The organism is Streptomyces sp. NPDC092952, from assembly GCF_044754785.1.
In the GTDB taxonomy this organism is placed as follows: domain Bacteria; phylum Actinomycetota; class Actinomycetes; order Streptomycetales; family Streptomycetaceae; genus Streptomyces.
The window spans coordinates 225,146-280,305 of record NZ_JBIVPT010000008.1 but is presented as its reverse complement, the minus strand read 5'-3'; the positions used below and the strand labels follow the sequence as shown (position 1 = coordinate 280,305).

Sequence of the window (55,160 nt, the reverse complement as noted above, 5' to 3'; positions counted from 1 at the left end):
TGGAGCGGCCTGCGTCCCTGCTCGACCGACGAGAGCGTGTCCACGCTCACGCCGCACATCCCGGCCAGAGTCACCTGCGTCAGATCCAGGTCGTTGCGGTGATCGGCCACCAGGTTGCCGATCATGGTCCAGGTGGTGAGCTGCTTGCTCTTCCGTGGCTTTGGTGTATGCATGAACTCCCTCTCCCCGTACGGAACCCCGATTGATCAGTCAGAGGTCGTACAGATGAGATGTACGACCTTGCGCACTGCTCAACACCGGTGACTTTGTGTGATGTTGGCGGGGTGAACGAGACTACCCAACTCCCCCACTTCCGCGAGGCGTTCCACCGGAGGGAGCGCCGATCCGTGCCGCTCGTACGGCAGTTCGTACGCGATGCCCTGCTCGACTGGGAGTGCGAGGAGCGCGCCGACGATGTGTTGCTCTGCGTGAGCGAACTGGTCACCAACGCCCTGTTGCACGGAGTGCCGCCCGGCCGGGGCTACCGCCTCCAGCTCCGCCTGGACCCGGCCGACGGCGTCCTGCGCGCCGAGGTCCACGACAGCGGCGACGGGGAGGTGGCGGCCCCCGAATCCTGGGCGCCCTCCGACGCGGAGTCGGGGCGCGGGCTGCTCCTGGTCGCGGCGCTCGCCGACAAGTGGGGCGTGGGGGAGCGGAACCCGGGCAAGGTGGTCTGGTGCGAGTTCGCGGTACGCGCACCGGACCGGGTGCCGGTGTAGGCCCGGCCTCCCGAGGTCCGGTGACGCCGATTCCGGTGCGCCGGACCCTGCGGAGAAGTGCCGCGACGGATTCCTGCAGGTCATGCCAGTCTGAGGGCATGACAAGGACCGGGATGACGGATGTGTTCGCGACGGGACGCCGAGGTGGAGGCGGGAGTCTCTACGCGTACCGGGTGCGGGGGCGCGGGCGCGGTGCCGTGGTTCTGTGGATCGGAGGGCGGGGCGACGAACCCGACCGGGTGCTCACGCTGCCGGAAGCAGGCCGTCGGCAGGTGCCGGTGTTCGTGACGGTTCGGCAGGCGGGGACGTACGCGCGCCGGCGAGGCCGGGCGCTCGCCGCTCCTGGGGCCGACACGTTGGAACTCTCCCGCGTCCAGCACTGGCTGGAGGACCCGGTACGCCGAAAGGTCCCGTCGGGTGCGCTGCTGGAGGCATGGAACTTCTTCGACGACCTGGCCCGGGGTCTCGACGCGGTCGACCGGTTGCCACGGCGGGGAACAGCGCAGGACAGCGCGTACGAGAAGCTGTTCGAAGGCGGGTGCGCCGCGTGGACGCCCGAGGAACGACGCGCGGTACGGGAGCTGATCAGGGCCGGGACGGAGCTGTGGAACTCCTGCCCGGTGATCGTCAATCCCCGCTCGGGCATCGCCCTGGAAACGCCGGTCCGGCCGGTGCGGTGACGTCGTGGATCAGCGGGGCCGCCTGCGCGGGGCGCGGGGCGTGCGGGCACCCCATGACAAGGGAGCCCGCACGCCCCGCGCCCTCGACGCCCTGGCCTACTGGCGGCCGGTCGCGGAGGCGAAGCCGAGCCAGGTGTGCCGGTTGCCCGCCCAGCACCAGCCGACCTTCGGAGCGTTGCGGCGCTCGCGGCCGTCCCGCCCGGTGCCGTTGCTGATCCAGATCGCCGGGGTACGGGCGTCCAGGGCGCCGTTCGCCTTGCGCAGCCGGGAGCCGATCGTCATGAAGCAGTGATTGCGCTCCAGGGCGGCGGGCTGTTGCAGCACCCAGTGGATGCCCTCGGTGTGCGTCAGCGGTGTGCGGGCCCGTTCGGTGAGGGCGGGCAGGGCCTCGTCCGGGCTCCAGTTGGCCATCTCGTCGCCCCGGTCGAGGCCGGTGACGAGATAGAGCGGCGCGTCGGGCAGGGCGACCGTGTCGATCGGGGTGAAGAGGTCGACGTCGGGCATGTCGACGACCACGAACCCCGGCTTGTCGTCGCGGCGGAGCAGCGGCGCGAGGGCGGAAGCGGGGGCCCGGTCCGGGTGGACGGCGAGCAGCGCACCCTCGGCGGCCGGGTCCGCCGCACCCGCCTCGGCGAAGGCGCGCAGCTCGGCGGCGGACAGCCCGGCGATCCCGGGCACCCCCAGCTCGATCAGGCGCTCGGCCTGCGCGCCCAGATCCGGAAGCTCGGTGCGGAATGCGGAAGTGGCGGCGGCGGTGGCGGAGGTGGTGGCTACGGCTTCGGACACGATGCTCCCCGGGGTGGCGACGTGGACGGCCCAGGGTGAACGGGGCGGCCCGCTGAAATGTTCCCGCTGCCGGAGCCGCCCTTCTCGCCTCTCCGGGTATCGACTGTCCGCTATCCGTTATCCGTTGCCCGTGGGTGCGGCGGGTGGGCAGCTGCTTCCGGGGGCCGGCAGCCGCAGCCGGGTGAGGTAGTCGTCGACGGCGCCGCGGGTGCAGGCGTTGCGGCCGTAGACGCTGTGTCCGGCGCCCTCGTACGGCAGGAGGACGGTCGTGGCGGGCGTCTGGCGGTGCACGGCGGTCGCCCAGGTGAAGTGGTTCGCCGGGTCGTGGCGCGAGTGCAGCAGGAGAATCCTGGGTGCCTCCGTGACGCGCAGCCGGTGCTGCGGGTTGTTCACCCGGTCCGGGCGGCCCACGCATCCCGCGACGGCGTCGTGCGTGCGGGGCGCGCCGCGCATGTGCGGGGCGGCCCGCAGCTCGGCCTCGGTGAGGCGGGTGAACTCCTCGTAGCTCTTCGGCCGGAAGCGCCAGTCCTGGCAGAACACCGCGTGGAACGGCTCGGCCCGGGTGCCCTGAGGGGCGGTCGGGGTGGTCGGTGCGGGGTTCGTCGGGGGTGTCTTCTGTGCGGCCAACCCGGCTATGTAGGAGGCGAGTCGGGCCCAGTTCGGGCCGTAGAAGTCGCTGAACGCGGTGAGGGTGATGGCGTGCGCGTTCAGGGGGCGGCCGCCGGGGTCCGCCGGGTCGGCGATCAGGCCCCGGTCCGCCCTGTCCAGGAGCGCGTCCCAGACGGCGGTGACGTCGCGGCCGTACAGGGCGCAGGAGGCGGTGGATTCGCACCACCGGACGAACGTGTGGAACGAGTCCTCCGCCGCCTTCGCCGAGGAGACCATGAAGTCGCGCAGGCCGAGGCTGTGGTCGAGGTTGGCGGTGAGGGCCATGGCCCGCAGCCGGTCGCCGTACTCCTCCGCGTACTGCTCGCCGATCAGCGTGCCGTAGGAGTGGCCGAAGTAGCTGATCCGCCGCTCGCCGAGGGCCGCGCGGACCGCGTCCATGTCGTGGACGACGTTCAGGGTGTCGGCGTGGTCGGTGATCGGGCCGCTGCGCCGTCGGCAGTCGTCCAGCAGCGCGCGGTTGTGCGCGGCGAGCCGGTCGAACCCGGCCCGGTCGCGGGGATAGGCGGACGGGCTTCGGGTCGCCAACTCGGCCGAACAGACGACGGGTTGGCTCCGGCCCACCCCGCGCGGGTCGAAGCCGATGATGTCGAACCTCGCCCGGACCTCCGGACCGAAGTACGACGGGACGTCCTTCACGGCGAATTCGACGCCCGAGGCGCCGGGCCCGCCCGGGTTGACCAGCAGTACCCCGATCCGGCGCTCCGGGTCGGCCGCCCGGCGGCGCGCCAGCGCGAGATCGAAGGTCTCGCCCGAGGGGCGCGAGCGGTCGACGGGAAGGCGGAGGGTGCCGCACTCCGCCGAAGCGTCCTGGGGACAGGGCGTCCAGCGGATGCCGTCCACCGGCGCGGGGGCCGGTGTCCGAGGGGGTGGTGCCGAGGCCCGTGCCACCGGTGCCATGGGCGTTCCGGCGACCAGGGTGACCGTGAGCGCTCCGGTGAGCGCGGTGAGAAGCAGCCGTAACCGCATGCGATGTGCCTTCCAGTGCTCGGGGTGTCCCGGCCGACGGTGGCAGCGGCCGACCGGCCGCCACAACCGCGCGGGACCGGAATGGGGGACAGCCCCGGGACGCCCCCGGGAAGCCACCTCGGGGTCTCCCCGGACACGCCCCGGGAAGGACCCGGGGAAACGACGCGCCCGACCCGGACGCGCCCTTCCACTCGCGGGCGGGCGTCGGCTATGCCTGGAACCGGAGGCCCGGCCGGGCCTCGGCACGTGGACCCGAGTACGTGGACATGCGAGGAGCACCGCCGTGGATGACTGGTACGTGGACGAGCGCTGCACCAACTGCGACGTCGCCCGACAGTTCGCGCCCGAACTGTTCGTGGAGGAGGACCTGCGGTCGAAGGTGGTGCGCCAGCCGGAGAACGAGGAGGAGGCGCGGCGCTTACACGCGGCCGCGTTCGCCTGCCACACCCGCTCGATCCGGCCCGGCTCCCGGAAGCTGGACCCGGTGCTCGACCCGTTCCCGATGGCGCTCGACGACGGCGTGCTGATCTGCGGCCACAACTCCACGCACACCGCGGGGGCCAACGCGTACCTGCTCCGGCGGCCCTCCGGTACGTCGATGATGATCGACACCCCGCGCTGGAGCCCCGGCCTCGCGGACCGGTACGCGGCGGTCGCCGGGCCCGTCACCGACGTACTGCTGACCCACCGCGACCATGCCGCGCACGGGCGGCGCTACGCCGACCACTACGGGGCCCGGCTCTGGATCCACGAGGGCGACCTGGACGCCGCGCCGGACGCGGACCAGGTGATCCGGGGGCTCGACCCGGTGGAGGTCGCCGAAGGCGTCACCGTCCATCCGCTGCCCGGCCACACGGAGGGCAGCGTGCTCTACCTCGCCGACGACCGGTACTGCTTCAGCGGCGACAGCTTCCACTGGTCGCGCACCACCCGGGACCTGGAGGTCGTGGCCCCGGTGACCTGGTACTCCATCGAGGAGCAGGCCGCCTCCCTGGCCCGGACGGCGGGGAAGCTGACCTTCGAATGGGTGCTGCCCGGCCACGGCGACCGCAAGCGGCTGGACGCCGACGAGATGTCCCGGCGGCTGCTCGCCCTCACCGGACGCGCGGCGCTGCTGCGGCCCGAGCCGGTCGACTTCACGGCCGTCCGCTGGTGACGTGCCGAGGCCGTGAGCGGGCCGCCCCGCCCCACGGCCCGTGACGGCCCGGCTCGCTCCGTACCCGACCGGCGTCATCCACCGGTCAGCCGCTCGACGGCCCTGAGCGTCCGGCCCGCTCCGTCCTCGGCCGCCAGCCGTTTCGCCGCCTCCTCGGCGGCCCGGCCGTGTGTCCGCCGGTCCACGGCCCGGCCGAGTGAGTCGGCGAGGCGTTCGGCGGTGAGGGACCGGAAGGGGATCGGGTCGGTGGCGGCACCGAGGGCGGCGAGCCGGCCCGCCCAGAACGGCTGGTCCGCGGTGACCGGCACGGTGACCGCGGGCACCCCGGCGCGCAGCGCGGCGGCCGAGGTGCCGGCCCCGCCGTGGTGGACCACCGCGGCCAGCCGCGGGAACAGCAGCGCGTGCGGCACGTGCCCGACGGTGAGCACGTCGTCCCCGTCGGCGGCGAGCCCGGCGCTGCCGGCCTGGAGGATTCCCCGCAGCCCGGCGCGGCGCAGGGCCCGCACGGCGATCCCGCTCAGCCGTTCCCCGTCGCCGGACGCCATGCTCCCGAAGCCGATGAGGACGGGCCGGGGCCCGGCGGACAGGAAGTCCTCGACCTCGGCGGGGAGCCGTGCGGCCGGGTCGTGGTGGGGCCACCAGTTGCCGACGACCTCCAGGCCGGGGCGCCAGTCGGAGGGCCGGGGCACCAGGGTGGGGCTGAAGCCGTGCAGGACGGGCCAGTTGCCCCGTTCCCGCCGTCGACGCGTCCCGGCGGCGGATGCCGGGGGCAGCCCGAGGCGGTGGCGCAGCTCCGCGACCGCCTTCCCGTGGACGCGGTCGGCCATCCGCAGGGCGAACCGCCCGGCCGCCCGGTTGCCGGGGCGTCCCAGCGGGCGGGCGCCCGGCACGAGCGGGGGGAAGTCGCCGGTCGGCGCGGTGGGCTGGAGGTACACACCGAGGTCCGGGACGCCCATGGCCTCGGCGAGGTGCCAGCCGAGCGGGGCCGTGGTGGCCGACAGCAGGAGCAGGTCCGTGCCGTCGTCCACCGCGTCGGCGAAGCCCTGGCCCAGTTCGGTGATGAACGCGGCGGCGGTGCGCATCAGTTCACGGCTGCCGGTGCCGCCGCCACGCATCCGTGCGTCGGCGGGCAGCCGGCGGAACTCCAGCCCCGCGTCGCGCACGAGGGGCGCGAAGGTGTCCGTGGCGGCGAGGGCGACGTCGTGCCCGGCCCGGCGCAGTGCGGCGCCCAGGCCCGTGTAGGGCGCGACGTCGCCGTGCGATCCGGCCGTGGCGATCAGGATTCTCATGGGTCCTCCTCGGATTCGGGGCCGCCACCCGCATGGCGGGCCGCGTTGGCGTGGACCGCCCGGCACAGGTAGGAGGCCAGCCCCGGGCGCTGCTGCGACGGCGGTACGACCAGGGCGAACGCGCGCGGATCGGCGACGAAGTCGTCCGCGATCCGCACATGCATGTCGGTCGGGCAGGCGGTGAACCAGCGCGCGATGTGCAGGCGGTGCTCCTCGGCGAGGTCCATGGCCCGCCCGCCGTCGCCCGGCTCCCCGTCGTCGAAGGCCGCGAGCAGCTCCGCGCGCCAGTCGGCGGCCTCCTCCATGAGCCGGCGCCAGTCCTCCTTCGTGTGGGCGGCCGCGCGCTCCATCGCCCCGCGCCGTCCCTCCGATCCCGCCCACTTCAGCTCGGCGTCGGTGGCGTAACTCAGGTCGAAGGCGACCTCGCCGAAGACCTCGAAACGTTCCTGAGGGGTCAGGGACACCCCGGTCCGCTGGACCTCTATCGCCCGTTCCGCCACCTCGGCCAGCCGTTGCAGCCTGGCGATCTCCTCCTCCAGTTGCCGCTGCCGGGACCGGAGCCGCTCCAGGGCGTTCACCTGCGGATCCTTGAGGATCGCGGCGATCTCGTCGAGGGGGAAGCCGAGTTCCCGGTAGAAGAGGATCTGCTGGAGACGGACCAGGTCGGCCTCACCGTAGAGCCGGTATCCGGCGCGGCTGCGGTCACTGGGCGAGAGCAGTCCCGCCTTGTCGTAGTGGTGCAGCGTCCGCACCGTCACCCCGGCGAAGGCCGAGACCTGTCCCACGGAGTACCCCATCCACCCGCCCCTTCGTCGGAACCCAGCCTCAAGCCTGACGTAGGGGGAGGGTCAACCCGCGCTCCGGGCAGGGAGAGGCGCCGTCGGTGCCCGCAGTCGTGCGTCGCACCGTCAGGAGCCGTGGGACGGAACCCACTTGGACTTACGCAACGCGGTTGTTGGACTGCCGCGTCCGGAGTCGTCGCAGGTCGTTGACGGTGTCCCGGAGTGGGGACTACGCAGTGCACATGTCGTCTCCAAGATTCACTTCGGCGGGTGCCGCAGCCGCCGCCACAGCCGTCGTCCTGGCCCTGGCGGGGGCGGCGCTCCCCGCCTCGGCCGCCGTCCCCGCGTCCGCGCGGTCCGCCGCGACCGCGCCGTCCGTGCCCGCCGACGCCCCCGTCATCCGGTCCGCGCAGCTCGCGGTCAGCGTGGCCGAGGACTTCCCCCGGGTCCTCGCGTACACCGACCGGGCCGGCGGCGGGCAGCTGTTCGGCAGCACGCGCCCGGTCACCTCCGTGACCCTCAACGGCACCGCGTACCCGGTGAAGCTGAAGGGCGCCCCCCGGATCACCGCCTCGGCCGCCCGCTACACCCTGACCTTCACCGGACTGCCCGGGGTCGAGATCGACGCCTCGCTCTCGGTCGCCGGACGCGCCACCACCTTCAAGGTCACGGCCGTCCGCGACACCGGGGCGTTCCGCGTCTCCACCATCGACATACCCGGCCACGACCTGGTCTCCGTCGGCTCCACCGACCCCGGCGCCGCGACCGCCTTCACCACCCTCGACAACGACTCGACGCGGACCGCCGACGTCTTCGGCAAGGTCACCGCGGCCACCCCGGCCGACAAGGCCCCGGCCGGCGCCACGTACGCCCTCGTCAACACCTCCACGCTCGCCGCCGCCGTCGAGTCCAACTCCTCCTACGACAAGCCCTCCGGCGCCACCGGCGGCGACGACGCCCGGTTCTGGCACCAGGCCCGCACCGCCGACGACGGCGGCGTCCGGGTCGGCGTCTGGTCCGGCCAGTGGACCTACCGGGGCGACGGCGCGTCCGAGCCGGAGAGCGGCGACGACCTCCCCTGGGCCAAGGTCGTCGTCACCCCCGACGCCAACGGCGACAAGACCGTGGACTGGCAGGACGGGGCCGTCGCCTTCCGTACCATCGGCGTGAAGGCGCCCGGCAGCTCCGAGACCCCCGACCGGGTCGTCACCCACATCCCGTTCAACTTCGCCAGCCAGGCCACCCACCCCTTCCTGCGCACCCTCGACGACGTCAAGCGGGTCTCCCTCGCCACCGACGGCCTCGGCCAGCTCGCCGTCCTCAAGGGGTACGCCTCCGAGGGCCACGACTCCGCCCACCCCGACTACGGCGGCGACTACAACAAGCGCGCCGGCGGACTCAAGGACCTCAACACGCTGCTCAAGGACGGCAAGAAGTGGGGCGCCACCTTCGGCGTCCACGTCAACGCCACCGAGGCGTACCCCGAGGCCAGGGAGTTCGACGAGAAGCTCGTCGACAAGACCAAGCCCGGCTGGAACTGGCTCGGCCAGAGCTACTACATCGACCAGCGCCGCGACATCAACAGCGGCGACCTCGCCAGGCGCTTCCAGCAACTGCGCGACGAGACCGACCGCAACCTGGACTTCCTCTACATCGACGTCTACTACACGCACGGCTGGATCGCCGACAAGACGCTCAGGGCCGTCCAGAAGCAGGGCTGGAACGTCGGCAGCGAGTGGTCCGACAAGTTCGAACGCGGCACCCTCTGGTCGCACTGGGCCAACGACCTCGACTACGGCGGCGCCACCAACAAGGGTCTCAACTCCAAGATCATCCGCTTCATCCGCAACGGCGAGCGGGACACCTGGAACAACGACCCGGTCCTCGGCCAGACCGCCATCTCCGAGTTCGAGGGCTGGACCGGCGAGACCGACTGGAACGCCTTCTACGACAACATCTGGCAGCGCAACCTGCCCGCCAAGTACCTCCAGCAGCAGCGCATCACCCGCTGGGACGGCAACGACGTCACCCTCACCGGCGGCGTCCGCGGCACCGTCGAGGACGGGAAGCGGACCTTCTACGACCACGGCCGCAAGGTCCTCAGCGGCACCGGCTACCTGCTGCCCTGGGACGGCGGGAAGAAGCTGTACCACTACAACAAGTCCGGCGGGACCACCACCTGGTCCGTCCCGTCGAACGGCACGTACACCGTCTACGAGCTCACCGACAACGGCCGGGTGCGGACCGGCACCGTCAAGCCCGTCGACGGCAAGGTCACCCTGACCGCGAAGGCCGGACAGCCCTACGTCCTCTACCCCCGGCAGGCGCCGAAGGCCGCCGACCCGAAGTGGGGCGAGGGCACCCCGGTCGCCGACCCCGGCTTCAACGACAAGGCGCTGACCGCCTGGACGAAGACCGGCACCGCCGGCCGCGACACCGACAGCAGGGGCCGCAACAGCGCCGCCCTCACCGGCAGCGCCCCCGCCGCCCTCGCGCAGCGCGTCGGCGGGCTCGTCCCCGGCAAGCGCTACACCGCCTCCGCGCTCATCGAGGTACAGCCCGGGAAGACCCGGCACACCACGCTCTCGATCGGCGGGAAGTCCGTCGCCGTGGACCGCTCCACCGTGAAGGACCAGGTCGCCGCGTCCGACTGGCACGGCAGCTGGTTCCAGCGCGCCAAGGTCAACTTCACCGCCCCCGCCGACGGGCGCGCCACCCTGCGCATCGAGGCGGCCGGCGGCAGCACGGCGACCGTGCGGGCCGACGACGTACGGATCGTCGCCAACGCCCCGAAGACCGCGCCGGGCACCGTCGTCCACGAGGACTTCGAGGACGTCGACCAGGGCTGGGGCCCCTTCCTCAAGGGCGACGCGGGCGGCTCCACCGACCCCCGCACCGTCATCTCCCAGCTGCACGCCCCGTACACCCAGGCCGGCTGGAACGGGAAGCTGGTCGACGACGTGATCGGCGGCAAGGAGTCCCTCAAGTCCCACGAGGAGAACGCCGGGCTCGTCTACCGCACCGCCCCGTGGACCGTGCCCATGGCCGACGGGCACCGATACGAGATCGCCTACGACTACCAGTCCAGCCACGCCGGGGCCTACGAGTGGGTCGACGGCTACGACCGGATCACCGCGGACGGCAAGCCCGACTCCGTCGAGACCCGGACCACCCCGATCGGGCAGCAGCGCACCACCGGCCGCTTCACCGAGACCGTCACCGCGGGCTGCGGCGACACCTGGACCGGGCTGCGCAAGCGCGGCGACGCCCCCGACGGCGCCGACTTCGTCCTCGACTCCTTCACCGTGACCGACCTCGGCCCGGCCCCCGACTCCGAGCGGGCCGCCTGCGGCACCCTCACCGTCGACCCCGGCGCCGAGACCCTCGAACCGGGCCGGGCCAACACCGTCAAGGCGTCCTTCACCAACCACGAGGCGACCGCCGCCACCGGCGTCGAGCTCGCCCTGACCGTCCCCGAGGGCTGGACGGCCGAACCGGCCGGCCCGGTCTCCTTCGACTCGGTCGCGGCCGGTGCCAGGGCCACCGGCACCTGGCGGGTCACCCCGCCCGCGGACGCCGAGTACCGGACGTACGAGCTGGCCGCCTCGGCCGGGTACGCGGTCGACGGCGCCCGGCGCACGCTCGGCGCGCAGACCTCCGTACGCACCCTGCCCCCGCCGCCCACCACCGACAGCTGGGCCAGCGACCTGGATTGGACGGCGGCCGAGAACGGCTGGGGCCCGGTCGAGCGGGACCTCTCCAACGGCGAGACCGGCGCCGGTGACGGCACCCCGCTCACCATCGGTGGCACCGTCTACGCCAAGGGGCTGGGCACCCACGCCCCGGCGAAGGTCCGCTACTACCTCGGCGGGAACTGCACCTCCTTCACCGCCCGGGTGGGGGTGGACGACGTACAGAAGAGCGCCGGGAGCGTACAGTTCTCCGTCCTGGCCGACGGCGCCGAGAAGGTGAAGTCGCCGGTGCTCAGGGCGGCCGACAGCGCCTGGACACTGGAGGCCGACGTCACCGGGGCCGGCTACGTCGACCTGGTCGTCGGCGACGGCGGCGACGGCAACGGGAACGACCACGCGGACTGGGGCGACGCCCGCTTCCACTGCGCCCGCTGAGCGACCGGGCGGGAGGGGGCCCGCACCACGGCCCGAAGGTGCGGACCCCCCAACCGGAGCACACCCCGGGGCTGACGGAAGACGCCACCCCACCACCACAGCGCTTTGTCGGACCCGCACAAAGAAGGACCCGTACTGGCTGGTACTTCGCCTGCACGTCGGCCGGGCTATGTGGACCCTCGCCAGGAATCGGGGCAGGAGACTGTACGGAGTCGACGGCAGGATTTACTTGCCGGGGTTCGTAGGGTCGGTACATGACCGTTGTGGACGAAACCCCGGGCGAGCCGAGCGACACCCGTGGCCGTGTGGCCGAACTGCTGGCACTGCGTGAGCAGGCCCGGCGCGGACCGAGTGACCGGGCGACCGAGGCGCAGCACGCCAAGGGCAAGCTGACCGCGCGCGAGCGCATCGCGCTGCTCCTGGACGAGGGTTCGTTCAAGGAGGTCGAGCAGCTGCGCCGGCACCGGGCGACCGGCTTCGGCCTGGAGGCGAAGAAGCCCTACACCGACGGTGTGGTCACCGGCTGGGGAACGGTCGAGGGCCGGACGGTCTTCGTGTACGCGCACGACTTCCGGATCTTCGGCGGTGCGCTGGGCGAGGCCCACGCCACGAAGATCCACAAGATCATGGACATGGCCATCGCGGCGGGTGCCCCGCTGGTCTCGCTGAACGACGGCGCCGGCGCCCGTATCCAGGAGGGCGTCAGCGCGCTCGCCGGGTACGGCGGGATCTTCCAGCGCAACACGAAGGCCTCGGGCGTCATCCCGCAGATCAGCGTGATGCTCGGCCCCTGTGCGGGCGGCGCGGCCTACAGCCCCGCCCTGACCGACTTCGTGTTCATGGTCCGTGAGACCTCGCAGATGTTCATCACCGGCCCGGACGTCGTCAAGGCGGTCACCGGCGAGGAGATCACCCAGAACGGGCTCGGCGGCGCCGACGTCCACGCGGAGACCTCCGGCGTCGCGCACTTCGCGTACGACGACGAGGAGACCTGCATCGCCGAGGTCCGCTACCTCCTGTCGATGCTCCCGCAGAACAACCGCGAGAACCCGCCGGTCGTCCCCTCCGAGGACCCGGCGGACCGGCGCGGCGACGTCCTGCTGGACCTGGTCCCGGCCGACGGCAACCGCCCGTACGACATGCACAAGGTCATCGAGGAACTCGTCGACGACGGCGACTACCTGGAGGTCCACGAGCGCTGGGCGCGCAACATCGTCTGCGCCCTGGCCCGCCTCGACGGCCAGGTCGTCGGCATCGTCGCCAACCAGCCGCAGTCGCTGGCCGGCGTCCTGGACATCGAGGCCTCCGAGAAGGCGGCCCGCTTCGTCCAGATGTGTGACGCCTTCAACATCCCCATCATCACTCTTTTGGACGTACCCGGCTTCCTGCCCGGCGTCGACCAGGAGCACGGTGGAATCATTCGGCACGGTGCGAAGCTCCTCTACGCGTACTGCAACGCCACGGTGCCGAGGATCTCGCTGATCCTTCGCAAGGCGTACGGCGGTGCGTACATCGTCATGGACAGCCAGTCCATCGGTGCCGACCTCACCTACGCCTGGCCCACCAACGAGATCGCGGTGATGGGCGCCGAGGGCGCCGCCAACGTCATCTTCCGCCGGCAGATCGCCGAGGCGGAGGACCCGGAAGCCATGCGCAAGCGCATGGTCAAGGAGTACAAGGCGGAACTCATGCATCCGTACTACGCGGCCGAACGCGGACTGGTCGACGACGTCATCGACCCCGCCGAGACCCGCGAGGTCCTGATCGCCTCGCTCGCCATGCTCCGCAACAAGCACGCCGACCTGCCGTCCCGCAAGCACGGCAACCCCCCGCAGTAGGCCGCCGCACCCCCGCGCGACCACCTGCTGCCCCTGCCGAGAAGACGGAGAGACCACATGAGCACTGCCGCCGATTCCGTGCTGCGAGTCGAGAAGGGGCTCGCCGAGCCCGAGGAGCTGGCCGCGATAACCGCGGTCCTGCTCGCCCGCGCCGCCGCCCGCCCCGCCGAGCCCGCCGCCGCCCACCGGGGCCGCAACACCGCCGTGTGGCGCCGCCTGGAGCGCACGCCGGGCTTCCGCGCCCCGCACTCCTGGCAGCACTGACCCGAGCGCGCGCAGCGCATACGGAAGGGCCCGCACTCCCGAGGGAGTGCGGGCCCTTCCGCATGGTTTCCGTCCTTACCGGAGCCGGGCCATGAGCGCGTGCTCGACGAGCGTGATCAGCGCGCTCTTGGCGTCCGCCCGGTGGCGGGCGTCCGTCGTCAGGATCGGCGTGTCCGGGCCGATCTGAAGGGCCTCGCGGACTTCGTCGGGGGTGTAGGGCTGGTGTCCGTCGAAGCCGTTGAGGGCGATGACGAAGGGGAGCCCGCTGTTCTCGAAGTAGTCGACGGCGGGGAAGCAGTCGGCGAGGCGGCGGGTGTCGACGAGGACGACGGCGCCGATGGCACCGCGGACGAGGTCGTCCCACATGAACCAGAAGCGGTCCTGACCGGGCGTACCGAAGAGGTACAGGATCAGGTCCTGGTCCAGGGTGATACGGCCGAAGTCCATCGCCACCGTGGTGGTCGTCTTGTCCCCGGTGTGCGTCAGGTCGTCGATGCCCGCCGAGGCGGACGTCATCACGGCTTCGGTACGCAGCGGATTGATCTCCGAGACGGCACCGACGAACGTGGTCTTACCCACGCCGAAGCCCCCTGCCACCACGATCTTCGCCGAGGTAGTGGAGCGGGCTGCTCCGCCGCTAGAGCTTGCGAAGTCCACTGAGCACCCTTTCGAGCAGTGTCACATCTGGCTGGCCGCCGGCGGACTCGTCGCCGCCGGGCTGATGGATAGCGACGAGTCCGGCCTCGGCCAGGTCGGCGACGAGGATCCGGGCAACGCCGAGGGGTATCGAGAGCAGCGCCGAAATCTCGGCGACCGACTTGATCTCGAAGCACAGCCGGCAGATCCGCTGGTGCTCGGGCAACTGCCCGTGCAGCCGGGACGGATCGGCCGTGGTACTGACCAACGCCTCAATGGCGAGTTGGTAGCGCGGGCGGGTCCGGCCGCCGGTCATGGCGTACGGACGAACCAGCGGATTGTGCGCCGACGGCGCGGCGGGCTCGGGACTCCGCCCCGGCGCCACCGGCTGGACGCGGGGCGCCCGGGGCGCGTCGTAGCGGTGCGGACGCTGTACGGACCAGCCGGCGTCCTCCGGGGCACCCTGCTGCCCCTGCTGGTGGAGCCGGAAAGGAGGCCGGGCACCCGGTCCGCCGGGAGCGGAGGGAAAGTCGAACCGGTTGTCCCCGTGCTCACCCGGTACCTGTCGGCCACCGCCGTACGGGTGCCCTTCCTGGGGTGCGTCCACGATTCCTCCTCCGACTACCGGTCCCGATCCCAGCGGGTCCGCGCCACCGCACCTTATGGCCCAGTGGCGCGAAACGCACTGTCTGTCTATTAGTTAAGAAGACTTCCCTGGAGCTCGGCGCGGAGGTCGGGGGTGAGGACACTGCCCGCACGGTCGACGAGAAGAGCCATTTCGTACCCGACCAGACCGATATCGGCGTCCGGGTGGGCGAGAACGGCCAGCGAGGAACCGTCCGAGATGGACATCAGGAAGAGGAACCCGCGTTCCATCTCCACCACCGTCTGGCTGACGGCGCCGCCCTCGAAGATGCGGGAGGCGCCCGCGGTCAGCGAGGTCAGCCCGGAGGCGACGGCGGCGAGCTGGTCGGCGCGGTCGCGGGGGAATCCTTCGGACATGGCCAGCAGGAGTCCGTCGGCGGAGACCACCACCGTGTGCGACACCCCGGGGGTGTTGTCCACGAAGTTGGTGATCAACCAGTTCAGATTCTGCGCCGCCTGGCTCATCGGGCTCACACTAACGCTCCTGGTCGTAGGTATTACTGTCGTCCGAACCCGCGCTGCGTCCCCGGAGCACGCCCCGCCGCAGGTTGCTCAACCTGCCGCGGATGTCCTCGGGGGCGCGGGAAACCTGAGGGCCGTCCTGCACGGTCTGCTCCGCCGTGCCCTCGACCAGATTGGCCTTGGGCACCCGCCGGGGAAGACCGGACGGGGTGATCCCGCCCGCCTTCGGCTCCCGGAGCTGCTCGGCCCGCTCCCAGCGCTCGTCGTTGGCCGAGTGCCAGTCGTCGGAGCCGTTTCCGTCCTGCTGCGCGGGCGACGGCTGCTGCGGCAACTCCTGCTGCTGCTGCGGCGGCTGCTGCGCGGCGGCGGGCCGGCGGTTGCCCCGGCCGGTGGGCTGCCAGTGCTGCTGGCCACCCCGGCGCGGCAGACCGGCTTCGGTGAGCTCGTGGCCGGAGTTGGGCGTGGGCCCCGAACGGTCGAAGCCTACGCGTTCCTGCGGCTCGGCGGGGGCAGACGGGACGGATGGTTCCGCTTCCGCCGGTGCCGATGGCTCGTACCCGCCCTGGTAGCCGCCCTGATCCAGCCATTCGCCCTGCTGGGGACCGGAAACGAACGGCCCGTCGTACCCGGTGCCCGGAAGCTCCGCGGCCGGCCGGCCCGACTCCGCGGGGACGGCGGCCTGACCGGTGCCGTACGCGGCGTAGTCGCTCCCGTACGGGGTCTGTCCGTACTGCTGCTGCTCGTGCCCGTACTGCTCCTGGCCGTACTGCTCCTGGCCGTACTGCTCGGGCTGCTGCGTGCGGCCGTCGTATCCGGCCCCGGCGTACGGGTCCCCGGCGTACGGCTGCGCGCCCTCGGCGGTGTACGGCTGCTGGTCCTGCACGGCGTAGGGCTGCTGGTCCCCGGCGTACGGCTGCTGCTGGGCGAACCGCTCGTGCTCGCCGGAGACCTGCGCCCCCAGCGCCGCCCGGCGCTCCTCGCGGATCAGCGAACGGCCCACCGGGTCCAGCGTCGTGCCCGCCGGGGCCTGCTCGTAGCGGGAGTCGTCGAAGCCCAGCTCCGCCGCGGTGCGCTGGTGCGCCTGCGGCTGCTGTTCGAGGCCCTGCTGCTCCGGGATGATCGAGGAGACGGTGAAGTCGCCGCCCCCGGCCTCCGGTTCGCCCCCGCCGCCGTGGGTGATCGCCTCCGGCAGCATGACCAGCGAGGTGGTCCCGGCCTGCTCGCCCGAGGGGCGCAGCTGGACCCGGATGCCGTGCCGGTCGGCGAGGCGGCCGACCACGAACAGGCCCATCCGCTGCGACACCGAGGCGTCCACGGTCGGCGGGTTGGCCAGCCGGTGGTTGATGTCGGCGAAGTCCTCGGGGGTGAGACCGATGCCCTTGTCGTGGATCTCGATCATCATGCGGCCGTCGGGCAGCCGGGTCGCGGTGACCCGCACCTTGGTCTGCGGCGAGGAGAACGTGGTGGCGTTCTCCAGCAGCTCGGCCAGCAGGTGCACCAGGTCGGTGACCGCCTGGCCGTGGATCTCGGTCTCGGATATACCGGACAGCTCGATGCGGTCGTAGGACTCCACCTCGGAGGAGGCCGCGCGGACCACGTCGACCAGCGGCACCGGCTGGTTCCAGCGGCTGCCGGGCTCCTCGCCCGCGAGGACGAGGAGGTTCTCGCCGTTGCGGCGCATGCGGGTGGCGAGGTGGTCGAGCTTGAAGAGCGAGGCCAGCTGGTCCGGGTCGGCCTCGTTGTTCTCCAGGTCGGTGATGAGGGTCAGCTGACCCTCGATCAGCGACTGGTTGCGGCGCGACAGGTTGGTGAAGATCGCGTTGACGTTGCCCCGGAGCATGGCCTGCTCGGCGGCGAGCCGGACGGCCTCGCGGTGCACCTGGTCGAAGGCGCGGGCGACCTCGCCGATCTCGTCCCGGCTGTGGATCGGGATCGGCTGGACCCGGGTGTCGACCCGGCCCGGCTCGGTCCGGGAGAGCTGGTCGACCAGCATCGGCAGCCGCTGCTCGGCGATGCCGAACGCGGCCGTACGCAGCCGGCGCATCGAACGGCTCATCTGGCGGGCCATGAGACCGGCCAGCACGAAGGCGGCCAGCAGGGCGACGATCACCACGCCGGCGTTGACGAAGGCGTCGGTCCGGGCGCGGGAGGAGATGTCCGCGGCCTCCTTCACCGCCTTGTCGACGAGTTCGTTCTCGACCGTGGTGTACCCGTCGAACTTGGCGGTGGCGGCGGCCATCCAGCTCTCCGGGGTGATCCCCTTCGCGGCCAGCTTCGTGGTCGACCTGCCCTGGGAGATCTGTTCGGCCATGCCGTCGAAGACCGAACCGTCGATGCTGGGCGGTGCCACGAACGGCACCCCCGTGGCCGCGGCCTGCTCCTTGGCCTTCTTCAGCTTCGCGTCGCCCTCTTCGGCCTTGGCGGACAGCACCTGCTTCAGCCGGGCCGCGTCCTCCTCCGTGGCGCCGGAGGTGAACTCGCCGAGGGCCACCTTCTCCAGGTAGTTGTACGAACCGAACGCCTTGACCTGGGCGTCGAACGTGGCGCGCTGCTGGCTCGGGCGGACCAGCAGATGCATGCCGATGGAGCGCTGAAGCGATTCTGCGGCCTTGGCCAGCTCCAGCGCGTAGACCGAACGGCCGTAGCTGGTGATGTTGCCGGTGCCCAGCCCCAGCTCGTTGCTGAACTCCATCAGCGAGTGCTGGACCTTGACGTAGCCCTCTTCGGTCTTCACCGGGTCCAGGGCCTCGGCGAAGGCGGCCTTGCGCAGTTCGGGGAGGGTGGGCTCCTCCAGCCGGAAGAGCCTCAGGCGCCGCTCCAGGCCCTTCGTCCTCGGCATGTCCTTGACGGCTTCGTTGAACTTGCCCGCCGCGTTGTCCGTCGTGGTCCGGACCTCGGTGATGACGGCGGCGTCCCGCTTGTTCGACAGCAGCGGCTGGGCGGAGAGGTCGCGCTCGTTGAGCAGGGCCTGGCCGTACTCGGCGGCGGCACGCACGACCAGCGCGGTCTTCTCCGCGTTCTCGGCCTCGTGCCAGGTGTCGATCGACCCCTTCACCTGGAAACCGCCCATGACCAGGCCGACCAGGACGGGGATCAGGAGGATGGCGTTCAGCCGGGTGGGCACCCGCCAGTTGCGCGGGGACAGCCTCGTGGAACCGCCCGGGGGCGGTTCGGCGTCCGACGCATCGACGGACGACGCCGCGGCGCGCGACGGAGGGGTGAAATTGCCCCGCTCCCGCTGCGCCGTGGAGCCCGCGTTGCTTCGCCTCACTCGACCAACAACCTCTCGGCGTCGGCACCTACGCTGTGCCGTGTTTCGTTCAGGGCCGTACTACTTGGAAGTTCGTCGAATTCCAGCATGGGGACGGGTCGCGTTCCAAACAGTCGGAACCTGTCATTCCGAGTGGTGCAGGCCTCAGATAAATGGGGCATAAGGAACGAGCCCCGCCAAAAGGCAGGGCTCGGGTGAGCGCTGTGACACCGAACGGATGCGTCGGGTGTCGGTCGCGGGGCAATTCTCTGTCGAAACGTTATCAATCACGGGGGTGGAGCGTGTCAAAGGACACAGTCCACCCCCGCCCGACTACGGCAACTACCGTACGGAAATACCGACTTGTGCCTACTTGAGCCGGGCCATGAGCGCGTGCTCGACGAGCGTGATCAGACCGCTCTTGGCGTCCGCGCGGTGGCGGGCGTCCGTCGTGATGATCGGGGTGTCGGGTCCGATCTGGAGCGCCTCGCGGACTTCGTCGGGGGTGTAGGGCTGGTGTCCGTCGAAGCCGTTGAGGGCGATGACGAAGGGGAGCCCGCTGTTCTCGAAGTAGTCGACGGCGGGGAAGCAGTCGGCGAGGCGGCGGGTGTCGACGAGGACGACGGCGCCGATGGCGCCGCGGACGAGGTCGTCCCACATGAACCAGAAGCGGTCCTGACCGGGCGTACCGAAGAGGTACAGGATCAGGTCCTGGTCGAGCGTGATACGGCCGAAGTCCATCGCCACGGTCGTCGTCGTCTTGCCACCGGTGTGCGTCAGGTCGTCGATGCCCGCCGAGGCGGACGTCATCACGGCCTCGGTACGCAACGGGTTGATCTCCGAGACGGCACCGACGAACGTGGTCTTACCCACGCCGAAGCCCCCTGCCACCACGATCTTCGCCGAGGTAGTGGCCCGGGCAGCGCCGCCGCTAGAGCTTGCGAAGTCCACTGAGCACCCTTTCGAGCAGTGTCACATCCGGCGCGCCGCCGGCCTCTCCATTGCCCGGCTGGTGGATGGCCACCATGCCGGCTTCCGCCAGGTCCGCGACGAGGATCCGGGCCACACCGAGCGGCATCGACAGCAGCGCCGAGACCTCGGCCACCGACTTGACCTCGCGGCAGAGATGGCAGATCCGCTGGTGCTCGGGGAGCAGCGTCGCCATGTGCGCGGGGTCGGCCGTGGTGGAGACCAGTGCCTCTATGGCGAGCTGGTAGCGCGGCCGGGTCCGGCCACCGGTCATGGCGTACGGGCGGACCAGTGGCTGGTCGCCTTCACCGTCGTACGACGCGTGATGCAGTGCGCCGTACGGATCGGGTGAGGCGGGTGGCGGGGTCATGAATCCTCCGGGCGTGACAGCAGTGCGTCGGCGTGCCGTCTGGTGAGGCCGGTGGGGGGCTCTGCACGGCCTGACGGGCGAGGGTTGAGGGCGTTACCTGGGGCAATCGAGTCTGTCGTCGATCCAAGGACGCCTAGTGAAGCAGGCTCCCCTGGAGTTCGGCACGGAGGTCGGGGGTGAGAACACTGCCCGCGCGGTCGACCAGCAGGGCCATCTCGTACCCGACCAGGCCTATGTCGGCGTCCGGGTGGGCGAGAACGGCCAGCGAGGAACCGTCCGAGATGGACATCAGGAAGAGGAACCCGCGTTCCATCTCCACCACCGTCTGGCTGACGGCGCCGCCCTCGAAGATGCGGGAGGCGCCCGCGGTCAGCGAGGTCAGCCCGGAGGCGACGGCGGCGAGCTGGTCGGCGCGGTCGCGGGGGAATCCTTCGGACATGGCCAGCAGGAGTCCGTCGGCGGAGACCACCACCGTGTGCGACACCCCGGGGGTGTTGTCCACGAAGTTGGTGATCAACCAGTTCAGATTCTGCGCGGCCTGACTCATCGGGCTCAACTAACGCTCCTGCTGGTGAGTGGGGCCGAGTGGGAAACTGCCGGTCGACTGGCTGTTGGCCTGCCGCCCCTGCTGGATGCCCCGGCGGAGATTGGTCAACCGCCCGCGCACGTCGTCGGGGGCGCGTGACACCTGCGGACCGGACTGATGGTTCTGCTGCTGAGCGGTTCCCGGCACCAGGTTGGCGCGGGGCACTCGACGCGGCAGTCCGGAAGTGGTGATTCCGCCTGCCGCGGGCTTCTTGACCCGCTCCGCCTGCCGTACGAGTTCGTCGTTCGGCGAGGGGCGCCAGGAACTTGCGGGGGTGTTGCCCATGTCGCCACCACCGGCCGGAGCACCGGGAGCCGGGGACTCCGGGGCCTGGCGGCGGGGGAGGGACGCGGGCTCCTGCGGCTCGGCGGCGGGCGGCTGCTGACCGCCGTGCTGCTGGCCGCCCTGCTGCCCCTGCTGGTTCTGCTGCGGGCCGTGGAACCAGTTGGTCTCCAGGGTGTCGTACAGCGGCGTACGACCGTCCCCGGGGCCCGCGGCGGGCAGCGCCTCGGGCTGCGGCTGCGGCGGCAGCACCGGGCGGTACTGGCCGTCACCGGCCGGCGGGCGCGGCGCGCCGAAGTCGTTGCCCGGGGTCTGCTGGGCCGGGGCGGGGAAGCCCTGGTCCTGCGCCCGGACGGGCTGCGGCTGCGGCTGCCCGAAGTCCGGGCGGGCGAACTGCGCGGTGCTCGCCGGGTCCTGGGCCGGGAAGTCCTGCGGGGCGTGGGCCTGCGGGACGTGCGGCTGCGGAGCCGGGGCGGAGAAGTCCGGGCGGGCGAACTCGGCGGTGGCGCCGGGGCCCTGCTGCTCGTCCATCGGCGGACGCGGAGCGAACTGCGGGTCCACCGGGCGCTCGAACTGGCCGGTGTCCGGCCGCTGGAACTGCCCGGTGTCCGGTCGCTGGAACTGGCCGGTGGACTCGGGCTCCTCGTGGCCGCGCGGGGCGTCCAGCGCTCCACGCGCCGGGTCCTCGGCACCCCAGCTGGTGGTCTGCGGACGCTGCGGTACGGGGTAGCCGCCGGTCGCCGGCCCCTGGGAGGGGGCGCCGGGCAGTTCGGCGCGCGGACCGCCGACGGGCGGCAGCTGGCGCTCGGGGCCGCCCTGGCCGGGCTGCTGGAAGCCACCGGGACCGGCGGGGTTCGGCCGGGCCTGCTGCGGCTGCCAGGCGGCGCCGTCGTTCTGGCGGTCCTGGACCTGACGCTTCTCGCTGAACAGGTCGGGGCGGCCGCCCGGCTCCTGCTGGCCCGGACCGTCGCCCTGGCCGCGGGCACCGAGCCGGGCGCCGTTGCCGAAGGCGCCCGCGAGGCCGCCACCGTGGCGCTGCGGCTCGGGACGGGACGCGTCCTGAGGGCCGGGACCGGCCGGGGGGAACCCGGCGTCCTGCCGGCCCTGCGGCTGGCGCGGACCGCCGTCGCGGGAGGGCAGCGCGGCACGGGGCGCGGCGCCCGCGCCGACCTGGCCGCGCGCTCCGCCCTGGCCCGGGGCCAGACGGCCGGCCGGGCCCGCGGGAGCGGCGCCGAGACCGGGGCGCGAGCCACCGGCCGCACCCGCCTGGCCGGCGCCGAGCGGACCGCCCGGGGCACCGGCCTGCTGGCCCGCGGCCGGCTTGGGCGCGGGCTGCTTGCCGCCGTGCGCGACGTCGACGGGCAGCATGACCAGCGCGGTCGTACCGCCGGAGTCGGAGGGCCGCAGCTGGATCCGGATGCCGTGACGCAGCGAGAGGCGGCCGACCACGAACAGACCCATGCGGCGGGAGACCGAGACGTCCACGGTGGGCGGCGAGGCGAGCCGCTCGTTGATCGCGGCCAGGTCCTCCGGCGAGAGGCCGATACCGGTGTCGTGGATCTCGACCAGCACGCGGCCGTCGGGCAGCGCGTGACCCGTGACCCGCACCTTGGTCTGCGGCGAGGAGAACGACGTGGCGTTCTCCAGCAGCTCGGCGAGCAGGTGGACGAGGTCGTTGACGACCCGGCCGGCGACCTCGGTGGCGGGCACCGCGGCCAGTTCGATGCGCTCGTACTGCTCCACCTCGGAGGCGGCGGCACGGAGCACGTCGACCAGCGGGACGGGGCGGGTCCACCGGCGGCCGGGCTCCTCGCCCGCGAGGACGAGGAGGTTCTCGCCGTTCCGGCGCATACGGGTCGCGAGGTGGTCGAGCTTGAAGAGCGAGGACAGCTGGTCCGGGTCGGCCTCGCGCGACTCCAGCTCGGAGATGAGCGAGAGCTGGCGCTGGATGAGGCCCTGGCTGCGGCGCGAGAGGTTGGTGAACATCGCGTTGACGTTGCCCCGGAGGAGGGCCTGCTCGGCGGCGAGGCGGACGGCCTCGCGGTGCACGTCGTCGAAGGCCGCGGCCACCTGGCCGATCTCGTCCCGGGAGTGCACACCGACCGACTCGACCGAGGTGTCCACGTCCTGCGGGTCGGTCTCGGAGAGCTGCTTGACGAGCTCGGGCAGCCGGTCCTGGGCGACCCGGGTGGCGGTGTCCTGGAGGCGGCGCAGCGAGCGGATCATCGACCGGGCGACGACGAAGGCGCCGACCAGCGAGACACCGAGGACGAGCAGGATGAGCGCACCGCTGATGATGGCTTCGCGCTTCGACTCGTTGCGGAGCTCGCGGGCCTTGCCCTCCATGTCACCGAGGAGGGTCTCCTCGATGGTCGTCATCGCCCCGATCTTGGTGGAGCTCTGGTCGTACCAGTCGAGGTAGGAGCGGCGCGCGGTGCCCTCCATGCCCGTGGGGCTGTCCAGCACCTTCTTCGCGTAGGTGGTGGCGGCCTTGATCTCGGGGTTGCCCTCGTCGAGCGTGGCGGTCAGCTCGTCGGCGTCGTTGCCGGTGGCCGCGTACACGGACTTGAAGGAGCTGAGTGCCGACTGCTCCTTGCCCAGCGCGGACTTGCCGAACTGCTTGTCGTTCGGGTCGAGGTGCGGCTGCTTGTCGTTGCCGCCGGGCAGTGCCGCGGCGATGATCGCCCGCTGGACCGAGGCGTACTCCTTGGCGGAGGAGAAGGCCGCCAGGGCACGCGTCCGCTTGATCATCTCCGAGTTGCTGGTCGCCTGCGCCATGTCCTGGGAGAGGCTCAGCAGCGAGGAGATGAGCTGGCTGTACTGGTCGATGGTCTGGAGGCTCGGGGAGCCCTTGGCGTACGCCGTCTTGCGGATGTCGCGGATGTTGGCCAGCTGGCGCGCGATCTGGGCGGCGCTGGCGGAGATGCCTTCGAGGGCCTCGTCGCCGGAGGGGTCGCCGATGTCGTTGGTGGCGGTGAGGAAGGCCGTCTTCGCCCGGTCGGTCTTCTTCCGGGGGTCGATGACCTTGAAGTCGTCGGCCTTCACGCCGTTGGACAGCGGACCGGCCGAGCGGTCGCGCTCGTCCTGGAGCGCCTGGGCCAGCGCGGTCGCCTGCGTCGTCAGCCTGGTCAGCAGCTGCATGTGGTCCAGCTGCTGGATGTCGTTCATCGACTCGTTGATCCGCAGACCGCCGAGCGCGGTCGCGGCGACCACGGGGAGGGCGAGCAGGGAGACCAGTCGGGTGCTGATGCGCCAGTTGCGCAGCGCGACGCGCGAGCCGCTGCCGACGGGGCCCTGGGCCTTGGGCGAGGAGACCGCGTCGGTGTCGTCGCCCTCCGCGGCGGGGCGCTGATCGCGGTCGCCGCCGTCGGGGGTCCCGGCCGGCCCAGCGTTCTGGGCGTGCTGTGCCGAGGGACCGCGGTCGGTCCCGCCGTGCGGCTCCTGCTCCGCCGCAGCGCTGCCATCCCTCTTGAAACGTCCCTGCACTAGCGTCGCAACCTCTGGACCAGGCGTCCCGCCCGCGCGATGCGGTGGGACGGTGTCGGCGTTGTGGGGCGTCCGTACCTGCCCCATGGTGGTCGTGAGTGACCGGCGCCCTCTTCCCCTTTCCGCCGCCACTCGGCGCTCTGTCGCGCCCCCTGCGCGCCGGTTTGAAACCCGCGGCGGTGCGTGGAATTCCAGCACAGTGCAGGACCTCCAACAAGGGCCTGGTGTCTCACAGTGACATGAGTGACGCTTTGTGATTGGCGAGTGACAAGCCGTGGAGCTTGATCATGCATAAAACGGTCGATAAGGAGCGAATTTTTAAGTTTCGACTTGTGTCCCAGTCGCCATGGTCGGGAGTGGAATAGATGATTCAGTGGCGGAATGTCCCTTTCTGTTGGCGTGGTCGACCGTCTGGAATGGGTGGATTGTCCGCACGGTCGTGAGCAAACTCACACAATGATCGTCGTCTCTTCCGGGCATCCGCCGGGAATTGGATGTTTAGCCTGACGCTTTACTGGGATGGCACAACCGACCATCGGCGCCCCCTCGCGGGCGGCGCCCGTACCGACAGGGTCCGAACGGCAGATGAAGACGACGATGACGTTCCGCAACATTGCCAACCCCCGCCGCACCACGCTGGCGCACCTCAAGGACGTCGGTGAGCTGCGGACGCCGGAGCGGCCGGAACACGCCGTCGAGCTGCCGGGCCAGACCGCCAACCCGCGGCGCACCATCCTCATGGAGGCCCCGGTCGCCGCCGCGCCCGTCGAGTAGCGCGGACAGCGCCTTTCCCGGCCGTCCCCCTCGCCGTGCCCGCGTCCGCCCCGCTCGAAATCGGGGCAATCCCCGCCGGGCAACGCGTTAGCCTGGAGCGTCAGTCTTCAGCCAGCAAGCGAGTGAGGGGCGACAGCATCCCGTGCGCATCGCCAGGTTCTCCATCGACGGCAATGTCGCGTTCGGCGCCGTCGAGGGCGAGGGGCCCGATGGCCTCGTCCTCGACATCATCAAGGGCATCCCGTACGCCGAGTTCGAGCTCTCCGGCACCAAGGTCCCGCTGAGCAAGGTCCGCCTCCTGCCGCCCGTGCTCCCCAACAAGGTCGTGGCCATCGGCCGCAACTACGCGGAGCACGCCGCGGAGCTCGGCAACGAGGTGCCCGAGGTCCCCGTCGCCTTCTTCAAGCCCACCACCTCGGTGATCGGCTCCGGCGACGCGATCGAGTACCCCTCCTTCTCGAACGAGCTGCACCACGAGGCCGAACTGGCCGTGGTCATCGGCCGCATGTGCCGGGAGGTCCCGCGCGAGCGCGTGAAGGACGTGATCTTCGGCTACACCTGCGCCAACGACGTCACCGCCCGTGACGTCCAGAAGCGCGAGAAGCAGTGGGCCAGGGCCAAGGGCTTCGACACCTCCTGCCCGCTCGGCCCCTGGGTGGAGACCGACCTCGACCCCGGCGACGTGACCATCCAGGCGACGGTCAACGGCGAGCAACGCCAACTGGGCCGCACGAGCGACATGATCCGCTCGGTCGAGGACCTGGTCGTCCACATCACGGAAGCCATGACGCTGCTCCCGGGCGACGTGATCCTCACCGGCACCCCCGCAGGGGTCGGACCCCTCCATGTCGGCGACGAGGTCGCCGTCACCATCGAAGGCATCGGCACTCTCACCAACAAGGTGATCAAGCGTGGCTAACGCATCTGTACGCGTCCGTTTCTGTCCCTCGCCGACCGGCAACCCCCACGTGGGCCTGGTCCGCACCGCCCTGTTCAACTGGGCCTTCGCCCGGCACCACGGCGGCACCCTGGTCTTCCGCATCGAGGACACGGACGCCGCCCGTGACTCCGAGGAGTCGTACAACCAGCTCCTGGACTCCATGCGCTGGCTCGGCTTCGACTGGGACGAGGGCCCCGAGGTCGGCGGCCCGCACGCCCCGTACCGCCAGTCGCAGCGGACGGACATCTACCGGGACGTCGCCGACAAGCTCCTGGCAGGCGGGTACGCGTACCACTGCTACTGCACCACCGAGGAGCTCGACACCCGCCGCGACGCCGCCCGCGCCGCCGGGAAGCCGTCCGGCTACGACGGCCACTGCCGCGAGCTGAGTGCCGAGCAGGTCGCCGCGTACGAGGCCGAGGGCCGCACCTCCATCGTCCGCTTCCGGATGCCCGACGAGCCGCTCACCTTCACCGACCTGGTCCGCGGCGAGCTGACCTTCCAGCCGGAGAACGTGCCGGACTACGGCATCGTCCGTGCCAACGGGGCCCCGCTCTACACGCTCGTCAACCCGGTCGACGACGCCCTGATGGAGATCACCCACGTCCTGCGCGGCGAGGACCTGCTCTCCTCCACCCCGCGTCAGCTCGCCCTCTACAAGGCGCTCATCGAGCTGGGCATCGCCAAGGACACCCCCGCCTTCGGCCACCTGCCGTACGTGATGGGCGAGGGCAACAAGAAGCTCTCCAAGCGCGACCCGCAGGCCTCGCTCAACCTCTACCGCGAGCGCGGCTTCGTGCCCGAGGGGCTGCTGAACTACCTCTCCCTGCTGGGCTGGTCGATCGCCGAGGACCGGGACATCTTCTCCGTCGAGGAGATGGTGGCCGCCTTCGACATCAAGGACGTCAACGCCAACCCGGCGCGCTTCGACCTGAAGAAGTGCGAGCACGTCAACGCCGAGCACATCCGCCGGATGGACGTGAAGGCGTTCACCGAGGCCTGCGGCCCCTGGCTGAAGGCCCCGTTCGCGCCCTGGGCCCCGGAGGCCTTCGACGCGGCGCGGTTCGCGGAGATCGCCCCGCACGCCCAGACCCGGGTCACGGTCCTCTCGGACATCACGGCCAACGTCGACTTCCTCTTCCTGGACGAGCCGGTGACGGACGAGGCGTCCTGGAACAAGGCGATGAAGGAGGGCTCCGACGCCCTGCTGGTCACCGCCCGCGCCAAGCTGGCCGACGCCGAGTGGAACGCGGACGCCCTGAAGAACGCCATCCTCGTCGCGGGCGAGGAGCACGGCCTGAAGCTCGGCAAGGCCCAGGCCCCGGTCCGGGTCGCGGTCACCGGCCGCACGATCGGCCTGCCGCTCTTCGAGTCCCTGGAGATCCTGGGCCGCGAGAAGACCCTGGCCCGCATCGACGCGGCCCTGGCGAAGCTCGCCGCGTAACGATTCCCCGCCATGCCCCGAGGGGGCGGCCCCGGTTCACGCCGGGGCCGCCCCCTCGCGGCGTTCCAGGGCGGCCCGGGAGCCCCGGAGCGCCGGACGGGCCCCGGGGGGCCCGGGATCCGCTCCCGCGGCGCCCTCCCGCGCCCGCCACGGGACCGCTAGCCTGGCCGCATGGTCATCCGAGCCGTGCTCTGGGACATCGACGACACGATCTTCGACTACACCCGGGCCGACCACGTCGGCCTGCGCAGTCAGCTCGAACAGGAGGGCCTGCCCGACGGATACGCCACCGTCGAGCAGGCCCTCCTCGCCTGGCGGACGATCACCGAGGCGCAGTGGGCGCGGTTCGCCGCCGGGGAGGCCGGCTTCCACGAGCAGCGCCGGGACCGGGTCAGGGAGTTCGTCGCGCGGCCGCTGACGGACCCGGAGGCCGACGAGTGGTTCGCCCGGCACGCGGCCCACTACGAGGCCGCCTGGGAGCTCTTCCCGGACGTGCTGCCCGTGCTGGACCTGCTGGCCGACGGGTACCGGCACGCGGTGCTCTCGAACTCCAGCATCCGCAACCAGGACCACAAGCTGCGCGTGCTCGGCGTGCGGGACCGCTTCGAGGCCGTGGTGTGCGCCGTGGAGCTCGGCATCTCCAAGCCCGAGGCCGGCGCCTTCCACGCCGCCTGCGAGGAGCTGGGCCTCGAACCCGGGGAGGTCGCGTACGTCGGCGACGAGCCGGACATCGACGCCGCCGGGGCGGTCGCCGCCGGTCTGCGGGGCATCTGGCTGGACCGGAAGGAGCGGGGCGGACGGCCCGAACTCCTCCGTATCGAGCGGCTCGACCAGCTGCCCCGGCTGCTGCTGGCCGATACCCGTTTTGGAGCGCCGGACACCTTCGGGTAATGTTCTTTCTGCGCCGCCCGGGCGGGACGAAAAGTCCGAACGGGAAGCGCAGCAGGAACAAAGATCCCGCAAGGGGTTGCGTTCCAGTGGGCTATGGTGTAATTGGCAACACTACGGTTTCTGGTACCGTCATTCTAGGTTCGAGTCCTGGTAGCCCAGCGCAGAAATGCAACAAGTAGTAACAAGCCCCCGTTGTGTAGCGGCCTAGCACGCTGCCCTCTCACGGCAGTAGCGCCGGTTCGAATCCGGTCGGGGGTACAGATCCTTCCCGCGAGATCATCTGGGTCGCACCCACGGTCTCGATGCAGGATCGCTAGGGCCCCCGTTGTGTAGCGGCCTAGCACGCTGCCCTCTCACGGCAGTAGCGCCGGTTCGAATCCGGTCGGGGGTACTTGTAACACCATGGGCTATGGTGTAATTGGCAACACAACGGTTTCTGGTACCGTCATTCTAGGTTCGAGTCCTGGTAGCCCAGCGCAGAAATGCAACAAGTAGTAACAAGCCCCCGTTGTGTAGCGGCCTAGCACGCTGCCCTCTCACGGCAGTAGCGCCGGTTCGAATCCGGTCGGGGGTACAACAGAGAAACAGTCAAAGGCCCTTCACTTCGGCGGAGGGCCTTTCTGTTGCACCGGGCGCCGGGGCGCCCGGCCGGTCAGAGACCGTAGCGCCGGGCCGACTCCTCCTCCTGCGCCATCCTGCGCAGCGCCATCAGTAGCGGCTCGTACAGCACGACCGAGGCGACCGCCGCCTCCACCTGCTCCGCCTCCGTCGGATACGCCTCCATCATGTCCAGGTCCTGGACGGCGACTTGGTGCATCAGGCGGGCGTGCTCGGTGAGGTGGTCCACGTCGCAGGGGTAGCCGAGGCGGATCAGGGTCGCCACCGAGGACACCAGCGCGCGGTACGCGGGGGAGAGGGTGCCGATCTCCTGCGAGGTGGCCCAGCCGAGCCCCTCCAGGAGCCGCTCCACGGCTGTGCGGGCCGCCACCGTCTCCGGGGCCTCCTCGTCGGCGTCCGGGCCGTTCGGAAGCGCCCAGAGCGCCGCGCCCAGCCTGATCGTCCGGCCCAGGGAGTCGTCGTCGACATGGGAGAGGACCTCGCGCGCCGTGGCCACCGGCAGGCGCCCCACCTGGATCAGGGCCCGTACGAGGCGCAGCCGGCGCAGATGGCTCTCGTCGTACTCGGCCTGCGTGGCGGTGATCCGGAGGCCGGGGTGCACCAGGCCCTCGCGCAGGTAGTACTTGATCGTCGCGGTGCTGACCCCGCTCCGTTCGCTCAGTTCCGAGAGCCGCATGTGCCGCGCCTTCCCTTGTGCCATCTCTTGGGTAGTGCCACTATCCAAGCATTGGATAGTGGCACTACCCAACGAAACAGGGGGCTGATCGTGTTCGCGAAGCCGATTGCGGGACGGACCACCGCCGCGGCCGAGGGGGAGGTGGTGGTGCTGCTGATCGGGATGCGCATCAACCACTTCCGGGGCGTGCGCCACTGGGTGCCGGTGTTCGCCGCGATGGTGCGCATGCTGCGGGAGTTGGGGCGGAACAAGGAGCGCGGGCTGCTGGGGCACACGCTGCTGACCGGCTCGCCGCGGACGTACTACGTCGTCCAGTACTGGGAGTCGAAGGAGAAGCTGTACGCGTACGCGAGTGCGCCGGACATGTTCCACCGGCAGGCGTGGGTGGCGGTGAACCGCAGGGAGCGCAAGTCCCGTCAGCACGTGGGGCTCTGGCACGAGACGTACATGGTCCCCGAGGGCGGCTACGAGGCGATCTACGCGGACATGCCCGCGTACGGCCTCGCGCGGGCGACGGGGGTGCTGCCGATCGAGGGGCGGGGGCGCAGGGCCGCGGACCGGCTCGCGCACCGCTCGGACGCGAAGCAGTAGGAACGGGCGCCGGGAAGGGGGCCGCCACGACGCTGGGGCGGCCGGGGGAGGGGCGGGGTGCGGCGGGTCAGCCGTTGCGGCGCAGGGCCTCGCTGAGCCGGGCCGCCGAGTCGATGACCGCCTGGGCGTGCATCCGGCCCGGGTGCCGGGTCAGCCGCTCGATCGGTCCGGAGACCGAGACGGCGGCGACCACCCGGTTGGACGGGCCGCGCACCGGCGCGGAGACGGAGGCCACGCCCGGCTCGCGCTCGCCGATCGACTGGGCCCAGCCGCGGCGCCGTACGCCCGAGAGGGCCGTGGCCGTGAAGCGGGCGCCCTGGAGGCCGCGGTGCAGGCGCTCCGGCTCCTCCCAGGCCATCAGGATCTGGGCCGAGGAGCCGGCCTTCATGGTGAGCGTGGAGCCGACCGGCACCGTGTCCCGCAGGCCGGACAGCCGCTCCGCCGCCGCCACGCAGATGCGCATGTCACCCTGTCTGCGGTAGAGCTGCGCGCTCTCACCGGTGATGTCGCGGAGGTGGGTGAGCACCGGGCCCGCCGTGGCCAGCAGGCGGTCCTCGCCCGCCGCCGCCGCGAGCTCCGCCAGCCTGGGGCCGAGGATGAACCGGCCCTGCATGTCCCTGGCCACCATCCGGTGGTGTTCCAGCGCCACCGCCAGTCGGTGGGCCGTGGGCCGTGCCAGCCCCGTCGCCGCGACCAGCCCGGCGAGAGTGGCCGGACCGGACTCCAGGGCGCTCAATACCAGAGCTGCCTTGTCGAGAACGCCTACGCCGCTAGAGTTGTCCATACGACGATACTCCCGTCTCACTCTGTGAAACGCAAGTTCAATTATCGGCGGAAGTTGCGAACCTGGGAGAGCGGCCGCACAACGGCCCGCAGCCGTCGCCCCGCCCGGGGGGCCGGACGGTGGCGCACCGAATCTCTAGTTGAGCCGGCGAAGACGCCGGCCGGAGGGAAAGCGATGGGTAGGACACTCGCGGAGAAGGTCTGGGACGACCATGTCGTCCGGCACGCCGAAGGCGAGCCCGATCTCCTCTTCATCGATCTGCACCTGCTGCACGAGGTGACCAGCCCCCAGGCCTTCGACGGCCTCCGGCAGGCCGGACGGCCGGTGCGGCGCCTCGACCTCACCATCGCCACCGAGGACCACAACACCCCGACCATCGACATCGACAAGCCGATCGCCGACCCGGTCTCCCGCGCCCAGTTGGAGACCCTGCGCAAGAACTGCGCGGAGTTCGGCGTGCGGCTGCACCCGCTGGGCGACGTCGAGCAGGGCGTCGTGCACGTGGTCGGCCCGCAGCTGGGGCTGACCCAGCCCGGCACCACCGTCGTCTGCGGCGACTCCCACACGTCCACGCACGGCGCCTTCGGCGCGCTGGCGTTCGGCATCGGCACCAGCCAGGTCGAGCACGTGCTGGCCACCCAGACGCTGCCGCTGGCCCGCCCGAAGACCATGGCGATCACCGTCGACGGCGAGCTGCCCGACGAGGTCTCGGCCAAGGACCTGATCCTCGCGGTCATCGCCCGGATCGGCACCGGCGGCGGCCAGGGCTACATCCTGGAGTACCGGGGCGCGGCCATCGAGAAGCTCTCGATGGAGGCCCGGATGACCGTCTGCAACATGTCGATCGAGGCCGGCGCCCGCGCGGGCATGATCGCCCCGGACGAGACCACCTTCGCCTACCTGAAGGACCGGGACCACGCCCCGCGGGGCGAGGACTGGGACGCCGCCGTCGCGTACTGGAAGACGCTGCGCACCGACGACGACGCCGTCTTCGACGCCGAGGTCGTCATCGACGCCGCGGAGCTGGCCCCGTTCGTCACCTGGGGCACCAACCCCGGCCAGGGCGCCCCGCTGTCCGCCAACGTCCCCGACCCCGCTTCGTACGAGGACGCCTCGGAGCGCTCCGCCGCCGAAAAGGCGCTGGAGTATATGGGGTTGACCGCCGGGCAGCCGCTGCGCGAGATCGCCGTGGACACCGTCTTCGTAGGCTCCTGCACCAACGGCCGGATCGAGGACCTGCGCAACGCGGCCGCCGTCGTCGAGGGCCGCAAAGTCGCCGACGGGGTACGGATGCTGGTCGTCCCGGGCTCCGTCCGGGTCGCCCTCCAGGCCGTCGAGGAGGGCCTGGACAAGGTCTTCACCGCCGCGGGCGCCGAATGGCGGCACGCCGGCTGCTCGATGTGCCTCGGCATGAACCCGGACCAGCTGGCCCCCGGCGAGCGCTCCGCCTCCACCTCGAACCGCAACTTCGAGGGCCGGCAGGGCAAGGGCGGCCGTACCCACCTGGTCTCCCCGCAGGTGGCCGCCGCCACCGCCGTGCTGGGCCACCTGGCCTCGCCCGCCGACCTGTCCGACGTCCGCACCCCCGCCGGAGTCTGAGAACCATGGAAGCTTTCACCACGCACACCGGCCGGGCCGTCCCGCTGCGCCGCAGCAACGTCGACACCGACCAGATCATCCCCGCCCACTGGCTGAAAAAGGTCACCCGGGACGGCTTCGAGGACGGGCTCTTCGAGGCCTGGCGCAAGGACCCGGACTTCGTCCTCAACCGCCCCGAGCGGGCGGGCGCCACGGTCCTGGTCGCCGGGCCCGACTTCGGCACCGGCTCGTCCCGCGAGCACGCCGTGTGGGCGCTGCAGAACTACGGTTTCAAGGCCGTGATCTCCTCCCGGTTCGCCGACATCTTCCGGGGCAACTCGCTGAAGAACGGGCTGCTGACCGTGGTCCTGGACCAGTCGGTGGTGGACGCGCTCTGGGAGCTGACCGAGGCCGACCCCACGGCCGGGATCACCGTCGACCTGGAGGCCCGCCAGGTCCGCGCCGAGGGCGTCACCGTCGACTTCGAGCTCGACGAGAACTCCCGCTGGCGGCTGCTGAACGGCCTGGACGACATCAGCCTCACCCTTCAGAACGAAGCGGACATCGCGGCTTACGAGGCGGCCAGGCCGACCTTCAAACCGCGTACAATTCAAGCCTGAGCAGCACGTTTCCCGGACTGCGCCCCCTGCCATCTGGTAGGGGGCGCAGTCGCTTGTTGAGACCCTGTCGGGCGACAACTCGCCCCAGATGGCACAATCGGTGCATGGGACGCGACAGCCAACTCAAGCTTTACGGCCAAGTCGCCGACCGATTGAAGGAAGCGCACACAGTCGTGCGTGAACTGCAAGTCCCGGAGGGCGTACGGATGGCGCTCTCCCGGAAGCTGTTGGCCATCACGGCCGCGGCTAAGCACGATCTCCCGGGCGCGGCAAGGCGTCTGGACCGGTTGATGAAGGACCTCGATGAGGGCCGATTCCCCGAAGGTGACTGACTCTGCGGAACTGCGCAGCAGTCGACTTCGTTGCGGCACTAGGGTGATTAGCCCGTTTCGTGTTTGATTTGCGGTATATATCTGCCTAACGTGCGAAAACGCTTGAACACATTCGTTCTGGCAATGTCTCCGAAGGGGAAGACGTGAACAAGGCGCAGCTCGTAGAAGCGATTGCCGACAAGCTCGGAGGCCGTCAGCAGGCCGCCGACGCCGTCGACGCGGTGCTCGACGCGATGGTCCGTGCGGTTGTCGCGGGTGACCGGGTCTCGGTCACCGGCTTCGGCTCGTTCGAGAAGGTCGACCGCCCGGCCCGTTACGCCCGTAACCCGCAGACGGGTGAGCGCGTGCGGGTCAAGAAGACCTCGGTGCCCCGCTTCCGCGCAGGTCAGGGCTTCAAGGACCTGGTGAGCGGCTCGAAGAAGCTCCCCAAGAACGACGTGGCCGTCAAGAAGGCGCCCAAGGGCAGCCTCTCGGGCGGTTCTTCCACCCGTACGACCGCCAAGGCCGCCACCAAGAAGGCCACCGCCAAGAAGGCCACGGCGAAGAAGGCGACGGCGAAGAAGGCCACCACCGCGGTGAAGGCCACGGCGGCGAAGAAGACCACCGCCAAGAAGACCACGGCCGCCGCGGCGAAGAAGACCACGACGGCGAAGAAGACCACGGCCGCCGCGGCGAAGAAGGCCACGACCGCGAAGAAGGCGGTCGCCGCCAAGACCGCCCCCGCCAAGAAGGCCACGGCGAAGAAGGCGCCCGCGAAGAAGACGACCGCGCGCAAGACCACGGCGAAGAAGGCCACCGCGCGCAAGAAGTGAGGCCGAGCAGCGCACGGCCTTCTCACACGCGCCGGGCCGGGTTCCCTTCGGGGAGCCCGGCCCGCGGGCCGTTGGGGGGACGGTGCGGAGTGCGGGCGGTCCGGGCCCGGGCGAAGGCCCGGCGGCCCCGCCCGGAGGGCCGCGTTCAGAAGGTCTGCAGCGTCACCAGCGTGATCCGCAGGGCCGCGCCCTCGCCGGTGCCCTCGATGCGCACCCGCTGCCCCGGGCGCAGCAGCCTCAGCCCGCCGGCGTCGAAGGCGTCGGCGTCGAAGTCCACCGGCGTTCCGTCGTCGAGCAGCACGCTGCCGCAACGGGTCCCGGGGTCGTAGGTGTACGAGGTGGCCTGCATGGGCGCCAGCCTAACGGTCCGGGGCGGCCGCCGCCGCGGACCGGTGCTCCGCCGTGTACGCCCCGACCCCCAGTGCCGTCGCGGCCCGCAGATCGTCGCCGGTGTCCACGTCCTGGCGCACCGAATCGATGTCCGGCAGGTCGATTTCCACCGCCCCGGAGTCCAGATGGCGGGCGCGTGACGGGCCGCCGAAAGCCGGGCGCAATTTCACCCCGGGGGCAGCCGAAAGAAATGTTGTCCCGATTCCTGCCGCATCGGTCACAAATGCGCGGGGGAATTTCGCGGAAAAATCGAGGACCCGGGCCAATTCATCGGCGCGCAGCGCGGGCAGGTCCGCGTTGAGGGCGGCGACCGCGGCCCGGGGCCGTCCGGCCCGTACGGTCCGCTCGCCGTGCGCGAGCGCGGCGTTGAGCCCGCGGCCGGGGGCGTCGGGGACGACCCGCGCCCCGAGCGCGGCGAGCGCGGCCCCGGCCCGGGGATCGTCCGTGACCACCACCACATCCAGCACCGCCGGGCAGGACAGCGCGGCGGCCACGGTGTCCCGGGCGAAGGCGAGGGCGAGCCGGGGGCGCAGCACCGGCCCGACCGCGGGGGCCAGCCTGCTCTTGGCCAGGGCCAGGGGCTTCAACGGAACGACCAGGGACCAGGGCCCGGTCGGGTCGGTGTTCGTGGCGATCTCCCCCTCGGTGGGCTTCGCCGCCTATTCTCGCCTGCCGACGCGGGAACGCGGGGGAGCGGGGAGTCGGTCCCGCACCCGGGGAGGCGGTCCGGAAAGCGGGGCGTACGGTGTTCTCGACAGAGCAGGGGCCTGGGGCGAGACTTGACCCTCGGTAGCCAGGCAGAGATCAAGTTCTTGGAAGTCCCTAGAGGAAGGTGTCCGAGTGTCCCGCCGCAGAATCGGCTTCTGGTACCGCCTGGCGGCGGTCATCGCAAAACCGCCGCTGGTGGTTCTGTTCAAGCGTGACTGGCGGGGGACGGAACACATTCCGGCCGACGGCGGATTCATCACCGCGGTCAACCACAACTCCTATCTGGACCCGCTTTCCTACGGCCACTTCCAGTACAACACCGGCCGGGTGCCACGGCTCCTCGCCAAGGCCGGCCTTTTCAAGACCCCCTTTGTCGGAATGATGCTGCGCGGCACCGGACAGATCCCGGTGTACCGCGAGTCGACCAACGCGCTGGACGCCTTCCGGGCGGCCGTCGACGCCATCGAGCGCGGCGAGTGCGTCGCCTTCTACCCCGAGGGCACGCTCACCCGCGACCCCGACATGTGGCCGATGGCCGGCAAGACCGGTGCCGCCCGCGTCGCGCTGATGACGAAGGCCCCGGTCATCCCCGTCGCGCAGTGGGGCGCCAACCTGGCCATGCCCCCGTACGCCAAGGAGCACAAGCTCCGGCTGTTCCCCCGCAAGACCCTTCAGGTGCAGGCCGGACCTCCCGTGGACCTCTCCCGGTTCTACGACGAGGAGCCCACGCCCGAGGTCCTGCGCGAGGCGACCGAGGTCATCATGGCCGCGATCACCGAGCAACTGGAGATCGTGCGGGGCGAGAAGGCCCCCGAGCACCCCTACGACCACCGCAAGGCCCGTGCGGAGCAGCGGCGCAAGGCCGAAGGAGAGGGACGCAAGTGACGCAGCCCGTGAAGGCCGCCGTCTTCGGGACCGGTTCCTGGGGGACGGCCTTCGGCATGGTCCTCGCCGACGCCGGCTGCGAGGTCACCCTCTGGGGCCGCCGCGCCGAGCTCGCCGAGGCCGTCAACACGACCCGTACCAACCCGGACTACCTGCCGGGGATCGAGCTCCCGGCCTCGGTCCGGGCCACCACGGACGCCGTCGAGGCGCTGGACGGCGCCGACTTCGTCGTGTTCGTGGTGCCCTCGCAGACGCTGCGCGCCAACCTCGCCGAGTGGTCCCGGCACATCGCCCCCGACACCGTGCTCGTCTCCATGATGAAGGGCGTCGAACTCGGCACCGCGAAGCGGATGAGCGAGGTCATCGAGGAGGTCGCCGGGATCCCCGCGGACCGGATCGCCGTCATCACCGGCCCCAACCTCGCCCGGGAGGTCGCCGAACGCCGCCCCGCGGCCGCCGTCGTCGCCTGCCCGGACGAGGCCGTGGCCCGACGCCTCCAGGCCGCCTGCCACACCTCCTACTTCCGCCCGTACACCAACACCGACGTGGTCGGCTGCGAACTCGGCGGCGCGGTGAAGAACGTGATCGGTCTCGCGGTCGGCATCGCCGACGGCATGGGCCTCGGCGACAACGCCAAGGGCTCGCTGATCACCCGGGGCCTCGCCGAGACGACCCGGCTCGGCCTCGCCATGGGCGCCGACCCGCTGACCTTCTCCGGACTCGCGGGCCTGGGCGACCTGGTGGCCACCTGCTCCTCCCCGCTCTCGCGCAACCACACCTTCGGCACCAACCTGGGCAAGGGCATGACGCTCCAGGAGACCATCGCCGTCACCAAGCAGACCGCCGAGGGCGTCAAGTCCTGCCAGTCGGTGCTCGATCTGGCCCGGCGGCACGGCGTCGACATGCCGATCACCGAGACCGTCGTCGGCATCGTCCACGAGGGCAAACCCCCGATGGTCGCGCTGGCCGAGCTGATGTCGCGCAGCGCCAAGGCCGAGCGGCGCTGAGCCGTCCGGCCCCGGAACGGGCCGGACACGACCGGAGCGGTGAACGTCCGGGGCCACCGCTCCGGCCGGACCCGGCGGCGCTGACGCGCGGGGTACCAGCAGGTACGCTCAACCCGATATGAGCAGCGAGAACCTCCCCCAGAGCCCGGAGCGGCAGCTCCGCAAGCCGCGCGTGGCCGTCGTGTTCGGCGGCCGCAGTTCCGAACACGGCATCTCGGTCGTCACGGCCGGCGCCGTCCTGAACGCCATCGACCGGACCAAGTACGACGTCCTGCCGATCGGTATCACGGCCGACGGACGCTGGGCGCTCACCGCCGACGAGCCCGAGCGCATGGCCATCACGGACCGGAAGATGCCGGACGTGGCCCAGCTCGCCGAGTCCGCCGAGGGGGTCGTGGCGCTCTCCGCCGACCCCGGCAGCCGCGAGGTGACGTACACCGAGCCCGGCTCCGTCCCCAAGGCGCTCGGCGAGGTCGACGTCGTCTTCCCCGTACTGCACGGCCCGTACGGGGAGGACGGCACGCTCCAGGGGCTGCTCGAACTCTCCGGTGTGCCCTACGTCGGCGCCGGGGTGCTCGCCTCGGCCGTCGGCCAGGACAAGGAGTACATGAAGCGGGTCTTCACCTCCTTCGGACTGCCGGTCGGCCCCTATCTGGTGGTCCGGCCCCGCGAGTGGGAGAACGACCCCTCCGGTGCACGCAGGCGCATCGTGGACTTCGCCGGTGAGCACGGCTGGCCGCTCTTCGTGAAGCCCGCGCGGGCCGGTTCGTCGATCGGCATCACCAAGGTCGACGACCTGGCCGGGCTCGACGAGGCGATCGAGGAGGCCCGCCGCCACGACCCCAAGTTCCTGATCGAGTCGCTGCTGCGCGGACGCGAGATCGAGTGCGGGGTGCTGGAGTTCGAGGACGGGCCGCGCGCCAGCGTGCCCGCCGAGATCCCGCCGGTGACCTCGCACGAGTTCTACGACTTCGAGGCCAAGTACATCGACTCGGCCCCCGGCCTCGTGCCCGCCCCGCTCACCGAGGAGCAGACCGCCGAGGTCCAGCGGCTCGCGATCGAGGCCTTCGACGCCACCTCCTGCGAGGGGCTGGTCCGGGCCGACTTCTTCCTCACCGAGGACGGCAAGTTCGTGATCAACGAGGTCAACACCCTGCCCGGCTTCACCCCGATCTCCATGTACCCGCGGATGTGGCAGGAGAGCGGCGTGAGCTACCAGGAGCTGGTGGACCGGCTGATCCAGGCCGCGCTGCGCCGCCCGACCGGCCTGCGCTGACCTTCCCGGGGCGTGGCCGGTGCCGTTCCGGCGCCGGCCACGCCCTACAGCCCGGGAACCGTCCTGCTGACGGGCGCGCCGAACGCGGCCAGCGGGCTCGCGTCGTGCGCGTACGCCGCCGAGAGCGTCACCTCCACGTACGCCTTGCGGTACGTCGTCGTGAACCGCGGGCCGCCGTCCTTCGACTGCTCCAGCAGCCAGTTGACGCCGTTCGCCTCGGTGCCCTTCGCCATGGGGTCGTCCATCTTGGCGGGCCGGGGGACGCCGCAGCGCAGTACGATCTCCCCGTCCCCCCATTCGGCGGTCAGTTCGGACTCGGGTCCGGCGTCACCGCGGTCGAGTCCGGCAACGGTCCTCGGCAGCTCCGCGTGGAGTGCGCGGCAGTACGCCGCGGCCTGCGCGGAGGGTGTGGGAACCGTGATCGACCCCGCGGCGTCCGTCGAGGAACAGCCCGCCGCGGCCAGCAGCGAAGCGGCCACGGCCAGGCCGGGGAGCACGGGACGGCGGAGGAACCGGCGCGATGAGGTCACCGGCCCAGCGTAGACGGGGACTACAGATGGACGACCGGGCAGGTCAGGGTTCGGGTGATGCCTTCCACCTGCTGGACCTTGGCGACCACCATGCGGCCCAGCTCGTCGACCGTGTCGGCCTTGGCGCGGACGATCACGTCGTAGGGGCCGGTGACGTCCTCTGCCTGCATCACTCCAGGAACTCGGGAGATGGTCTCGGCGACGGTCGACGCCTTGCCCACCTCGGTCTGAATAAGGATGTACGCCTGTACCACGGAACCTCCAGGGCGGCCACGAGGATCATGCGGGGGAAGAAAGAGACGCCACGGTATCGCGTCACCGCGTGCCACGGGGAGACCTGGGGTCCGTTGACGTCCACCGCGTGGCGCGCACCGCACACAGGTTGACGTGTCTCTTGACACTACCGACAGCAGGGACGGCCCGCGACCGCTGACACGGCGGTCCGGAAGGGGTACGGGGATGACCAGGGCGGGTGGAGCGGACCGCTCCCGGCGGCGGCCGGCCCGCGCCCCGGCACCCCGGCCGCCGAAGCAGCCGGACGAGGGTCCGGCGCTACAGATGAGAGGTGAGACTCGGTGAAGGGAACCGTGGGCGAGTTGGGGGAGTTCGGGCTCATCAGGGAGCTCACGTCCCGGCTCACCACCACTCCGGCGGTACGGCTCGGCCCCGGCGACGACGCCGCGGTCGTGACCGCTCCCGACCGCAGGGTCGTGGCCAGTACGGACATCCTGTTGGAGGGGCGGCACTTCCGCCGCGACTGGTCGACCGCGTACGACGTCGGCCGCAAGGCCGCCGCCCAGAACCTCGCCGACATCGCCGCCATGGGCGCGGTGCCCACCGCGCTGCTGCTCGGCCTGGTCGTCCCGGCCGAACTCCCGGTCACCTGGGCCGGGGAGCTGATGGACGGCATCCGCGACGAGTGCCAGGTGGCGGGCGCGGCCGTGGTCGGCGGGGACGTGGTGCGGGGCGACACGATCACCGTCTCGATCACCGCGCTGGGCGACCTGCGCAACCACGAACCGGTCACCCGGGCCGGCGCCCAGCCCGGCGACGTCGTCGCCGTCACCGGCTGGCTCGGCTGGTCCGCCGCCGGGTACGCGGTCCTCTCCCGGGGCTTCCGCTCGCCGCGCGCCTTCGTCGAGGCCCACCGCCGCCCCGAACCGCCCTACCACGCGGGCCCCGCGGCCGCCGGGCTCGGCGCCACCGCCATGACGGACGTGAGCGACGGACTCGTCGCCGACCTCGGGCACATCGCCGAGGCCAGCAAGGTCCGGATCGACCTGAGGGCCGGGCTCATCGACATCCCCTCCCAGATGTCCGACATCGGGCAGGCCGTCGGCGTCGACCCGCTCCAGTGGGTGCTGACCGGGGGCGAGGACCACGCGATCGTCGCCACCTTCCCGCCGGACGTGAAGCTGCCCGCCCGCTGGAAGGTGATCGGCGAGGTCCTCAACCCCTCGGCGCTGCCGCAGGTCACGGTCGACGGGGCGCCGTGGACCAGCAAGGGCTGGGACCACTTCGGGGACATCGAGGACGCCCAGTAGATTGCGGCGTATGCCGATACCCGCACCCGCCGCCGCACCCGCCCGAGTACTCACCGTCGCCGGATCGGACTCCGGCGGCGGTGCGGGCATCCAGGCCGACCTGAAGACCATGCTGGCCCACGGGGTGCACGGGATGAGCGTGCTCACCGCCGTCACCGCCCAGAACTCGCTGGGGGTGCAGGGCGCCTGGGAACTGCCGGCCGAGGCGGTCCGCGCCCAGTACCGCAGTGTGGTCGACGACATCGGGGTGCAGGCGGTCAAGACCGGGATGCTCTCCTCGGCCCTCCTGGTGGAGACGGTGGCCGAACTGCTCGCCGGTACCGCCGCCCCGGCCGTCGTCGACCCGGTCGGCGTCTCCAAGCACGGCGACCCGCTGCTCGCCGCCGAGGCCCTCGACTCCGTACGGACGAGACTCCTGCCGGTCGCCACCGTCGCCACCCCGAACCTGGACGAGGTGACGCAGCTCACCGGGGTCCGGGTGACGGACGGACCCGGGATGCTCCGGGCCGCCGCCGCCCTGCTGGAGTTCGGCCCGCGCTGGGTCGTCGTCAAGGGCGGACACCTGCCCGGCGACCCCGTGGACCTGCTGACCGACGGCACCGAGGAGCACTGGCTGCCCGCCCCCCGGCACGACAACCGCCACACCCACGGCACCGGCTGCACCCTCGCCTCCGCGATCGCCTGCGGACTGGCCCTGGGACAGGACGTGCCCACGGCGGTACGGGGAGCGAAGGGCTACGTCACCGGGGCCATCGCGGCGGGCTTCCCGCTGGGCGCCGGGATCGGCCCGGTCGACCACGGCTGGCGCACCCGTCAGGGCTCCTGAGCACAGCAAAAAGCCGGTCCACCGAGGTGGACCGGCTTTTCGGGCAACCGGAAGGCTGCGCTACGACGGGAACGTCAGCGCGCGACCTTGCCGGCCTTGATGCACGAGGTGCAGACGTTGAGCCGCTTCGGCGTCCGACCGACCACGGCACGCACGCGCTGGATGTTGGGGTTCCAGCGACGGGACGTACGGCGGTGCGAGTGCGAAATGTTGTTGCCGAAGCCCGGCCCCTTGCCGCAGACGTCGCAGTTGGCAGCCACGGGTCACTCCAAAGACTTCAGATGCACTTACAGTGAAATCCGGCGCGCCGGAATCAGATGACTGAAGTGGCGATACCGGAGGGATGGCCCGATTTTCATCGGGCAACCGAAGCAGCATACAACGGCCGCTTCGGTAGAACGAAACTACCACGGGTTCCGCCCGGACCGTCCCGACCCCTGTCCCCGGTCCGGCCCGGACCCGGGGCTACGCTGCCATCCAGCCGGCCGCCCACGGCCGCACCATGAGGAGGACCGACAGGTGCCGCAGACCGCCGACGACATGGACGCCGTCGCGGTGCGTACCTGGTGCTCCCTGGCGCTGGAGGCGCTGGGCCGGGAGCGCGCGGCGATCGACGCGATCAACGTGTACCCGGTCGCCGACGGCGACACCGGCACGAACCTCTACCTCACCGTGGAATCCGCCGCCGGGGCCGTCGAAGCGGTCTTCGCCGCCCATGAGACCGGCGCCACCGCCCCCGACACCGCCGACGCGGTACGGGCCATGGCGCACGGCGCCCTGATCGGCGCCCGCGGCAACTCCGGCACGATCCTCGCCCAGCTGCTGCGCGGGATGGCCGGCGAGCTGGCCCTCGGCCATGACGCCGACCACCTGCGCCGGGCCCTCGCGGTCGCCGCGGCGGCGGCCCGGCAGGCCGTCGCCCACCCCGTCGAGGGCACCGTCCTCACGGTGGCCTCCGCGGCCGCCGACGCCGCCCGCACCGGGGACGGCGCCCGGCCCGCCGAGGTCGCCCGCGCCGCGTACGACGGGGCGTGCACCGCACTGGAGGCCACCCCCGGACAGCTCGCCGCCCTCGGCCGGGCGGGCGTCGTGGACGCCGGGGGGCGCGGGCTGGTGGCGGTGCTCGGCGCGCTCGTCGAGGCGCTCGGCGGGCGGGTCCCGGCGGCGGCACCGGCACCGGTCCGCCGGGGCGGGGCGGGAAGCCCGGTGCCCGTGGCGCCGGAGCCGGGCGACTGCGCGGCGGCGGACGGGCCCGCCTTCGAGGTGATCTACCTGCTGGAGGCGTCGGACGAGGCGGTGGACCGGCTGCGGGGCCGGCTCGACGGGCTCGGCGACTCGCTCGTGGTGGTGGGCGGCGACGGACTGTGGAACGTCCATGTGCACGTCGACGACGCGGGCGCGGCCGTGGAGGCCGGGGTCGAGGCGGGACGCCCGTACCGCATCCGGATCACCCACTTCGGCGCGGACCGGGCCCAGCCCCACGCCGAGCCCGCGCAGCGCGCCGTCGTCGCGGTGGTCCCCGGCGAGGGGCTCCGCGGGCTGTGCGAGGAGGCCGGGGCCACGACCGTGCTGGCCCGCCCCGGCGAGCCCCCGGCCAGCGGCGAACTGGTCGACGCGATCCGCCGGGCGCACGCCCGCGAGGTGGTCCTGCTGCCCAACGACGCCGAGCTGCGCCACACCGCAGCCGCAGCCGCCGAGCAGGCCCGTACGGAGGGGATCCGGGTCGCCCTCGTCCCCACCCGGGCCGCCGTCCAGGGCATCGCGGCCCTCGCCGTCCACGAACCGGGCCGCAGCTTCGACGAGGACGTGGTGGCGATGACCGCCGCCGCCGGGGCCACCCGCTACGCCGAACTCGCCGTCGCCGAACGGCAGTCCTGGACCATGGCGGGCATCTGCCAGGCCGGCGACGTGCTCGGCCTGATCGACGGCGACGTCGCCGTCATCGGCGAGGACGTGGCCCGGACCGCCCGCGCCGTACTGGACCGGATGCTGGCGGCCGGCGGCGAACTGGTCACCCTGGTGCTGGGCGAGGACACCCCCGCCGGCCTCGCGGACGCGCTGGAGGAGCACGTGCGCGAGGGCTACCTGGCGGTCGACACGATGGTCTACCGGGGCGGCCACCGGAGCGCGCCGCTCCTCATCGGGGTCGAGTAGGCCCGTCGGGCGGTACGGGATTCCCGGGGGCGCGGCGGTGCCCGCCGGACGATTGTCGGTGCCGTGGTGTGCAATGGACGGCGTGTCTGCGTTCGACGAACCCCTCAAGAAGCTGCTCGGCGGCGCCACCGCCAAGGTGATGGCCGAACACCTCGACCTGCACACGGTCGGTGATCTGCTCCACCACTACCCGCGGCGGTACGAGGAGCGCGGCCGGCTCACGGCCCTGTCCGACCTCCCGCTGGACGAGCACGTGACGGTGGTCGCGCAGGTCGCCGACGCCCGCGTCCTGACGTTCAACGGCGGCCGCGGCAGACGCCTCGAAGTCACCCTCACCGACGGCCACGGCCGCCTCCAGCTGGTCTTCTTCGGCCACGGCGTCCACAAGCCGCACAAGGAGCTGCTGCCGGGCAGGCGGGCGATGTTCGCGGGCAAGGTCTCCGTCTTCAACCGGAAGATGCAGCTGGCCCACCCCACGTACCAGCTGCTGGACGCGGAGGGGGCCGAGGGCGCCGGGGACAGCGAGGCGGTGGACGCCTTCGCCGGGCGGCTGCTGCCGATCTATCCCGCCTGCAAGCAGCTCGACTCGTGGCGGATCGCCAAGGCGGTCGACACGGTGCTGCCGCGCGCCGGGGAGGCCGTCGACCCGCTGCCGCCGGGGCTGCGCGAGGGCCGGGGCCTCACCGCCCTGCCCGAGGCGCTCCTCAAGGTCCACCGCCCGCGGACCAAGGCTGACATCGCCGAGGCCAGGGACCGGCTCAAGTGGGACGAGGCCTTCGTCCTCCAGGTCGCGCTGGCCCGCCGCAGATACGCCGACACTCAGCTCCCGGCGGCGCCCCGCAGGCCCGTCCCGGACGGGCTGCTGGACGCCTTCGACGCCAGGCTGCCCTTCACCCTCACCGAGGGGCAGCGGAAGGTCTCCGCCGAGATCTTCGACGACCTGGCCACCGACCATCCGATGCACCGGCTCCTCCAGGGCGAGGTCGGCTCCGGCAAGACGATGGTCGCCCTGCGCGCCATGCTCGGCGTCGTCGACGCGGGCGGGCAGGCCGCCATGCTGGCCCCCACCGAGGTGCTCGCCCAGCAGCACCACCGGTCCGTCACGGAGATGATGGGCGACCTGGCCGAGGGCGGGCTCCTCGGCGGCAGCGAGCAGGGCACGAAGGTGGTGCTGCTCACCGGCTCGATGGGCGCCGCCGCCCGCCGCCAGGCCCTGCTCGACCTCGTCACCGGCGAGGCCGGGATCGTGATCGGCACCCACGCCCTGATCGAGGACAAGGTGAAGTTCCACGACCTGGGCCTGGTCGTCGTCGACGAGCAGCACCGCTTCGGCGTCGAGCAGCGCGACGCCCTGCGCTCCAAGGGGAAGCAGCCGCCGCATCTGCTGGTCATGACCGCCACCCCCATCCCCCGTACGGTCGCCATGACCGTCTTCGGCGACCTGGAGACCTCCGTCCTGGACCAGCTCCCGGCCGGCCGCTCGCCGATCGCCAGCCATGTGGTCCCCGCCAAGGACAAGCCGCACTTCCTCACCCGCGCCTGGGACCGGGTGCGCGAGGAGGTCGAGGGCGGCCACCAGGCGTACGTGGTCTGCCCCCGCATCGGCGACGACGCCGAGGACGAGGCGGCGGGGAAGAAGGCGAAGAAGAAGGCCGCCGAGGACGAGGGCGAGAAGCGCCCGCCGCTGGCCGTGCTGGAGATCGCCGAGCAGCTCGCCAAGGGCCCGCTGGCCGGACTCCGCGTCGAGGTGCTGCACGGCAGGATGAACCCGGAGGACAAGGACGACGTCATGCGCCGCTTCGCCGCGGGCGAGGTCGACGTCCTGGTCGCCACCACCGTCATCGAGGTCGGGGTCAACGTCCCCAACGCCACCGCCATGGTGATCATGGACGCCGACCGGTTCGGCGTCTCCCAGCTGCACCAGCTGCGTGGCCGGGTCGGGCGCGGCTCCGCCCCCGGGCTCTGCCTGCTGGTCAGCGAGGCCCACGAGGCGTCCCCGGCCCGCGCCCGGCTCTCCGCCGTCGCCGCCACCCTCGACGGCTTCGAGCTCTCCCGGATCGACCTGGAACAGCGCCGCGAGGGCGACGTCCTCGGCCAGGCCCAGTCCGGGGTCCGCTCCTCGCTGCGGATGCTCGCCGTCATCGACGACGAGGAGGTCATCGCCGCCGCCCGCGAGGAGGCGGTCGCGATCGTCGCCGCCGACCCGGAGCTGTCCGGTCTGCCCGAGCTGCGGACCGCGCTGGACGCCCTGCTGGACAAGGAGCGCGAGCAGTACCTCGACAAGGGGTGAGGTGCCGGGGCGCCCGGGTGCGCGGGCCCGACCGGCCGCCACGCCATATCGTGGTGGCACGGCGCCGCGGCACCCCGCGGGCCGCCCACGAACCGAGGACCAGACACCCATGACCCGCGTGATCGCCGGCACGGCCGGCGGACGCCGCCTGGCCGTGCCGCCCGGCACCGGCACCCGCCCCACCTCCGACCGGGCGCGCGAGGGCCTCTTCTCCACCTGGGAGGCCCTGCTCGGCACCCTGGAGGGCATCCGGATCGCCGACCTGTACGCGGGCTCCGGCGCCGTCGGCCTGGAGGCGCTCTCCCGGGGGGCGGTCCACGCCCTGCTCGTCGAGGCCGACGCCAGGGCCGCGAAGACCGTCCGCGACAACGTCCGCACGCTCGGCCTCCCCGGCGCCGAGGTCCGCACCGGCAAAGCGGAGCAGATCGTGACGGGCCCGGCACCGGCCGAGCCGTACGACGTGGTCTTCCTGGACCCGCCGTACGCCGTCACCGACGACGATCTTGCCGAGATACTGCTCACACTCCGTGCTCAGGGCTGGCTCACCGGCGACGCGCTCGTCACCGTGGAACGCAGCACCAGAGGCGGGGAATTCGGCTGGCCCGAGGGGTTCGAACCACTGCGGGCCCGTCGATACGGCGAGGGCACGCTTTGGTACGGTCGCGCCGCCTCTACGTGCGAAGACGCACGATGACCGGACCGGAGAGGGAGGGAATCACATTGCGCCGCGCCGTCTGTCCGGGGTCCTTCGACCCCATCACCAACGGACACCTCGACATCATCGGCCGTGCCTCGAAGCTGTACGACGTCGTACATGTCGCGGTGATGATCAACCAGTCCAAGCAGGGGCTGTTCACCGTCGAGGAACGGATCGACCTGATCGAGCAGGTCACCGCCGAGTTCGGCAACGTCCGGGTCGAGTCCTTCCACGGCCTCCTGGTCGACTTCTGCAAGCAGCGCGACATCCCGGCGATCGTGAAGGGCCTGCGGGCCGTCAGCGACTTCGACTACGAACTCCAGATGGCCCAGATGAACAACGGCCTGTCCGGCGTCGAGACGCTCTTCGTGCCGACCAACCCCACCTACAGCTTCCTGTCGTCCTCCCTGGTCAAGGAGGTCGCCACCTGGGGCGGCGACGTCTCCCACCTGCTCCCGCCGGTGGTCCAGGAGGCACTCACCGAGCGCCTCGCCGGGAACCGGTGAACTGACGGACCGTCAGCAGGTGTCGGACGGGCGCCGACTGGCCGTACAGTCGGTCCCGTCCGTCTCCAATCGGCTGTAGAGAGTGGCGAGCACACGGTGGACGTGCAGAAGAAGCTCGACGAGATCGTCGAAGTCGTCGGGAGCGCCCGGTCGATGCCCATGTCGGCTTCGTGCGTGGTCAACCGCGCCGACCTGCTGGCGATGCTCGAAGAGGTGCGCGACGCCCTGCCCGGCTCGCTCGCCCACGCCCAGGAGCTCATCGGCGGCCAGGAGCAGCTGGCCGAGCAGGCCCGCCGGGAGGCCGAGCGGATCATCGAGTCCGCCCGCGCCGAGCGCACCTCGCTGATCGCCGGTACCGAGATCGCCCGGCAGTCCCAGAGCGAGGCCGACCGGATCCTGGAGGAGGCCCGCCGGGAGGCCGCCGAGGTCAAGGCCGAGGCCGACGAGTACGTCGACAGCAAGCTCGCCAACTTCGAGGTCGTCCTCACCAAGACCATCGGCTCCGTCGACCGGGGCCGCGAGAAGCTTCTCGGCCGCGGCACCCCCTTCGACGAGCAGGGCTACGAGGACCCGGACTTCGCCGAGGCCCCCGAGCGCTCCACCGACCCGGCCACGCTCCAGCGCCGGGCCGACGAGTACGTCGACACCAAGCTCGGCGCCTTCGAGGCGGTGCTCGCCAAGACCCTGGAGGCGGTCGGCCGCGGCCGGCAGAAGCTCCACGGCCGGATCCCCACCGACGACCTGGGCGCGCACGTGGCCGCGCAGGACGCGGCGGGCGGTCAGCAGCGCATGAGCGACGAGGACCACTGGGCCGGGCTCGCCGAGCTCGCCACCCCGGAGCCCGCACCGGTGCACCAGCAGCCCCCGCAGCAGTTCCCCGCCCAGGTCCAGCCGTCCTACGCGGAGAGCGCCCAGCCCGCCTACGCGGAGGGCTACGGCTACCAGGAGCAGCCCCAGCAGGACGCCTACGGCTACCCGCAGCAGCCGGACCCGTACGCCGCCTACCAGCAGCAGGGCTACGACCAGGGGCAGGGCCAGGCCCAGATGCCTGCCGCCCAGGGCTACGACGGCTGGCAGCAGCCCGTACAGCCCCAGCAGGGCCTTCCCGAGCAGCCCGGGAGCGCCCTCGACGAGACCAGCCTCTTCGACACCAGCATGATCGACCTGGACCAGCTCCGCCGCTACGAACAGGGGCGCTGACCAGGCGGGCCCGCAGGGGGGATCGGCCCGGATTGGGAGCTGGGCGGCGCGTCCAGTATCCTGGCTCTTCGGTCGCGCGTATGTCCGCGATCCCGGCTGCCCGCCTTCGGCTCCGAAGCCGGTCGGCCCTCCCCACGATGTGCGCTGCACATGATCGCGAAAGCAGGAACAGCCCTGAACGGCCACCTCGACCACCGAAACCCCCTCGTGTTCGACACGCACGAGCTGGGGCGGCGTCCCGGTGCCCTCCAGCGGCTCTCCCGCACGGTGGACGCACCCGGTCCGCCCGCGGTCCTCGGCATCGACGGGGTCATCGGCGTGCCCGAGGGCGCGCCCGTGGAGCTGGACCTCCGCCTCGAGTCGGTCATGGAAGGGGTGCTTGTCACAGGCACCGCCCGTGCGTCCGCCGAGGGGGAGTGCGTAAGGTGTCTGGAGCCGCTGCGCCTTGAGGTCGTGGCGGACTTCCAGGAGATGTTCTCGTACCCTGACGCCGACGACCGTGGCCGCCCGAAGGCGGAACCGGCCGACGACGCCGAGGACGACGAGGACAGGCTCTTCGTCGAGGACGGCTTGTTCGACCTCGAACCAGTGCTGCGTGATGCGGTGGTGCTCGCACTGCCGATGCAGCCGGTGTGCCGGGAGTCCTGTGCCGGTCTGTGCTCCGAGTGCGGAGTCAGGCTGGACGAGAACCCCGGTCATCACCACGACGCCGTCGACATCCGTTGGGCGGCATTGCAAGGACTCGCCGAGACCGTTCAGGACGGCGAGAAGGACAACATGGGCGGCGCCGAAGCGGGCGTCGACGAGAAGCAGGAGAAGTAGCCGTGGCTGTTCCGAAGCGGAAGATGTCGCGCAGCAACACGCGCCACCGCCGGTCGCAGTGGAAGGCTGCGGTCCCCACCCTGGTTTCGTGCGAGCGTTGCCAGGAGCCGAAGCTGCAGCACATCGCGTGCCCCAGCTGCGGCACGTACAACAAGCGCCAGGTCCTCGAAGTCTGAGCGGCTGGTGAGAGGCCCGATGTCTGAGTTGTCCCATGCCAAGAAGAAGGCAGACAACGTCAACACAGCCTCGTCCCACACGCTTCTGGAAGGGCGGCTCGGGTATCGACTCGAGACCGCCCTTCTGGTGCGTGCGCTGACCCATCGCTCGTACGCGTACGAGAACGGCGGTCTGCCCACCAACGAGCGGCTCGAATTCCTCGGGGATTCGGTGCTCGGCCTGGTGGTCACGGACACGCTGTACCGCACCCACCCCGACCTGCCCGAAGGCCAGCTGGCCAAGTTGCGGGCCGCGGTGGTCAACTCGCGTGCGCTTGCGGAAGTGGGCCGCGGCCTCGAACTCGGCTCCTTCATCCGGCTCGGCCGGGGTGAAGAGGGCACGGGCGGCCGGGACAAGGCGTCCATCCTCGCCGACACCCTTGAAGCGGTGATCGGCGCGGTCTATCTCGACCAGGGCCTCAGCGCGGCCTCGGAGCTGGTCCACCGGCTCTTCGACCCGCTGATCGACAGGTCCTCCAACCTCGGTGCCGGCCTGGACTGGAAGACCAGTCTCCAGGAGCTCACCGCCGGCGAGAGTCTCGGAGTCCCCGAGTACGTCGTCACGGAGACCGGCCCGGACCACGAGAAGACCTTTACTGCTGCTGCTCGCGTCGGTGGTGTCTCGTACGGCACCGGCACCGGCCGTAGCAAGAAGGAAGCGGAGCAGCAGGCCGCGGAGTCCGCCTGGCGCGGAATCAGCGCAGCCGCGGAGGAGCGGGCGGCCGCGGCGAAGGCCGCGGCCGACGGGGGCGCCACCGACGCCCCCGCGGACCCGCCGTCCACGGACACGGCTCCCGCCTGAGGCGAGGAAACCCCCGGTGCCCGGTGCACCGGGGGTTTTGTCCTGCCCGAAACGGATCAGCACCCACCCCTCTCTCCCAGGAGCGTCACCGTGCCCGAGCTGCCCGAGGTCGAAGTCGTACGGCGTGGTCTGGAGCGCTGGGTCACCGGCCGCACCGTCGCCGGGGCCGAGGTGCTGCATCCGCGCGCGGTCCGCCGCCACCCGGGCGGCGGGGCGGACTTCGCGGCCCGGCTCACCGGCGCCCGCTTCGGTACTGCGATGCGGCGCGGCAAGTACCTCTGGATTCCGCTGGACGACGCGGCCGGCTCGCTCCTGGGCCACCTCGGCATGAGCGGCCAGCTGCTCGTGCAGCCCGAGGACGCGCCGGACGAGAAGCACCTGCGGGTCCGGGTCCGGTTCGACGACACCCTCGGCACCGAGCTCCGTTTCGTCGACCAGCGGACCTTCGGCGGGCTCTCGCTCCACGACAACACCCCCGAGGGGCTCCCCGAGGCGATCGCCCACATCGCCCGCGACCCCCTGGACCCGGCCTTCGACGACGCCGCCTTCCACACGGCCCTGCGGCTGCGCCGCACCACGGTCAAGCGCGCCCTGCTCGACCAGTCGCTGATCAGCGGCGTCGGCAACATCTACGCGGACGAGGCGCTCTGGCGCAGCCGGCTGCACTTCGACCGGCCGACCGAGAACCTCACCCGGCCCCGGTCCACCGAGCTGCTCGGCCATGTCCGCGACGTGATGAACGCCGCACTCGACCAGGGCGGCACCAGCTTCGACAGCCTCTACGTCAATGTGAACGGCGAGTCCGGCTACTTCGACCGCTCCCTCGACGCCTACGGCCGGGAGGACGAACCCTGCCGCCGCTGCGGGACCCCGATCCGGCGCGTCGCCTTCATGAACCGGTCGTCCCACTTCTGCCCGAAGTGCCAGCGCCTGCGGTGAGGCCGCCGGGCGGGGCGGTCCTCAGTTGAGGATCTCGCCCCGGTCCTCCGCGCGGATCGCGGCGAGCCGGTCCCGCCAGGCCCGGAGCGCCTCGGGGGTCAGCCGCGTCCAGTCGTCGACCTCGGCGACGATCCGGAGCGGGTCCCTGCTGCGGTAGGAGCGGGTGGGGTTGCCGGGGAACTTCTTGTCGGTGACGTTGGGGTCGTTCTCGAACTCCCCGGTCGGCTCGACCAGGTAGACGCGGGGCTCGCCGTCACCGGCGGCGAGCTCGGCCGCGAGACCGGCACCGTCGCGGAGCGCCGTGAAGTAGATGTGGTTCATGACGACTTCCGGCCGGTAGTTGGAGCGGAAGCCCGAGGTCAGGAAGTCCCCGGTCCGCAGGTCGGCCTTCGTGCCGTGGAAGAACGGTCCCGTGTCCAGTATTTCGCCCATCGCGACAGGCTACCGACCCGGGCCGGGGCGCGCGGGAAGTTCCGGGCGGTACTGCCCGGCTCCGCGTCAGAAGCCGAACAAGTGAAGGCCCAGGACTCTGACCTGCGGTCGTGCAATCGATCAACGCTGCGACCTGTGACTTAGCCGTCGGTGGTTGTCAGCGTTGGTTGTCGTTGAGCACCCTCCGACGGCCCCAGGACGGCCCGACGGGCGCATGGTGGCAAAGGGGCCACACGGTTTGTTCCAACACGACATGCTTGGCCCATGACTCGTCGTAATGCCACCCAAGATTTCATGGCGCACAACCAAGCCCAGATGCATACGTACTGCTACCAGTTGGCCGCGACCTGGTTCGAGTTGCACCCGGAAGCCACGGCGAGTGAGCTGGTGGCCTTCCTGAAGGATCAGGCGTACAAGGCGCAGACGGCCGCCGCTGAGGTCTATGTGGCCAAGGAGGGCGTGACCATGGACGAAGCCATGGAGTTTCAGGCGCGCCACTACGACTACCGAGACTTGATGCGCCGAGAGCTGTCTATGAACGACTGAGGTCGGTGGAGTCTCAATGAGTGAGTCAAGCTGACGGGCGCCGTCCATCAACGAGGACAGCGCCCGTGCCGGATGCTGGCTTCGAGATCTGGCCTCATCCTTATCAGGTCGATCGCTGGACACGCACGACGTCTAGGAACCTCCGCCGTTCCTTGACTGTCCAGCCGACGTCGTTCGCCATTGGCCGGTACGGTTCGTGCTCGTTGGTGTCAGATGCTGATGTCAGGAAGCTGGGCAGCCTTGACAAGACTTCCCGTGGTCAGGAGCCCTACAGGTCGTCGTCGCGTTCCAGGATCAGACTGATCGAGCCGTCTTCGAGGTTGATGCCGCTCTCAAGATGCTCGTGGTAGCCGTCTCGGAGCTCGGGATCGGAGAGGCTGACGAGTCGCTCTGCCAGGTCTCGCAGACCGGCGGCGTTCGCTGCGACGGTGATCTCGGTGCCCGAGCCGTACACCTTGATCCTTGGTTCATCCATGCGGTCACGCTACAGCGAGCCTTAACCCCCTATCCCAACCCACCACTCACCCCAGCTCCCATCCCGTCCGCCTTCGACCCACACACCGTGGAGCGGGCGTGGTTCAGGGCGTCAAGGTGGAGCGCGCCACTGTACGAACGACCTTGACGCCCTGAGCCGCGACTGCTCGGCTCTGCCTGGGTCGAAGGTGGTCGGGATGGGAGCCCCACGACGCTCGCCCCGCTCCGGCCGGCACTCGCGAACGGTGCCCCGTCCATCCCGGAGTCTGAGCGCCCCCGCCGGAGGCATCCTCTTGAAGCCGCCGGCTCGGTTCTCGCCTCATGCCCCACGGGCCTATCCACTGCGGGCGCGCGTCGGCGGCGGCAGCGCCGAGCGGGCCGAAGGCAGGAGCGCGGGCGCAGCCAGAGCCGGGAAGCGCGCCCGGCGGAGCGGAGCGCAGCCGGGTGCCTTGATCCCCGCAAGGTCAAGCCTTGGCCCGCCGAGCGCGTCAAGGCTGTTCGGGAAGCTCTGCCGGAGAGGTACCGCGCGATGGTGGACCCCGCTGCCGGATGCGGTTTGCGTCAGGGCGAGGTCTTCGGGCTCGCGGTTGAGGATGTGGACTTCCTCGGCGGCGTTCTGCACGTGGTCCGGCAAGTGAAGCTACTCCGTGGACGGCCCGTGTTCGCTCCGCCCAAGGGTGGCAAGGAGCGGGATGTCCCTCTGCCCGAGTCCATCGCCCTCGGCTTGGCTGGCCACCTGACGCATGTGCCTGCTGCGGACGTGACACTGCCGTGGAAGACGTTGGATGGGCCGCCCGTCACTGCGTCGCTGATCTTCCGGAGCCCTGAGGGGTACGCGCTCAATCGCAACCGGTTCAACGATCGGCAGTGGAGGCCCGCTCTGCGCGCCGCCGGCGTGGTCGGGGGTCGGGACAACGGGATGCACGCTCTACGGCACTTCTATGCCTCGGTGCTCCTGGACGCGGGGGAGAGCATCAAGGCCCTGAGCGAGTACCTGGGCCACCATGACCCCGGCTTCACACTGCGGACCTACACGCATCTGATGCCGTCGAGCGAGACCCGTACGCGCGCCGCCGTAGACGCGGTCTGGGCCGCCCCGGGCGCCAATGACGGCCCGGAGACGGCCCAGGAAGAGAGGGATAGGTCGTTGACCTGCGAGGTTCTTAGAAGCCGAACTCCTGGGTCCACCAGGGGCCGCCGGAGCCGTGGTGGACACCGAGGCCGAAGGTCTTGTAGTCGCAGTTCAGGATGTTGGCGCGGTGGCCCGGGCTGTCCATCCAGGCGGCCATCACGGCCCGCGCGTCCGCCTGGCCACGGGCTATGTTCTCGGCGGCCAGGCCCTGGACGCCGACCTTCGAGGCACGGTCCCAGGGGGAGCGGCCGTCCGGGTCGGTGTGGTCGAAGAAGCCGCGGGCGGCCATGTCCTCGCTGTAGTTCTGCGCCAGCGAGGTGAGCGGGGAGCTGGCGGTCAGCGGGGAGCAGCCGACCTTCGCGCGCTCCTGGTTCACCAGGGAGAGCACGGCGGCCCGCGCGTCGGTGACGGCGGAGCCCCGGGTGGCGGCGGCGGTGGTCCTCGGCGCGGTGGGGGTCTCGGTCCTGGTGGCGGCCGGGGCGGTGCTGCGGGCGGCGGTCCCGGGCTGAGTCGCCTTCGCGGCCGGGGCGGACGGCTTCTTCCGTCCGGCGGCGGGTGACTTCGTGGCGGACGGGGCGGCGGAGGGCGATCCGGCCGGGGACGGACTCCGGTGCGGGGCGTCGGCCCGGCCCGTGCCCCGGTCGGCGGCGGTGGCGCCCCGGCCGGCCTCGGCCTGTACGTCGGGGGAGCTGTCGGCGCGCACCCGCTCGGCGGGGCCGCCGCCGAGCGTGAGGGTGGAGCCGCCGGGTATCAGCCCCGTGGTCATCGCCACGGCCCCCACCGCCAGCGCCGCGGAGACGCCGACCATTCCGGTACGGATGGCCGAGCCGGACCGCTTCCCGCGGTGCCCGACCGGCTTCCGGGCCGCGCCCCGCGCCTCGTGGTCGTCGGTGGCCGGAGTGACGGCGGAGCGACGATGGCTTCCCATCTGCTGAGCCCTTCTGACGGTCCGGACGCCGCTTCCGACGCCACCGGTCTTAACCCGTTCGGGTGAGTCTATTGGGTGGGGACTGTACGCCATGGACATGCGGAGGGATGTGCTCCGGGCGCCGTCGGCCGGTTAGCGTTCGGGCATGGACGAAGAGGTACGGCTGACCGCCTGGGTGCGCGGCCGGGTGCAACGGGTCGGATTCCGCTGGTTCACCAGGGAGAACGCGCTGGAGATCGGTGGCCTCACCGGCTTCGCGCTCAATCTCGACGACGGCCGGGTGCAGGTCGTCGCCGAAGGGCGGCGGGAGAGCTGCGAGCGGCTGCTGGACTGGCTGCGCTCGGCCGACACACCCGGACAGGTGGACGGGGTCACTGAGATATGGGACACGCCGCGCGGAGGTTACGAGGGCTTCGCCATCCGCTGAGCGGGGCCCGTCCCGGGCGCGGAACGCGCTGTGTTCGGACCGTGTTCGATGGCGGCCGAAGGGTTACCGGGGGGCCCGTCCATTTCCGTACACATGAAATGACCTGCGGAATGTCCGGATGGTTGCCAGGAATGGGCCGACGTGCCAGGCTGCCGCAATAGGAATGATCTCCACGCCCCGTCGGGCCCCGCAGGAGAGACGCGCCGCATGATCGTCGGGCCGCGCACCGCGGGATGCTCCCTCTGCCGGGCGTGATCGTGTTGACCGTCAAACTTTTTGGTGAGACTCTGAAATCCCCGCGCACCTTAGCTGTTTGGCAGAGCTGTTCGGCAGCAGGACAGCAGTGACGACAGAGCACTGCCGAGCACCGCGGGTGCGATTCCCTCACGACCCACACCGCATCGGTCG

Annotated in this window: 54 protein-coding genes, 5 tRNA genes and 1 pseudogene (1 of these 60 cut by a window edge); 37 read left to right on the top strand and 23 right to left on the bottom strand. The window is 71.4% G+C overall.

Annotated elements, in window-relative coordinates:
* Positions 1-173, bottom strand: the beginning of a protein-coding gene (locus ACIQGQ_RS21660; protein ID WP_402398242.1) for a Scr1 family TA system antitoxin-like transcriptional regulator. 655 nt of this gene lie to the left of the window's left edge; only the first 173 of its 828 coding nucleotides appear in the window; the start codon lies at positions 171-173; the stop codon falls past the left edge of the window.
* A 111-nt stretch (positions 174-284) separates the two neighbouring features.
* On the opposite strand from ACIQGQ_RS21660, the gene ACIQGQ_RS21655 reads away from it, so the two are divergent.
* Both ACIQGQ_RS21655 and ACIQGQ_RS21650 read left to right on the top strand, forming a co-directional pair.
* Positions 285-719, top strand: a complete 435-nt coding sequence (locus ACIQGQ_RS21655) for an ATP-binding protein (protein ID WP_402398240.1) — start codon at positions 285-287, stop codon at positions 717-719.
* A 284-nt stretch (positions 720-1,003) separates the two neighbouring features.
* Positions 1,004-1,399 (top strand): hypothetical protein, encoded by a 396-nt coding sequence (locus tag ACIQGQ_RS21650; protein WP_402398238.1) that lies wholly within the window; start codon positions 1,004-1,006, stop codon positions 1,397-1,399.
* A 96-nt stretch (positions 1,400-1,495) separates the two neighbouring features.
* Here the strand turns inward: ACIQGQ_RS21650 and ACIQGQ_RS21645 are convergent, their stop codons facing one another.
* Positions 1,496-2,113, bottom strand: a complete 618-nt coding sequence (locus ACIQGQ_RS21645; protein WP_402398309.1) for a DUF5701 family protein — start codon at positions 2,111-2,113, stop codon at positions 1,496-1,498.
* Between the two features lie 189 nt (positions 2,114-2,302).
* Positions 2,303-3,820 (bottom strand): alpha/beta fold hydrolase, encoded by a 1,518-nt coding sequence (locus ACIQGQ_RS21640; RefSeq protein ID WP_402398236.1) that lies wholly within the window; start codon positions 3,818-3,820, stop codon positions 2,303-2,305.
* Between the two features lie 283 nt (positions 3,821-4,103).
* On the opposite strand from ACIQGQ_RS21640, the gene ACIQGQ_RS21635 reads away from it, so the two are divergent.
* Positions 4,104-4,976 (top strand): MBL fold metallo-hydrolase, encoded by an 873-nt coding sequence (locus ACIQGQ_RS21635; RefSeq protein ID WP_402398234.1) that lies wholly within the window; start codon positions 4,104-4,106, stop codon positions 4,974-4,976.
* Between the two features lie 74 nt (positions 4,977-5,050).
* Here the strand turns inward: ACIQGQ_RS21635 and ACIQGQ_RS21630 are convergent, their stop codons facing one another.
* Positions 5,051-6,265 carry a glycosyltransferase gene (locus ACIQGQ_RS21630; RefSeq protein ID WP_402398232.1) on the bottom strand — a complete coding sequence of 405 codons (1,215 nt, stop codon included), beginning with the start codon at positions 6,263-6,265 and terminating at the stop codon, positions 5,051-5,053.
* Entirely contained in the window at positions 6,262-7,062 is an 801-nt protein-coding gene (locus tag ACIQGQ_RS21625; protein WP_402398230.1) for a MerR family transcriptional regulator, read from the bottom strand. Before ACIQGQ_RS21625 ends, ACIQGQ_RS21630 begins: the two co-directional genes overlap by 4 nt.
* A 227-nt stretch (positions 7,063-7,289) precedes the next feature.
* On the opposite strand from ACIQGQ_RS21625, the gene ACIQGQ_RS21620 reads away from it, so the two are divergent.
* The 3 genes from ACIQGQ_RS21620 (at position 7,290) to ACIQGQ_RS21610 (ending at position 13,276) form a co-directional block, all read left to right on the top strand.
* A complete protein-coding gene (locus ACIQGQ_RS21620; RefSeq protein WP_402398228.1) occupies positions 7,290-11,174 on the top strand; it encodes an endo-alpha-N-acetylgalactosaminidase family protein in 3,885 nt (1,294 codons plus the stop codon).
* A 254-nt stretch (positions 11,175-11,428) separates the two neighbouring features.
* Complete coding sequence (locus ACIQGQ_RS21615) at positions 11,429-13,012, top strand: acyl-CoA carboxylase subunit beta (RefSeq protein ID WP_402398226.1); 1,584 nt, start codon at positions 11,429-11,431, stop codon at positions 13,010-13,012.
* A 57-nt stretch (positions 13,013-13,069) separates the two neighbouring features.
* Positions 13,070-13,276 (top strand): acyl-CoA carboxylase subunit epsilon, encoded by a 207-nt coding sequence (locus tag ACIQGQ_RS21610; RefSeq protein WP_385211819.1) that lies wholly within the window; start codon positions 13,070-13,072, stop codon positions 13,274-13,276.
* A gap of 75 nt (positions 13,277-13,351) precedes the next feature.
* On the opposite strand, the gene ACIQGQ_RS21605 is transcribed toward ACIQGQ_RS21610, so the two are convergent.
* The 8 genes from ACIQGQ_RS21605 to ACIQGQ_RS21570 all read right to left on the bottom strand — a co-directional run bounded on the left by ACIQGQ_RS21605 (position 13,352) and on the right by ACIQGQ_RS21570 (position 23,962).
* On the bottom strand, positions 13,352-13,933 hold the full coding sequence (locus tag ACIQGQ_RS21605) for an ATP/GTP-binding protein (RefSeq protein ID WP_014048542.1): 582 nt from the start codon (positions 13,931-13,933) through the stop codon (positions 13,352-13,354).
* Positions 13,914-14,519, bottom strand: a complete 606-nt coding sequence (locus tag ACIQGQ_RS21600; RefSeq protein ID WP_402398223.1) for a DUF742 domain-containing protein — start codon at positions 14,517-14,519, stop codon at positions 13,914-13,916. Before ACIQGQ_RS21600 ends, ACIQGQ_RS21605 begins: the two co-directional genes overlap by 20 nt.
* Positions 14,520-14,608: 89 nt before the next feature.
* A complete protein-coding gene (locus ACIQGQ_RS21595) occupies positions 14,609-15,022 on the bottom strand; it encodes a roadblock/LC7 domain-containing protein (RefSeq protein WP_376688985.1) in 414 nt (137 codons plus the stop codon).
* A 10-nt stretch (positions 15,023-15,032) separates the two neighbouring features.
* Complete coding sequence (locus ACIQGQ_RS21590) at positions 15,033-18,290, bottom strand: nitrate- and nitrite sensing domain-containing protein (protein WP_402398221.1); 3,258 nt, start codon at positions 18,288-18,290, stop codon at positions 15,033-15,035.
* Between the two features lie 348 nt (positions 18,291-18,638).
* Positions 18,639-19,220, bottom strand: a complete 582-nt coding sequence (locus ACIQGQ_RS21585; protein ID WP_072487286.1) for an ATP/GTP-binding protein — start codon at positions 19,218-19,220, stop codon at positions 18,639-18,641.
* Positions 19,201-19,608 carry a DUF742 domain-containing protein gene (locus ACIQGQ_RS21580; RefSeq protein ID WP_352276250.1) on the bottom strand — a complete coding sequence of 136 codons (408 nt, stop codon included), beginning with the start codon at positions 19,606-19,608 and terminating at the stop codon, positions 19,201-19,203. Before ACIQGQ_RS21580 ends, ACIQGQ_RS21585 begins: the two co-directional genes overlap by 20 nt.
* Before the next feature lie 133 nt (positions 19,609-19,741).
* Positions 19,742-20,155 carry a roadblock/LC7 domain-containing protein gene (locus ACIQGQ_RS21575; protein WP_259934900.1) on the bottom strand — a complete coding sequence of 138 codons (414 nt, stop codon included), beginning with the start codon at positions 20,153-20,155 and terminating at the stop codon, positions 19,742-19,744.
* Positions 20,156-20,164: 9 nt separating this feature from the next.
* Complete coding sequence (locus ACIQGQ_RS21570; RefSeq protein ID WP_402398218.1) at positions 20,165-23,962, bottom strand: nitrate- and nitrite sensing domain-containing protein; 3,798 nt, start codon at positions 23,960-23,962, stop codon at positions 20,165-20,167.
* A gap of 585 nt (positions 23,963-24,547) precedes the next feature.
* Here ACIQGQ_RS21570 and ACIQGQ_RS21565 point away from each other — a divergent pair.
* The 9 genes from ACIQGQ_RS21565 to ACIQGQ_RS21525 all read left to right on the top strand — a co-directional run bounded on the left by ACIQGQ_RS21565 (position 24,548) and on the right by ACIQGQ_RS21525 (position 28,585).
* Positions 24,548-24,736 carry a hypothetical protein gene (locus tag ACIQGQ_RS21565; protein WP_366296084.1) on the top strand — a complete coding sequence of 63 codons (189 nt, stop codon included), beginning with the start codon at positions 24,548-24,550 and terminating at the stop codon, positions 24,734-24,736.
* Between the two features lie 142 nt (positions 24,737-24,878).
* Positions 24,879-25,655, top strand: coding sequence for a fumarylacetoacetate hydrolase family protein (locus ACIQGQ_RS21560; RefSeq protein WP_402398216.1), 777 nt, complete (start codon positions 24,879-24,881; stop codon positions 25,653-25,655).
* Positions 25,648-27,120, top strand: coding sequence for a glutamate--tRNA ligase (gltX, locus tag ACIQGQ_RS21555; RefSeq protein WP_402398214.1), 1,473 nt, complete (start codon positions 25,648-25,650; stop codon positions 27,118-27,120). Before ACIQGQ_RS21560 ends, gltX begins: the two co-directional genes overlap by 8 nt.
* A gap of 171 nt (positions 27,121-27,291) precedes the next feature.
* The gene (locus ACIQGQ_RS21550; RefSeq protein ID WP_366296078.1) at positions 27,292-28,011 is read left to right on the top strand and encodes an HAD family hydrolase; all 720 of its coding nucleotides are present in this window, start codon (positions 27,292-27,294) and stop codon (positions 28,009-28,011) included.
* 87 nt (positions 28,012-28,098) lie between these two features.
* Positions 28,099-28,170: transfer RNA gene (locus ACIQGQ_RS21545), tRNA-Gln, on the top strand.
* A 26-nt stretch (positions 28,171-28,196) separates the two neighbouring features.
* Positions 28,197-28,269 (top strand) — tRNA-Glu (locus tag ACIQGQ_RS21540).
* A gap of 60 nt (positions 28,270-28,329) precedes the next feature.
* A tRNA-Glu gene (locus ACIQGQ_RS21535) sits at positions 28,330-28,402 on the top strand.
* A 12-nt stretch (positions 28,403-28,414) separates the two neighbouring features.
* A tRNA-Gln gene (locus tag ACIQGQ_RS21530) sits at positions 28,415-28,486 on the top strand.
* A 26-nt stretch (positions 28,487-28,512) separates the two neighbouring features.
* A tRNA-Glu gene (locus tag ACIQGQ_RS21525) sits at positions 28,513-28,585 on the top strand.
* Between the two features lie 78 nt (positions 28,586-28,663).
* Here the strand turns inward: ACIQGQ_RS21525 and ACIQGQ_RS21520 are convergent.
* Complete coding sequence (locus tag ACIQGQ_RS21520; RefSeq protein WP_402398212.1) at positions 28,664-29,305, bottom strand: MerR family transcriptional regulator; 642 nt, start codon at positions 29,303-29,305, stop codon at positions 28,664-28,666.
* A gap of 90 nt (positions 29,306-29,395) precedes the next feature.
* On the opposite strand from ACIQGQ_RS21520, the gene ACIQGQ_RS21515 reads away from it, so the two are divergent.
* Positions 29,396-29,896, top strand: a complete 501-nt coding sequence (locus tag ACIQGQ_RS21515) for a DUF4188 domain-containing protein (RefSeq protein WP_402398210.1) — start codon at positions 29,396-29,398, stop codon at positions 29,894-29,896.
* Between the two features lie 67 nt (positions 29,897-29,963).
* Here the strand turns inward: ACIQGQ_RS21515 and ndgR are convergent, their stop codons facing one another.
* Positions 29,964-30,680: an IclR family transcriptional regulator NdgR gene (gene ndgR / locus ACIQGQ_RS21510; protein WP_030928691.1), complete on the bottom strand. Its 717-nt coding sequence runs from the start codon at positions 30,678-30,680 to the stop codon at positions 29,964-29,966.
* Between the two features lie 174 nt (positions 30,681-30,854).
* On the opposite strand from ndgR, the gene leuC reads away from it, so the two are divergent.
* The 4 genes from leuC to ACIQGQ_RS21490 all read left to right on the top strand — a co-directional run bounded on the left by leuC (position 30,855) and on the right by ACIQGQ_RS21490 (position 34,022).
* Complete coding sequence (gene leuC, locus ACIQGQ_RS21505) at positions 30,855-32,279, top strand: 3-isopropylmalate dehydratase large subunit (protein ID WP_402398208.1); 1,425 nt, start codon at positions 30,855-30,857, stop codon at positions 32,277-32,279.
* Positions 32,280-32,284: 5 nt separating this feature from the next.
* Entirely contained in the window at positions 32,285-32,878 is a 594-nt protein-coding gene (leuD, locus tag ACIQGQ_RS21500; protein WP_352276264.1) for a 3-isopropylmalate dehydratase small subunit, read from the top strand.
* A 104-nt stretch (positions 32,879-32,982) separates the two neighbouring features.
* Positions 32,983-33,210, top strand: a complete 228-nt coding sequence (locus tag ACIQGQ_RS21495) for a hypothetical protein (RefSeq protein WP_352276266.1) — start codon at positions 32,983-32,985, stop codon at positions 33,208-33,210.
* 143 nt (positions 33,211-33,353) lie between these two features.
* Positions 33,354-34,022, top strand: coding sequence for an HU family DNA-binding protein (locus ACIQGQ_RS21490; RefSeq protein WP_402398206.1), 669 nt, complete (start codon positions 33,354-33,356; stop codon positions 34,020-34,022).
* A gap of 145 nt (positions 34,023-34,167) precedes the next feature.
* On the opposite strand, the gene ACIQGQ_RS21485 is transcribed toward ACIQGQ_RS21490, so the two are convergent.
* Positions 34,168-34,371: a hypothetical protein gene (locus tag ACIQGQ_RS21485; protein ID WP_402398204.1), complete on the bottom strand. Its 204-nt coding sequence runs from the start codon at positions 34,369-34,371 to the stop codon at positions 34,168-34,170.
* Between the two features lie 10 nt (positions 34,372-34,381).
* On the bottom strand, positions 34,382-34,999 hold the full coding sequence (gene cofC, locus ACIQGQ_RS21480; RefSeq protein ID WP_402398202.1) for a 2-phospho-L-lactate guanylyltransferase: 618 nt from the start codon (positions 34,997-34,999) through the stop codon (positions 34,382-34,384).
* A 253-nt stretch (positions 35,000-35,252) separates the two neighbouring features.
* On the opposite strand from cofC, the gene ACIQGQ_RS21475 reads away from it, so the two are divergent.
* The 3 genes from ACIQGQ_RS21475 to ACIQGQ_RS21465 all read left to right on the top strand — a co-directional run bounded on the left by ACIQGQ_RS21475 (position 35,253) and on the right by ACIQGQ_RS21465 (position 38,288).
* Positions 35,253-36,005, top strand: coding sequence for a lysophospholipid acyltransferase family protein (locus ACIQGQ_RS21475; protein WP_352276271.1), 753 nt, complete (start codon positions 35,253-35,255; stop codon positions 36,003-36,005).
* On the top strand, positions 36,002-37,012 hold the full coding sequence (locus tag ACIQGQ_RS21470) for an NAD(P)H-dependent glycerol-3-phosphate dehydrogenase (RefSeq protein WP_402398200.1): 1,011 nt from the start codon (positions 36,002-36,004) through the stop codon (positions 37,010-37,012). Before ACIQGQ_RS21475 ends, ACIQGQ_RS21470 begins: the two co-directional genes overlap by 4 nt.
* Before the next feature lie 118 nt (positions 37,013-37,130).
* Positions 37,131-38,288: a D-alanine--D-alanine ligase family protein gene (locus tag ACIQGQ_RS21465; RefSeq protein WP_402398198.1), complete on the top strand. Its 1,158-nt coding sequence runs from the start codon at positions 37,131-37,133 to the stop codon at positions 38,286-38,288.
* 44 nt (positions 38,289-38,332) lie between these two features.
* Here the strand turns inward: ACIQGQ_RS21465 and ACIQGQ_RS21460 are convergent, their stop codons facing one another.
* Both ACIQGQ_RS21460 and ACIQGQ_RS21455 read right to left on the bottom strand, forming a co-directional pair.
* Positions 38,333-38,818, bottom strand: coding sequence for a DUF3515 domain-containing protein (locus ACIQGQ_RS21460; protein WP_402398196.1), 486 nt, complete (start codon positions 38,816-38,818; stop codon positions 38,333-38,335).
* Between the two features lie 20 nt (positions 38,819-38,838).
* Complete coding sequence (locus ACIQGQ_RS21455) at positions 38,839-39,072, bottom strand: Lrp/AsnC ligand binding domain-containing protein (protein WP_352276276.1); 234 nt, start codon at positions 39,070-39,072, stop codon at positions 38,839-38,841.
* Positions 39,073-39,393: 321 nt separating this feature from the next.
* On the opposite strand from ACIQGQ_RS21455, the gene ACIQGQ_RS21450 reads away from it, so the two are divergent.
* Entirely contained in the window at positions 39,394-40,362 is a 969-nt protein-coding gene (locus ACIQGQ_RS21450; RefSeq protein WP_352276277.1) for a thiamine-phosphate kinase, read from the top strand.
* Between the two features lie 10 nt (positions 40,363-40,372).
* Complete coding sequence (thiD, locus tag ACIQGQ_RS21445; RefSeq protein ID WP_402398193.1) at positions 40,373-41,188, top strand: bifunctional hydroxymethylpyrimidine kinase/phosphomethylpyrimidine kinase; 816 nt, start codon at positions 40,373-40,375, stop codon at positions 41,186-41,188.
* A 74-nt stretch (positions 41,189-41,262) separates the two neighbouring features.
* Here the strand turns inward: thiD and rpmB are convergent, their stop codons facing one another.
* The gene (gene rpmB, locus ACIQGQ_RS21440) at positions 41,263-41,448 is read right to left on the bottom strand and encodes a 50S ribosomal protein L28 (protein ID WP_030928661.1); all 186 of its coding nucleotides are present in this window, start codon (positions 41,446-41,448) and stop codon (positions 41,263-41,265) included.
* Positions 41,449-41,707: 259 nt separating this feature from the next.
* Here rpmB and ACIQGQ_RS21435 point away from each other — a divergent pair, with 259 nt between their 5' ends.
* The 9 genes from ACIQGQ_RS21435 to mutM all read left to right on the top strand — a co-directional run bounded on the left by ACIQGQ_RS21435 (position 41,708) and on the right by mutM (position 50,813).
* On the top strand, positions 41,708-43,342 hold the full coding sequence (locus ACIQGQ_RS21435; protein WP_402398191.1) for a DAK2 domain-containing protein: 1,635 nt from the start codon (positions 41,708-41,710) through the stop codon (positions 43,340-43,342).
* A 73-nt stretch (positions 43,343-43,415) separates the two neighbouring features.
* The gene (gene recG, locus ACIQGQ_RS21430) at positions 43,416-45,632 is read left to right on the top strand and encodes an ATP-dependent DNA helicase RecG (protein WP_402398189.1); all 2,217 of its coding nucleotides are present in this window, start codon (positions 43,416-43,418) and stop codon (positions 45,630-45,632) included.
* Between the two features lie 109 nt (positions 45,633-45,741).
* Positions 45,742-46,326 carry a 16S rRNA (guanine(966)-N(2))-methyltransferase RsmD gene (rsmD, locus tag ACIQGQ_RS21425; protein WP_366296054.1) on the top strand — a complete coding sequence of 195 codons (585 nt, stop codon included), beginning with the start codon at positions 45,742-45,744 and terminating at the stop codon, positions 46,324-46,326.
* A gap of 26 nt (positions 46,327-46,352) precedes the next feature.
* Complete coding sequence (gene coaD / locus ACIQGQ_RS21420; protein ID WP_402398308.1) at positions 46,353-46,835, top strand: pantetheine-phosphate adenylyltransferase; 483 nt, start codon at positions 46,353-46,355, stop codon at positions 46,833-46,835.
* 96 nt (positions 46,836-46,931) lie between these two features.
* Positions 46,932-48,035: an ATP synthase F0 subunit B gene (locus ACIQGQ_RS21415; RefSeq protein ID WP_402398187.1), complete on the top strand. Its 1,104-nt coding sequence runs from the start codon at positions 46,932-46,934 to the stop codon at positions 48,033-48,035.
* A 150-nt stretch (positions 48,036-48,185) separates the two neighbouring features.
* Positions 48,186-48,857, top strand: coding sequence for a YceD family protein (locus ACIQGQ_RS21410; protein WP_402398185.1), 672 nt, complete (start codon positions 48,186-48,188; stop codon positions 48,855-48,857).
* A 2-nt stretch (positions 48,858-48,859) separates the two neighbouring features.
* Positions 48,860-49,033, top strand: a complete 174-nt coding sequence (gene rpmF, locus ACIQGQ_RS21405; RefSeq protein WP_003965982.1) for a 50S ribosomal protein L32 — start codon at positions 48,860-48,862, stop codon at positions 49,031-49,033.
* Between the two features lie 19 nt (positions 49,034-49,052).
* Positions 49,053-49,874 carry a ribonuclease III gene (rnc, locus tag ACIQGQ_RS21400; protein ID WP_366296049.1) on the top strand — a complete coding sequence of 274 codons (822 nt, stop codon included), beginning with the start codon at positions 49,053-49,055 and terminating at the stop codon, positions 49,872-49,874.
* Between the two features lie 90 nt (positions 49,875-49,964).
* Positions 49,965-50,813 carry a bifunctional DNA-formamidopyrimidine glycosylase/DNA-(apurinic or apyrimidinic site) lyase gene (mutM, locus tag ACIQGQ_RS21395; RefSeq protein WP_402398183.1) on the top strand — a complete coding sequence of 283 codons (849 nt, stop codon included), beginning with the start codon at positions 49,965-49,967 and terminating at the stop codon, positions 50,811-50,813.
* Between the two features lie 21 nt (positions 50,814-50,834).
* On the opposite strand, the gene arr is transcribed toward mutM, so the two are convergent.
* Positions 50,835-51,245, bottom strand: coding sequence for an NAD(+)--rifampin ADP-ribosyltransferase (gene arr, locus ACIQGQ_RS21390; protein ID WP_402398181.1), 411 nt, complete (start codon positions 51,243-51,245; stop codon positions 50,835-50,837).
* Between the two features lie 264 nt (positions 51,246-51,509).
* Here arr and ACIQGQ_RS21385 point away from each other — a divergent pair, with 264 nt between their 5' ends.
* Positions 51,510-51,791 (top strand): hypothetical protein, encoded by a 282-nt coding sequence (locus ACIQGQ_RS21385; RefSeq protein WP_402398179.1) that lies wholly within the window; start codon positions 51,510-51,512, stop codon positions 51,789-51,791.
* Positions 51,792-52,059: 268 nt separating this feature from the next.
* Here ACIQGQ_RS21385 and ACIQGQ_RS21380 read toward each other — a convergent pair whose 3' ends face one another.
* Positions 52,060-52,266 (bottom strand): hypothetical protein, encoded by a 207-nt coding sequence (locus ACIQGQ_RS21380; protein ID WP_402398177.1) that lies wholly within the window; start codon positions 52,264-52,266, stop codon positions 52,060-52,062.
* A 447-nt stretch (positions 52,267-52,713) separates the two neighbouring features.
* On the opposite strand from ACIQGQ_RS21380, the pseudogene ACIQGQ_RS21375 reads away from it, so the two are divergent.
* Positions 52,714-53,397 (top strand): annotated as a pseudogene (locus tag ACIQGQ_RS21375) (tyrosine-type recombinase/integrase); the annotation flags it as partial.
* A gap of 31 nt (positions 53,398-53,428) precedes the next feature.
* On the opposite strand, the gene ACIQGQ_RS21370 reads toward ACIQGQ_RS21375, so the two are convergent.
* Complete coding sequence (locus ACIQGQ_RS21370; RefSeq protein WP_402398175.1) at positions 53,429-54,325, bottom strand: CAP domain-containing protein; 897 nt, start codon at positions 54,323-54,325, stop codon at positions 53,429-53,431.
* Between the two features lie 145 nt (positions 54,326-54,470).
* On the opposite strand from ACIQGQ_RS21370, the gene ACIQGQ_RS21365 reads away from it, so the two are divergent.
* Positions 54,471-54,752, top strand: coding sequence for an acylphosphatase (locus ACIQGQ_RS21365; protein ID WP_402398173.1), 282 nt, complete (start codon positions 54,471-54,473; stop codon positions 54,750-54,752).
* The last annotated feature ends 408 nt before the right edge of the window (positions 54,753-55,160 follow it).

What these genes read in the sequence shown, in the direction of transcription:
- ACIQGQ_RS21615 (WP_402398226.1), top strand. Translation starts at nt 11,429, where the DNA reads ATGACCGTTGTGGACGAAACCCCGGGCGAGCCGAGCGACACCCGTGGC.
- ACIQGQ_RS21595 (WP_376688985.1), bottom strand. Translation starts at nt 15,022, where the DNA reads ATGAGCCAGGCGGCGCAGAATCTGAACTGGTTGATCACCAACTTCGTG.
- ACIQGQ_RS21465 (WP_402398198.1), top strand. Translation starts at nt 37,131, where the DNA reads ATGAGCAGCGAGAACCTCCCCCAGAGCCCGGAGCGGCAGCTCCGCAAG.
- ACIQGQ_RS21485 (WP_402398204.1), bottom strand. Translation starts at nt 34,371, where the DNA reads ATGCAGGCCACCTCGTACACCTACGACCCCGGGACCCGTTGCGGCAGC.
- arr (WP_402398181.1), bottom strand. Translation starts at nt 51,245, where the DNA reads ATGGGCGAAATACTGGACACGGGACCGTTCTTCCACGGCACGAAGGCC.
- ACIQGQ_RS21550 (WP_366296078.1), top strand. Translation starts at nt 27,292, where the DNA reads ATGGTCATCCGAGCCGTGCTCTGGGACATCGACGACACGATCTTCGAC.
- ACIQGQ_RS21380 (WP_402398177.1), bottom strand. Translation starts at nt 52,266, where the DNA reads ATGGATGAACCAAGGATCAAGGTGTACGGCTCGGGCACCGAGATCACC.
- ACIQGQ_RS21620 (WP_402398228.1), top strand. Translation starts at nt 7,290, where the DNA reads ATGTCGTCTCCAAGATTCACTTCGGCGGGTGCCGCAGCCGCCGCCACA.
- ACIQGQ_RS21630 (WP_402398232.1), bottom strand. Translation starts at nt 6,265, where the DNA reads ATGAGAATCCTGATCGCCACGGCCGGATCGCACGGCGACGTCGCGCCC.
- rsmD (WP_366296054.1), top strand. Translation starts at nt 45,742, where the DNA reads ATGACCCGCGTGATCGCCGGCACGGCCGGCGGACGCCGCCTGGCCGTG.
- ACIQGQ_RS21365 (WP_402398173.1), top strand. Translation starts at nt 54,471, where the DNA reads ATGGACGAAGAGGTACGGCTGACCGCCTGGGTGCGCGGCCGGGTGCAA.
- leuC (WP_402398208.1), top strand. Translation starts at nt 30,855, where the DNA reads ATGGGTAGGACACTCGCGGAGAAGGTCTGGGACGACCATGTCGTCCGG.
- ACIQGQ_RS21495 (WP_352276266.1), top strand. Translation starts at nt 32,983, where the DNA reads ATGGGACGCGACAGCCAACTCAAGCTTTACGGCCAAGTCGCCGACCGA.
- ndgR (WP_030928691.1), bottom strand. Translation starts at nt 30,680, where the DNA reads ATGGACAACTCTAGCGGCGTAGGCGTTCTCGACAAGGCAGCTCTGGTA.
- ACIQGQ_RS21370 (WP_402398175.1), bottom strand. Translation starts at nt 54,325, where the DNA reads ATGGGAAGCCATCGTCGCTCCGCCGTCACTCCGGCCACCGACGACCAC.
- ACIQGQ_RS21625 (WP_402398230.1), bottom strand. Translation starts at nt 7,062, where the DNA reads ATGGGGTACTCCGTGGGACAGGTCTCGGCCTTCGCCGGGGTGACGGTG.
- ACIQGQ_RS21565 (WP_366296084.1), top strand. Translation starts at nt 24,548, where the DNA reads ATGAAGACGACGATGACGTTCCGCAACATTGCCAACCCCCGCCGCACC.
- ACIQGQ_RS21610 (WP_385211819.1), top strand. Translation starts at nt 13,070, where the DNA reads ATGAGCACTGCCGCCGATTCCGTGCTGCGAGTCGAGAAGGGGCTCGCC.
- recG (WP_402398189.1), top strand. Translation starts at nt 43,416, where the DNA reads ATGGACGGCGTGTCTGCGTTCGACGAACCCCTCAAGAAGCTGCTCGGC.
- rnc (WP_366296049.1), top strand. Translation starts at nt 49,053, where the DNA reads ATGTCTGAGTTGTCCCATGCCAAGAAGAAGGCAGACAACGTCAACACA.
- ACIQGQ_RS21385 (WP_402398179.1), top strand. Translation starts at nt 51,510, where the DNA reads ATGACTCGTCGTAATGCCACCCAAGATTTCATGGCGCACAACCAAGCC.
- leuD (WP_352276264.1), top strand. Translation starts at nt 32,285, where the DNA reads ATGGAAGCTTTCACCACGCACACCGGCCGGGCCGTCCCGCTGCGCCGC.
- ACIQGQ_RS21640 (WP_402398236.1), bottom strand. Translation starts at nt 3,820, where the DNA reads ATGCGGTTACGGCTGCTTCTCACCGCGCTCACCGGAGCGCTCACGGTC.
- thiD (WP_402398193.1), top strand. Translation starts at nt 40,373, where the DNA reads ATGCCGATACCCGCACCCGCCGCCGCACCCGCCCGAGTACTCACCGTC.
- ACIQGQ_RS21580 (WP_352276250.1), bottom strand. Translation starts at nt 19,608, where the DNA reads ATGACCCCGCCACCCGCCTCACCCGATCCGTACGGCGCACTGCATCAC.
- ACIQGQ_RS21575 (WP_259934900.1), bottom strand. Translation starts at nt 20,155, where the DNA reads ATGAGTCAGGCCGCGCAGAATCTGAACTGGTTGATCACCAACTTCGTG.
- ACIQGQ_RS21520 (WP_402398212.1), bottom strand. Translation starts at nt 29,305, where the DNA reads ATGCGGCTCTCGGAACTGAGCGAACGGAGCGGGGTCAGCACCGCGACG.
- ACIQGQ_RS21410 (WP_402398185.1), top strand. Translation starts at nt 48,186, where the DNA reads ATGATCGCGAAAGCAGGAACAGCCCTGAACGGCCACCTCGACCACCGA.